The 57,671-nt window shown below is 36.3% G+C and carries 47 protein-coding genes (2 of these 47 cut by a window edge); 20 read left to right on the forward strand and 27 right to left on the reverse strand.

All coding sequences use genetic code 11. The features are described from left to right. Positions 1–359: the final stretch of a sensor histidine kinase gene (locus CRO54_RS01265; RefSeq protein ID WP_144371934.1), read on the forward strand. The gene continues 712 nt to the left of window position 1, outside the view; the window shows 359 of its 1,071 coding nt (coding positions 713–1,071); its start codon lies beyond the left edge, outside the window; its stop codon occupies positions 357–359. Here the strand turns inward: CRO54_RS01265 and CRO54_RS01270 are convergent. The 11 genes from CRO54_RS01270 to CRO54_RS01320 form a co-directional block, all read right to left on the reverse strand. Continuing rightward, positions 335–1,330, reverse strand: a complete 996-nt coding sequence (locus CRO54_RS01270) for a GAF domain-containing sensor histidine kinase (RefSeq protein ID WP_097127779.1) — start codon at positions 1,328–1,330, stop codon at positions 335–337. The two genes, CRO54_RS01265 and CRO54_RS01270, sit on opposite strands and share 25 nt — an antisense overlap. A 558-nt stretch (positions 1,331–1,888) precedes the next feature. After that, a complete protein-coding gene (locus CRO54_RS01275; protein ID WP_097127781.1) occupies positions 1,889–2,521 on the reverse strand; it encodes a class I SAM-dependent DNA methyltransferase in 633 nt (210 codons plus the stop codon). 404 nt (positions 2,522–2,925) lie between these two features. Continuing rightward, a complete protein-coding gene (gene sucC / locus CRO54_RS01280) occupies positions 2,926–4,119 on the reverse strand; it encodes an ADP-forming succinate--CoA ligase subunit beta (protein ID WP_097127784.1) in 1,194 nt (397 codons plus the stop codon). A 272-nt stretch (positions 4,120–4,391) separates the two neighbouring features. Further along, positions 4,392–4,940, reverse strand: coding sequence for a hypothetical protein (locus tag CRO54_RS01285; protein WP_144371936.1), 549 nt, complete (start codon positions 4,938–4,940; stop codon positions 4,392–4,394). Between the two features lie 7 nt (positions 4,941–4,947). Continuing rightward, positions 4,948–5,685 carry a ferritin-like domain-containing protein gene (locus tag CRO54_RS01290; protein ID WP_097127788.1) on the reverse strand — a complete coding sequence of 246 codons (738 nt, stop codon included), beginning with the start codon at positions 5,683–5,685 and terminating at the stop codon, positions 4,948–4,950. 11 nt (positions 5,686–5,696) lie between these two features. Next, positions 5,697–5,984 (reverse strand): hypothetical protein, encoded by a 288-nt coding sequence (locus tag CRO54_RS01295; protein WP_097127790.1) that lies wholly within the window; start codon positions 5,982–5,984, stop codon positions 5,697–5,699. 12 nt (positions 5,985–5,996) lie between these two features. Beyond that, positions 5,997–7,676 carry a DUF4153 domain-containing protein gene (locus CRO54_RS01300; RefSeq protein WP_097127793.1) on the reverse strand — a complete coding sequence of 560 codons (1,680 nt, stop codon included), beginning with the start codon at positions 7,674–7,676 and terminating at the stop codon, positions 5,997–5,999. Positions 7,677–7,759: 83 nt separating this feature from the next. Further along, on the reverse strand, positions 7,760–8,083 hold the full coding sequence (locus CRO54_RS01305; protein WP_097127795.1) for a hypothetical protein: 324 nt from the start codon (positions 8,081–8,083) through the stop codon (positions 7,760–7,762). Between the two features lie 46 nt (positions 8,084–8,129). Continuing rightward, positions 8,130–8,441 carry a hypothetical protein gene (locus tag CRO54_RS01310; protein WP_097127798.1) on the reverse strand — a complete coding sequence of 104 codons (312 nt, stop codon included), beginning with the start codon at positions 8,439–8,441 and terminating at the stop codon, positions 8,130–8,132. A gap of 64 nt (positions 8,442–8,505) precedes the next feature. Continuing rightward, entirely contained in the window at positions 8,506–8,802 is a 297-nt protein-coding gene (locus CRO54_RS01315; RefSeq protein ID WP_097127801.1) for a winged helix-turn-helix domain-containing protein, read from the reverse strand. A 66-nt stretch (positions 8,803–8,868) separates the two neighbouring features. Continuing rightward, positions 8,869–9,498: a hypothetical protein gene (locus CRO54_RS01320; protein ID WP_097127803.1), complete on the reverse strand. Its 630-nt coding sequence runs from the start codon at positions 9,496–9,498 to the stop codon at positions 8,869–8,871. 180 nt (positions 9,499–9,678) lie between these two features. Here CRO54_RS01320 and CRO54_RS01325 point away from each other — a divergent pair, with 180 nt between their 5' ends. The 5 genes from CRO54_RS01325 (at position 9,679) to CRO54_RS01345 (ending at position 13,641) form a co-directional block, all read left to right on the forward strand. Next, complete coding sequence (locus tag CRO54_RS01325) at positions 9,679–10,329, forward strand: ABC transporter ATP-binding protein (RefSeq protein WP_097127807.1); 651 nt, start codon at positions 9,679–9,681, stop codon at positions 10,327–10,329. 59 nt (positions 10,330–10,388) lie between these two features. Then, positions 10,389–10,859 (forward strand): ATP-grasp domain-containing protein, encoded by a 471-nt coding sequence (locus tag CRO54_RS01330; RefSeq protein ID WP_097127810.1) that lies wholly within the window; start codon positions 10,389–10,391, stop codon positions 10,857–10,859. Between the two features lie 50 nt (positions 10,860–10,909). Next, positions 10,910–11,515 carry a haloacid dehalogenase gene (locus tag CRO54_RS01335; protein WP_097127812.1) on the forward strand — a complete coding sequence of 202 codons (606 nt, stop codon included), beginning with the start codon at positions 10,910–10,912 and terminating at the stop codon, positions 11,513–11,515. Between the two features lie 41 nt (positions 11,516–11,556). Then, positions 11,557–13,230, forward strand: a complete 1,674-nt coding sequence (locus CRO54_RS01340) for a S41 family peptidase (RefSeq protein ID WP_171047796.1) — start codon at positions 11,557–11,559, stop codon at positions 13,228–13,230. A 144-nt stretch (positions 13,231–13,374) separates the two neighbouring features. Further along, positions 13,375–13,641 (forward strand): hypothetical protein, encoded by a 267-nt coding sequence (locus tag CRO54_RS01345; RefSeq protein ID WP_097127818.1) that lies wholly within the window; start codon positions 13,375–13,377, stop codon positions 13,639–13,641. 45 nt (positions 13,642–13,686) lie between these two features. Here CRO54_RS01345 and CRO54_RS01350 read toward each other — a convergent pair whose 3' ends face one another. After that, the gene (locus CRO54_RS01350; protein WP_097129828.1) at positions 13,687–14,622 is read right to left on the reverse strand and encodes a M20/M25/M40 family metallo-hydrolase; all 936 of its coding nucleotides are present in this window, start codon (positions 14,620–14,622) and stop codon (positions 13,687–13,689) included. A gap of 123 nt (positions 14,623–14,745) precedes the next feature. On the opposite strand from CRO54_RS01350, the gene CRO54_RS01355 reads away from it, so the two are divergent. Beyond that, positions 14,746–15,729: a potassium channel beta subunit family protein gene (locus CRO54_RS01355; protein WP_097127821.1), complete on the forward strand. Its 984-nt coding sequence runs from the start codon at positions 14,746–14,748 to the stop codon at positions 15,727–15,729. A 129-nt stretch (positions 15,730–15,858) separates the two neighbouring features. Here CRO54_RS01355 and CRO54_RS01360 read toward each other — a convergent pair whose 3' ends face one another. The 6 genes from CRO54_RS01360 to lpdA form a co-directional block, all read right to left on the reverse strand. Then, positions 15,859–17,307 (reverse strand): glyceraldehyde-3-phosphate dehydrogenase, encoded by a 1,449-nt coding sequence (locus tag CRO54_RS01360; protein ID WP_097127824.1) that lies wholly within the window; start codon positions 17,305–17,307, stop codon positions 15,859–15,861. Between the two features lie 138 nt (positions 17,308–17,445). Continuing rightward, positions 17,446–18,306, reverse strand: coding sequence for a sigma-70 family RNA polymerase sigma factor (locus tag CRO54_RS01365; RefSeq protein WP_055130013.1), 861 nt, complete (start codon positions 18,304–18,306; stop codon positions 17,446–17,448). 342 nt (positions 18,307–18,648) lie between these two features. Next, complete coding sequence (locus tag CRO54_RS01370) at positions 18,649–19,242, reverse strand: hypothetical protein (RefSeq protein WP_097127827.1); 594 nt, start codon at positions 19,240–19,242, stop codon at positions 18,649–18,651. Further along, a complete protein-coding gene (locus tag CRO54_RS01375; RefSeq protein WP_097127829.1) occupies positions 19,208–20,011 on the reverse strand; it encodes a metallophosphoesterase family protein in 804 nt (267 codons plus the stop codon). The genes CRO54_RS01370 and CRO54_RS01375 overlap by 35 nt, the downstream gene beginning before the upstream one ends. 31 nt (positions 20,012–20,042) lie before the next feature. Then, positions 20,043–20,885, reverse strand: coding sequence for an MBL fold metallo-hydrolase (locus CRO54_RS01380; RefSeq protein WP_097127833.1), 843 nt, complete (start codon positions 20,883–20,885; stop codon positions 20,043–20,045). Positions 20,886–21,016: 131 nt separating this feature from the next. Next, positions 21,017–22,405: a dihydrolipoyl dehydrogenase gene (gene lpdA, locus CRO54_RS01385; RefSeq protein WP_097127835.1), complete on the reverse strand. Its 1,389-nt coding sequence runs from the start codon at positions 22,403–22,405 to the stop codon at positions 21,017–21,019. A 340-nt stretch (positions 22,406–22,745) separates the two neighbouring features. Here lpdA and CRO54_RS01390 point away from each other — a divergent pair, with 340 nt between their 5' ends. Further along, positions 22,746–26,009: a TonB-dependent receptor gene (locus tag CRO54_RS01390; protein ID WP_097127837.1), complete on the forward strand. Its 3,264-nt coding sequence runs from the start codon at positions 22,746–22,748 to the stop codon at positions 26,007–26,009. Between the two features lie 98 nt (positions 26,010–26,107). Beyond that, on the forward strand, positions 26,108–26,962 hold the full coding sequence (locus CRO54_RS01395; RefSeq protein WP_097127841.1) for a dienelactone hydrolase family protein: 855 nt from the start codon (positions 26,108–26,110) through the stop codon (positions 26,960–26,962). Between the two features lie 118 nt (positions 26,963–27,080). On the opposite strand, the gene CRO54_RS01400 is transcribed toward CRO54_RS01395, so the two are convergent. Beyond that, positions 27,081–28,265, reverse strand: coding sequence for an AIR synthase related protein (locus CRO54_RS01400; protein ID WP_097127843.1), 1,185 nt, complete (start codon positions 28,263–28,265; stop codon positions 27,081–27,083). A 614-nt stretch (positions 28,266–28,879) separates the two neighbouring features. After that, positions 28,880–31,063: a glutamine synthetase III family protein gene (locus CRO54_RS01405; protein WP_097127845.1), complete on the reverse strand. Its 2,184-nt coding sequence runs from the start codon at positions 31,061–31,063 to the stop codon at positions 28,880–28,882. Positions 31,064–31,269: 206 nt separating this feature from the next. Here CRO54_RS01405 and CRO54_RS01410 point away from each other — a divergent pair, with 206 nt between their 5' ends. Then, positions 31,270–32,142, forward strand: a complete 873-nt coding sequence (locus CRO54_RS01410; protein ID WP_097127848.1) for an energy transducer TonB — start codon at positions 31,270–31,272, stop codon at positions 32,140–32,142. Between the two features lie 103 nt (positions 32,143–32,245). Continuing rightward, positions 32,246–33,187, forward strand: a complete 942-nt coding sequence (locus CRO54_RS01415) for a hypothetical protein (protein ID WP_097127850.1) — start codon at positions 32,246–32,248, stop codon at positions 33,185–33,187. Positions 33,188–33,189: 2 nt separating this feature from the next. On the opposite strand, the gene asnB is transcribed toward CRO54_RS01415, so the two are convergent. Together asnB and porU2 are read right to left on the reverse strand one after the other, a co-directional pair. Next, complete coding sequence (gene asnB / locus CRO54_RS01420; RefSeq protein ID WP_097127853.1) at positions 33,190–35,019, reverse strand: asparagine synthase (glutamine-hydrolyzing); 1,830 nt, start codon at positions 35,017–35,019, stop codon at positions 33,190–33,192. Then, positions 35,019–39,962, reverse strand: coding sequence for a putative type IX secretion system sortase PorU2 (porU2, locus tag CRO54_RS01425; protein WP_097127855.1), 4,944 nt, complete (start codon positions 39,960–39,962; stop codon positions 35,019–35,021). The genes asnB and porU2 overlap by 1 nt, the downstream gene beginning before the upstream one ends. 75 nt (positions 39,963–40,037) lie before the next feature. On the opposite strand from porU2, the gene CRO54_RS01430 reads away from it, so the two are divergent. After that, positions 40,038–41,204 (forward strand): glycosyltransferase, encoded by a 1,167-nt coding sequence (locus CRO54_RS01430; protein WP_171047797.1) that lies wholly within the window; start codon positions 40,038–40,040, stop codon positions 41,202–41,204. An 84-nt stretch (positions 41,205–41,288) separates the two neighbouring features. Here the strand turns inward: CRO54_RS01430 and purL are convergent, their stop codons facing one another. After that, positions 41,289–44,954: a phosphoribosylformylglycinamidine synthase gene (gene purL, locus CRO54_RS01435; RefSeq protein WP_097127859.1), complete on the reverse strand. Its 3,666-nt coding sequence runs from the start codon at positions 44,952–44,954 to the stop codon at positions 41,289–41,291. Positions 44,955–45,032: 78 nt separating this feature from the next. Next, positions 45,033–45,665 (reverse strand): tetratricopeptide repeat protein, encoded by a 633-nt coding sequence (locus CRO54_RS01440; RefSeq protein WP_097127862.1) that lies wholly within the window; start codon positions 45,663–45,665, stop codon positions 45,033–45,035. A gap of 372 nt (positions 45,666–46,037) precedes the next feature. On the opposite strand from CRO54_RS01440, the gene gloA2 reads away from it, so the two are divergent. The 6 genes from gloA2 to CRO54_RS01470 all read left to right on the forward strand — a co-directional run bounded on the left by gloA2 (position 46,038) and on the right by CRO54_RS01470 (position 51,154). Further along, complete coding sequence (gene gloA2 / locus CRO54_RS01445) at positions 46,038–46,421, forward strand: SMU1112c/YaeR family gloxylase I-like metalloprotein (protein WP_205943930.1); 384 nt, start codon at positions 46,038–46,040, stop codon at positions 46,419–46,421. After that, positions 46,418–47,122 (forward strand): tRNA1(Val) (adenine(37)-N6)-methyltransferase, encoded by a 705-nt coding sequence (locus CRO54_RS01450; RefSeq protein WP_097127864.1) that lies wholly within the window; start codon positions 46,418–46,420, stop codon positions 47,120–47,122. Before gloA2 ends, CRO54_RS01450 begins: the two co-directional genes overlap by 4 nt. A gap of 46 nt (positions 47,123–47,168) precedes the next feature. Beyond that, positions 47,169–48,974 carry a serine hydrolase gene (locus CRO54_RS01455; RefSeq protein WP_097127866.1) on the forward strand — a complete coding sequence of 602 codons (1,806 nt, stop codon included), beginning with the start codon at positions 47,169–47,171 and terminating at the stop codon, positions 48,972–48,974. A gap of 11 nt (positions 48,975–48,985) precedes the next feature. Next, positions 48,986–49,477, forward strand: a complete 492-nt coding sequence (locus CRO54_RS01460; protein WP_097127868.1) for a metallophosphoesterase family protein — start codon at positions 48,986–48,988, stop codon at positions 49,475–49,477. A gap of 25 nt (positions 49,478–49,502) precedes the next feature. Further along, positions 49,503–50,552: a class 1 fructose-bisphosphatase gene (gene fbp, locus CRO54_RS01465; protein WP_097129833.1), complete on the forward strand. Its 1,050-nt coding sequence runs from the start codon at positions 49,503–49,505 to the stop codon at positions 50,550–50,552. 83 nt (positions 50,553–50,635) lie between these two features. Continuing rightward, the gene (locus CRO54_RS01470; protein WP_097127871.1) at positions 50,636–51,154 is read left to right on the forward strand and encodes a DUF2911 domain-containing protein; all 519 of its coding nucleotides are present in this window, start codon (positions 50,636–50,638) and stop codon (positions 51,152–51,154) included. Positions 51,155–51,212: 58 nt separating this feature from the next. Here CRO54_RS01470 and rnhA read toward each other — a convergent pair whose 3' ends face one another. From rnhA to CRO54_RS01485, 3 genes are all read right to left on the reverse strand, one after another. Beyond that, positions 51,213–51,689 carry a ribonuclease HI gene (gene rnhA / locus CRO54_RS01475; RefSeq protein ID WP_097127873.1) on the reverse strand — a complete coding sequence of 159 codons (477 nt, stop codon included), beginning with the start codon at positions 51,687–51,689 and terminating at the stop codon, positions 51,213–51,215. Between the two features lie 98 nt (positions 51,690–51,787). Continuing rightward, positions 51,788–55,027 (reverse strand): S41 family peptidase, encoded by a 3,240-nt coding sequence (locus tag CRO54_RS01480; protein WP_097127875.1) that lies wholly within the window; start codon positions 55,025–55,027, stop codon positions 51,788–51,790. A 244-nt stretch (positions 55,028–55,271) separates the two neighbouring features. Further along, the gene (locus CRO54_RS01485) at positions 55,272–55,949 is read right to left on the reverse strand and encodes a TetR/AcrR family transcriptional regulator (protein WP_097127878.1); all 678 of its coding nucleotides are present in this window, start codon (positions 55,947–55,949) and stop codon (positions 55,272–55,274) included. A gap of 468 nt (positions 55,950–56,417) precedes the next feature. Here CRO54_RS01485 and CRO54_RS01490 point away from each other — a divergent pair, with 468 nt between their 5' ends. Both CRO54_RS01490 and CRO54_RS01495 read left to right on the forward strand, forming a co-directional pair. Next, positions 56,418–56,936, forward strand: coding sequence for a hypothetical protein (locus tag CRO54_RS01490; protein WP_097127880.1), 519 nt, complete (start codon positions 56,418–56,420; stop codon positions 56,934–56,936). A 2-nt stretch (positions 56,937–56,938) separates the two neighbouring features. Further along, a protein-coding gene (locus CRO54_RS01495; protein ID WP_097127882.1) for an ankyrin repeat domain-containing protein crosses the window boundary here: on the forward strand, positions 56,939–57,671 show its beginning. It continues 851 nt past the right edge of the window; 733 of the gene's 1,584 nt are visible here — the first part of the coding sequence; it begins with the start codon at positions 56,939–56,941; the stop codon falls past the right edge of the window.

Genomic DNA, 57,671 nt, shown 5'->3' on the forward strand with positions numbered 1-57,671 from the left:
TGGCAGCAGACTTGAATATGTTTCTCATTGTAGTTCGTAACTTAGTTAATAATGCCATTAAGTTTACTCCGGAAGGAGGTAGGGTGTTGTTGTCGCTAAGTGTTAATGAAGAAGAATGTTTGATTAAGGTTAAGGACAATGGTTTGGGTATCAGCGAGAGTCATCAGGCTGATTTGTTTAAGCTAAAAGCGCTTTCTACTTTTGGTACCAATAATGAAAAAGGTGTTGGTCTAGGGCTTTTGCTCTGTAAAGATTTTACTGAATTGCAGAATGGTAAAATTTGGTACGAGCCCAATGTTGATAAAGGAAGTACCTTTGTTGTTTCCTTTAATCTCTATAGGTTATCTGAAGGCAAGTAGATAACAAACGCATCCGTTTCGGTTTCTATTCTGCCTCCATGCATTTCTATTAATGTTTTCGAAATTGTTAAAGCTGTGCTTTGGTGGTCATCATGTTCCTTTGATGAAGAAATTTCTATGATAGCCTGTTTGTCTTTGCTAAAAGATTTAATTGTTATAGCGGTGTTTTCAGAAGAATGGGTTTTGCTGATTAATAAAATAATAGCTTCTTTTAGGCGGTTGTAGTCAGCGTAGATATTCTTCTCGATTTGGTTTGTCGTAGTGATGTTGATGTTGCGTATAGTGCTTTTGACATCATTTAGGAGCTCGTTTAAATTGGTTTCGTTAATAACTAGCTTAAAATTATTGTCTTCTGCTGGAAAAGCAGATTTAAGTTTTTCTAAATTTGAAAACAGTCGTTGATTGGCTTTCTCTAGTTTTTCGCAAAAATTAAGCACCATTTTTGGGTCGTCTGCCTTTCGCTTTAATAATTCTGAAGTAAGAGAGATGGAAGTTAATGGATTTTTAAGGTCGTGTATTGATTTGTGCATGAAATCCGTAAAAACTTGTTGCAGCCTTTGATTTTCTTGCTGTTTTTCTATGGCGTCTGCTATACTTCTGGCAAAATCTTCAAGTATGGAGATTTCTTTAGTAGATAGGTCGCGTTCGTTTTCGTCTAATAATAGTATGAGACCTGATATGTTTTTTGTGGAAGAAATTAGTGGTAAGCTAGTGTATGATTTAATTTCCGACGGCAGTCCTTTGAAAGGGTGCCTATTTGATGTGCGTACCTTATTTTCTGATTTGTTGTAGATTGATGTTTCCTCTCTGTAATCGAAATCAACAGGTATTGTTTGATTGTTCGGATAGTAGTACGCTTCGTCGTTATCTAGCCATATTATTTGTGTATGAGTGAAGCTGAATGTTCTGTCTAATAAAATTTTTATAAGACTTAAAGATTTTGTTAGTGATTTATCAGTTGTGACCTGCATGTATGTTGTTAGTCTGTTTTTGTGTTGTACAAATATACATTATTGAAAATTGTCTTTATTTTTAGGTGTTTTTGTGTTATTTGTATGTTTTTTATGTTTTTTGTCTAATTATTTTTTTGTTTTTTATCTTTTTGTATGTTTTTTTGTTGTTGTTATTGTTTTTTAGTTGTTATTTTTTTGTTTGTGTATTGTTTTTGTGTTTTTTATTTTATTATTTTTTGTGTTTTTGTGATTTTTTATATTTTTTTTGAATTAAATATTCAAAATAGTTTTGTTTTTAAAAATTAACGTCTATATTTGTTGTGTTCATACAAAAAAGTACATTTATATTTGGTTTGATTAAAGCTCTGGTTGGATGGCCAGAGCTTTTTCATAAAAACATAAAAACTTTTGATAAAAAATTTAAACTAAACCTAAACAACCTATATAAAGCCAGTCAATTTTGATTGGCTTTTGTTATTTACGACCTTAGTATGTGTGTTATTGCTAATTATGCTCGCCGTCATTGCCGGCTCGACTGGCAATCATAATGCACTAAACATAAATAAGGTTTGTTGGTTAACCTTTTTTTGCTGTTAAAATAGTATGTACTTCAATTTTATTTTCAGATCTTTTGAAATCTACTTTGAAAATATGTTCAACTTTAAAGCCGTTTGCTCGAAGCAAGTCTTTTAAAGTTTCCAATTCGTGGTAGTTGAAATAAACACTGTCTCCATTCTTGTTTGTCATCAACCCAGATTGCAAGGGCAAACCTTCTACAAAACTGATGTAGATCATCCCTCCGCTATTTAATAATTGTTCGGCGTTTGAGATGAACTTTTCAGTTTCTAAAGAAGAGAAGTAGGGGATGCAAAAACCAGCAATAATGCCATCAAATTTGCTTTCAAGTTCGTTTATTTTTCTAGCATCCATTACTGAAAAGCTTGCCTTTGGATTATTCTTTTCCGCTAAAGATATCATGTTTGGTGCAAGATCTATCCCATAGATTTTAAAGTCTGGTCTTTTTTGAAGTAGGTATTTAGTAATATTTCCAGGACCACAACCAATTTCTAGCAGCTTGGCATTTTCCTTTTTAATTGCTTTGCAAATGAAGTCATAGGTTTCATTGTACAAATCCAGTTTCATGAATTTGTCATTGTAGATTTTGGCGACTTTGTTCCAGGTGTTTAAGTTGTGCTGGTTGTGATTCATGAAATTAAATCTACAGAAAACTCGTTCATTTTTATAATGAAAGAAATTTATAGTGGGACTTTGTCAATCTTGATTTTGCGAACTGTTTATAAGATTGACAAAGTTTGCGCATCAGTTTTTGTTTCCCAAACCCGATTGAAGCGAAAATACTTTTTGTTGCGTCATTTCGAACGCAGAGAGAAATCTCTAAGTTAAAAGCTACTATCAAACAGATTTCTCTCTGCGTTCGAAATGACGGGGGACAGAAAACAAAAAGATTACAGCGAAAAGCGGGGCTGAAATAACTAAAGAACTACTGTGTCTGCTTTTCAAAAAAAGCGAAACTATGGTCGAAATAACGTGTGAAACAAAAAAAAAGACCAGCTGATTGCTCAACTGGTCTTTTACGAAATATATCTTTTCGACTATTTAGCCAAAACTTCTTCTACTAAATCTGCAGCTTCTTTCAATAAAATTGCAGAGTAAACTTTCAATCCAGACTCGTCGATTAGTTTTTTAGCTTCTTCAGCGTTAGTTCCTTGTAAACGAACAATGATTGGAACTCTAATGTCGCCAATTTCTTGGTAAGCATCAATCACACCTTGTGCAACTCTATCGCAACGTACAATACCACCAAAAATGTTGATTAAGATTGCTTTTACGTTAGGATCTTTCAAGATAATGTTGAAACCAGCTTTAACTGTAGTCGCGTTAGCAGTTCCGCCCACGTCTAAGAAGTTAGCAGGCTCACCACCAGCCAATTTAATGATGTCCATAGTAGCCATCGCTAAACCAGCACCATTAACCATACAACCTACGTTACCATCTAATTTAACATAGTTAAGGTTGCTTTCGCTAGCCTCAACATCTGTGGGATCTTCTTCCAATTTATCACGCATTGCTGCATAATCTGGATGACGGTATAATGCATTTTCATCCAAATCTACCTTAGCATCAACAGCAATGATTTTCTCGTCGCTAGTTTTTAAAACAGGGTTGATTTCGAACATTGCAGAATCGGTTTGGTCGTAAGCTTTGTACAAAGCAGCAACAAATTTCACCATTTCTTTATGTGCAGCACCAGTTAAACCTAAGTTGAAAGCAATTTTACGAGCTTGGAAACCTTGTAGGCCAACTTTAGGGTCGATAGTTTCTTTGAAAATCAAGTGAGGCGTGTGTTCCGCAACTTCCTCGATGTCCATACCACCTTCAGTACTGTACATGATAATGTTTTTGCCAGCAGCACGGTCTAAAAGTACGCTCATGTAGAACTCTTTAGTTTCCGTTGGGCCTGGATAGTAAACATCTTGAGCAACCAAGATTTTGTTTACTTTTTTACCTTCTGCACCAGTTTGCGGCGTAACCAATTGCATCCCCAAAATATCGGTAGCTCTTTGCTTTACTTCGTCTAAGTTTTTGGCCAATTTAACACCGCCACCTTTACCTCTACCTCCAGCGTGGATTTGCGCTTTAATCACAACCCAGTCAGAGTTAAAGTCAGTTTTCATTTTTTTAGCGGCTTCAACAGCTTGGTCAACTGTGTCAGCAACAATGCCTTCTTGTATAGCAACGCCAAAACTCTTTAGAATTTGTTTACCTTGATATTCGTGGATATTCATTTCTTTAAAATTTGCCCAAATCTACAATTTCAAATCCTTTATGCCAATAGCAAAATGGATTTAAATGTAAAGAAATCGCAATGTTGGTAAGATGTTATTGTTAAATGGATGGATTGTTAAATTGTAGCGGTAAATATTCGTCTATTTTTGAAAATGTAGGGACAATGGTTATTGGCTACTGCAGTCCTGCTTTCGCTTATAGTCCTCGTTTCGCTAACGCTTACTGCGGGCTAATCCGCTCAATCAGGTTTAATTAACAAAGGCAATCTGTCTTAATCTTCTATTCTCCGGTATTTTAAGATATTGCTACTTCCTTCAATTGTTACTTGTATCCGAGTTGGATAATCGTCTATTTGTTTAAATATTTCTCTCGAATAAAATTCTGGATACTTGAAGTTGATTATCTCATTGTTGGGATTTAGCTGATACATAGCTGTATCTGTTAAAGATTCGTCGTTAAAAGATTTGAAATTTGGCGTATTTTTAATTAACTGTATAATATTAATTTTATCCATTTCGCTAATTTCAATTTCTGTTTCTTGTATCCTTTCGGGCATTCCTTTCACAGAATTATTCAAGATTTTGAATTTATCTTTTAATTTTATGTGCAAATGCGCTAAGTCTTTGTTTACATCATTTTCTGATATACTTAATTCATCAATGGTATTGGTTAAACAGAATAATACGATAGGTGCAATTAAAACCAAAGAAGATATGATTCCAATTATCGTTCTTTTCTTTATTGAGAAGTATAGCACAGTAATTCCAATTAAGAAAAACATGCCTAAGAATAATATACCGTAAATTAAAGACATTCCCATTTCTTAATCAATTTGTAGCATATCCGCCTTGCTGATGATTAGACAACTTTTGAATGGTCTTATTAAATTTCGAGCTCATCTTTCTCCAATACTTTCTAAAGTCTACTTTACCGGCTCTAAATAGTTTTTTATGAGCATGCCATACAACTAAAGTAGTCGAGAAATAGAAAATAGAATAGCCGCAATAGGATAGTAAGCGAATAAACTTGTTTTTATCGCTATAAATAATAGCGAGCCGTTCCATCTGGAATCTGATATGTGGCGCTTCGTCAATTAAGATATCTGTGCATATCTGTTTAAGCAATTTACAATTAGTGGCATCTTTTAGACATTGGTAAAATACTTGCGCTGCATTTTCAACTGTAATAACGGCAATCGTCCAAGACTCCATATCTGTATAAAGTCCACGAAATTTCCTAAATAAACTATCTCCCCAATTTTTCTTGATTCTTTTTTCTCCAATTAAATCAATATACTTTCCAAGGTTGTTTCCATGCTTTTGCTCTTCTTTGATGAATAGTCTGATGGCTTCAACGTAATTATCGTCATTTAACTTTCTGGCGTATTTTTTAGCGGCATTGATTAGGTTGCTACCATCCGAAGTTTCGCCCAATTGCCAAGCTTGTAAAGATTTTAATATATGTTGCCTTTCTGTTAATGTAAGCTCGGGAGCAATAGTCCAATCAATTCTTTGTTTTTTTAGGTTTTCCGAAAAGTACTGCAGCCAGTTTTGAGAGTTTTGCATTTTATTTAGAGTTAGAAATTTAATAATCTGAGATATATGAACGCAATTGGGATATTTAATAAAATGAAGCTAATTGTTTTAACGTATTCTATCGGTTTTTCTCGTTTTATAAATGCGGCCAGTATCACCGTTAGAAGCACTAGGATATTAACAGGGACAATGAAAATCAAATAATAAAATCCAATAGGTAGTAATACAGAAGCGCCAGTAATAAGGTACGACAAGAATAGCAAGGTGCCTAATGCGAAAGACCAAATTGCGGTTAGTTTACCAATGCTAATTTCAGTGATATTTTCCATCGTTAATTTTGCTTAATACGTTTTCTTTAATGTTTTCAAGGCTTCCCACTCCAAATAGCTAAAAGACAACCATGAAGTTTTCTTCTCCAAAAACCAGTTAATTTTGTTGTCTAGTCTTTGATTGAAGCCATCTTTTGCATTTTTAATGGCTAGTGCTTTTCTTTCTGTTTTGCTCAATGGAGGAGCTATATTTGTTCCTTCTAAAGTAACTTCTACAGTTCCAGTAGCTGTAGAATCTACTGCCGCTTTTATTTCATCGTTACCTGCCTGTTCTTTTTCTTCCTGTGTAATCACATATTTTAAAAGTAATCCTCGATTCTTTTCTAATATCGGAGTGATTTTATCGGAAAGCCCCATTAAATGGTCTACATCAACGCTAATTCTATTAGAATTACTAAGATTATAATTCATAATTAAAGCATCCCAATTCACAAAACTTAAAACGACCAACAGTGTGTACCATATTTTCGAGTTTATACGATATAAAAAGAAAACGGTCTTCTGTTTTGCAACCTTAATATAAACCGTAGCCAATCCAATAAGAGATAAAGTAGCAAAAACTGCCACGCCAATTCTTTTGTAAGTTAAACCATGGTAAAAAATGTAATCGTAATCCCTATGGAAAACCGAGAGCACTAAAAATATATTCTGAGCAATCCAAATGTAGGCTAAGAGCTTAATCCATTTGTTTTTTCGGTAGAAATTCAAATTGCCGCTAAAGAAATACACGATAATCAACATGGCGATGACGATGCTAAAAATCAAAGTATTGGTTCCATCGTGCAACTCGGCAGAGAAATTTTTGCTAGCATCAACTGCGTTGTTAAACCATAACGTAGCCGTATCAATCGCATTTAAAAACAAAAGCAGTAAGTTTAGTGCCGTAAAAGAGATAATGCCTATAACGTTTTCGGTTTTCAGTGCTAGTTTTTTACCTGTCTGATTTCCTGATAATAACATCCTAAAGTCCTGAAAAAGAGATGGTTTTTTAATATCCCTACGCTTTCTAGTTAATTGGTCATCTTCTCCAATTTCAACGTCATCCAGTAATTTGCTTTTAATCCCCACTGTAATGCCTGCGGTAATGCTGATTCCCAATAATAAGAATAGGCATTTAGGTAAGCTGATATCGATAAAAAAGAAGTTGAAAATGGTATTGAAGAAGTGGCTGATGTGATCGGTAACCAAACGAATATATTTATCGAAAATAGGATTGGCAACACTATACAACGAGCAGAAAATGATGACCATTAACAGTGGAAGTACAATATATTTTACGGGTTTTAAAATAGGCTTAAAGTTAAATTTGCCCAACTTGGTACCTTTCAGTTTGGTAATGATGCCATAAGGGCCGCTGATAATTTGTAAAACTCCCCAAACCAACGCGGTAATGCTCGATTTCAGCATTACAAAATGTGCGGTACCCAAATAAATCAACAAAGTGATGAACCAAGTAATGATAGCTAGCATGGAATTGTCGTAAGTAATATAGGTGGCTATCGCTAAATGTGGCAAGGCGGTGTAAAGCTTGTTTTTATGGAAAGGAATATCACTGTCTGTGAAAGTGATGGCGATAATAAATAAACTATATAGCAGTAAGTTAAGTCCTAAAAATTCGTCCCAAAAAAGGAGTTCGAAGATTAATCCGCCAATAAGTAGGAGCGGAAGACGATAATCGATTTTCTGTGTCATTTGTTTAATAATTATGTTTCTAGTGTTAGGTAGTTTGTGATAAGCGTTTTTTAATAAATTATTGCCTGTTTAGTCAGTTCAATTTATAGATTGATGTGGTTTAAATCAGCTATCTGAATAGACAACCAAACAAAGAATATCCCAATGGGAATATTGATAAGCATGATAATAATAGCATTAAATATTTGTCTCCAATTAGACCTAGCCCCGATTAAATGCAGTAGTAAAATCAGCAAGATGAAACCATTTGTTAGGCAAGCCAATAAGATGAAGAAAAATGCACCTATCATCACTTGCTCAACTTTACTGATGGCAAATGCTAAGAATATGCTGATGCCTAGTAACAGCGATATTCTAGCACATCGTTTTGCGGCAATTACAATAGCTAATTCAGAAGATGCTTTCATTTTAAAGTGCTTTGTATTTCAAAGTTAATGGTTAAAAAAAATGGCGTTAGCTGCCGGCAAAAGGAGTTCCGAAAATACCTACAGCTAGTTCGGCCCATATTAGGAATAGGATGAATAAAATTACTGCGCAGATTAAAAATTTCCATTGTGCAGATTTAACCTTACGAGTAACTAACTCAATTGCCAAACCAGTTAGGGTTAGTAGAGTGCCCATTATTATAAAATCAAATAGCTTCCAATCTACTTCGTTGGTAAATTGCATGGCTACCAGTGGTATAGCTAAAATTAAGGCGATGATTCCAAAGGTGATGATAAGCCTTTGTTTGGTGTTTGTTGTGGATACTGTTTCTGTTTTCATGATTATTGTTATTAAAGTTAATATAAAGTACTTTGTTTTTCAAAGTTAAAGTTCAAAAAAAAAATTAAATTCCTTTGATCATCTTTTCGAGTGCATCTAAATGCTGTTTGAAAGATTGTCTGCCTAATTCGGTTATGGTATAAGTAGTATTTGTTTTTTTGCCAATAAATGCTTTGGTTACTTTTAAGTATTCTGCTTGTTCCAAAGTATTCAAGTGCGAAGCAAGGTTGCCGTCGGTTAAGTCTAAAAGTTGCTTAAGCTCATTAAAACTCACACCGTCATTTACAATCAGTACAGACATCACACCCAGCCTAATTCGGCTGTCGAAAATTTTATTTAGTGCTTCTATCGGGTTTTTCATTTTAACTTAAGTTTTTTGTTGTTTAGATAAACGGCGTGTTACTTACAACTTAAAACGTATAACTTATTACTTCTTTTCATATTTAAAATACATGATTAAACCGTATAGAATATGTAACACACCGAACCCGAACGCCCAAAATAGGAGGCCGTATCCCACATAAAACATGGTTATAAGTCCGATAGCGATTTCGCACATGCCTAAAAACTTAATATCCGAATAGGTGTATTTGCTAGCGTTGATAAGGGCTAATCCGTAAAAAATTAAAGTGCTTGGAGCAATTAAACCTGCGGCATTTCTATGGTTTAATAGCAACGCAATTACAAAAAGACCACCCGTAGCCAGTGGAATAGCTAGGTTGATCAAAAGGTTTTTAGAAGTTTTGTCCCAAATTGGCAGGTTCTTTTTCTTACTTTGTCTATAAGTGAAGAAAATACCACCTAAAACAGCCACTGCCAGCACTATTAGTGCGATTAAAATCAGCTCTCCTTCTAAAAACATCACATTTACATTGTCGTAGCTACTAGATTTGTGATTTCCAAAAGCTGTAATCGAACGATGAGCAAAATAGGCACCTATCAATGCCGTTATTCCAGCAAAGACTCCAGAAAGCCCGCTTAAAGAAATAAATCTCGATGAACGATTCATGATATTCCTGATATCATTTAGCGTATCTAATTGCTCTTGTTGGTTCATTTTTTAAAGTGCTTTGTAGTTCAAAGTTAAGAATGGATTTTTGATTTGCAAATTTTTTTTTGATTGCGTGTATTAATTTTAATAATGCATTCAGCTAGAGACGCAAAATATTGCGTCTGTACCCTAAATTAGGCAAAGCCTATTTTAGGGTATTTATCGGCAATTCTGTACATTTGTTCCATGTTACAAGCCAAAGGGATAAAAAAAACATACGGAAATCTTCAGATTTTAAAAGGGGTAGATTTTGAAGTCTCTGAAGGGGAAATTGTAAGTATTATTGGAGCTTCTGGTGCTGGTAAAAGTACATTGTTACATATTTTAGGAACTTTAGACCAGCCCGATACCGGTTCTGTAACATTAAAAGGAAGAGAAGTCAACAAACTTTCTGGGGAGATTTTAAGTGTTTTCAGAAATCAGAATATTGGCTTTATTTTTCAGTTCCATCATTTATTACCAGAGTTTAATGCGCTAGAAAATATCTGTATACCAGCTTTTATTGCAAAAAAAAGTAAGAAAGAAGCAGAAAAAAGAGCTTTCGAATTACTGGATTTATTCGGCTTAAAAGACCGTGCTTATCATAAACCCAACGAACTGTCGGGTGGCGAACAGCAACGTATTTCGGTAGCCAGAGCTTTAGTGAATCATCCTTCTATTGTATTGGCAGATGAGCCTTCTGGAAATCTAGATTCTGAGAACGCAAATGCGCTCCATCAGCTTTTTATTAGTTTGCGTGATAATTTCAAGCAGACTTTTGTGATTGTTACCCACAACAACGAATTGGCTAAAATTAGCGATAGGGTGGTGACGATGAAGGATGGCTTAATCATTTAATTTTTGGAGCAGTATTTAATCATTCTCTCAGGCAAAATTCATTCATTAAAATATAAAATTTGAAAATTCTAATTACCGGTGGTAAAACAGCAACTGCTTTAAAATTAATTAAGGCGTTTAATCATGATGAAATCCTTTTAGGCGACTATGGCGATATGCCAAAGATCAGTACCAGTTCTTATTCTTTTGCTGAACTTGGTAAATGGAACGTTGATGTGCTAGCGCATAATTTGCTGACCAAATGCCTAGATAATGGCGTAGAACTATTGTTGCCAATTTACGAAGCTGAAATTACAGCATTGTCTAAATCATTGGTATTATTTGATGAATTTGGGATAAAAGTTTTGGTACCAGAAAATCCTCAGTTTAATCCTCAGAAAATTAAAGAATGCTGCGTTTTTGAAAATGGTAAGCTGATTTACACTTCATCCGATATAGAAATAGATGAGAGCGTGGACTTCAACGGAGCCTATACCTTTGATGCCGAGACGAAAGAGTTTGCACTTATCTCTATCGCAAATTCTCAGTAAGAGTTTAATAACCGCCTCACTTTTACCTTTTTATTTTTGACTTTTTTTCCATGTCTTTCGAAAAATATCTTTCCAATAAGAAAGCTTTAATCATCACTTTAGATGATGCGCTGTATCCTAAAAAAGATTATCTACTACAGGTTTATTATCTGTTTTCTGAATTTATGGCCTATTCAGAGCAAATAGATGCAAAAGCCATCGTAGATTTTATGAGTAAGGAATACGCCGAGAATGGAGAGCAAAGTATTTTTGCAAAGACGGCTACACAATTTGGTATTCCAGAAAAATACGAGCAGAATTTTAACCTGCTGTTTGAGACTGCTCGACTGCCTTTGAAATTATTGCTGTTTCAAAATGTTTTGGAGCTACTACAGCAAGTGGTTTTAGATAGAAAGCAGTTGTTTATTTTGGTTGACGGAAATCCAGCGGAGGCAATAAATAAAATTAAGCAAATAGAATGGAACGGTTTAGAGCAATATCTTAAATTGTATTTTACAGCAGAATATCATAACTCGGCTAACGAAGCAGTAATTGAATTGTTAAAAGAACAAAGCCTTGAAAAAGATGAAGTTGTGTTGTTCTTCGCTAAAAACCAGCCAGAAAGTAATTTCGTAGATGCTGATATAGAATGTTTTTCTGTAACAGAAATATTGTAGAGAATATTTCGTTAATTAGTGTGCTTATTAAATCATTTAAAATGAATAAAAAATACTTATTGATTCTGACTGCAGTTTCAATGTTGGCTTTTGGAGCTTGTAAGAAAAGTAAAAATGAACCGACGCCAACTCCAACCAAAGAAGAGCCTAAACCAGAAGATGAAACTCCACCAACAACAACAAATAGAACAGAGCTTTCCATTGATTCTATTTATTTGTATGCCAAGCAGCTATATTATTGGAATGATAATTTGCCTACTTATAAAGCTTTTAATCCTAGGCAATTTAATGTTGGAAGTGTAGCATTGGATAAATATGAAAATGAACTTTTAGGAATTGCTAACTATTCTGCGAATAAGTATGATATTTATCAAAATTCTACAAAGTATTCAAATATAACTGATATTACTACTAAAAATCCAAGTGCTACTGGCGTTGTAATTAATGATAATAAGAGCCTGTCGGTAGATTTATTAGGTAATGGAAATGATGTCGGTATCAGGTTGGTGTCTTATTTGTTAGATAATACTAGAACAAGATATCTTCCTTTTGTAACTGCTGTTTATCAAAATTCACCCGCAGAAAGTGCAGGGGTGAAAAGAGGATGGTATATTTCTAAAGCCAACGGACAGGCTTACGGAGCAAATTATACGAATGAAATAGCTAATTTAAATGCAGCTCTTAATGGTATTTCGGTTACTTTAGAATTGACTAATTTGTTAACTAGTGCAAAAACAACCGTTACTTTGGCGAAAGCTTCTTATAAAAGTAGTCCGGTTTATAAAACTAAGGTAATTACAGCGGGTGCTAAGAAAATTGGATATTTTGCTTTTGCGAGATTTTCTAAATTAACGGTGTCCGGCAGAACTCCTTCTGATGTTAATTTAGATGCTGCGTTTAATGAGTTTTCAAGTCAGGGTGTTACGGATTTGATTGTAGATTTGAGATACAATGGAGGGGGTTATGTAGAAACTGCAGAATATTTAACAAATTTGATAGCGCCTTCTAGTAATAATGGCAAGGTAATGTTTACAGAACACTACAATGCAACTATGCAGAACAATAAAGCTACAATTTTAAAAAATCAACCTTTGCTAGATGCAAATGGTAAGGTTCAGAGACAGAATGGTAATATTGTAACCTATTTTGACTATATGACAAATCCATATTCAGTAGCTAATAATACTGCAACGTTTTCTAAAAAGGGGAATTTGAATTCTGTGCAGAATGTTATCTTTTTGGTAACTGGAAATACCGCTTCATCTAGTGAGTTAGTAATTAATTCATTAAAGCCACATATGTCAGTAAAGGTTATAGGTGCTACTACTTATGGTAAGCCAATTGGTTTCTTCCCTATTGTCATTGAAAATAGATATGAAGTTTATTTCTCTTTGTTTGAAACTAGAAATTCACTAGGTCAAGGTGGATACTACGCTGGGATTAAGCCTGAAGTAGGTTATGATGAAGATGCAGATGCGTCTGGAGAGTTTTGGGATGACATTAGATATGATTTTGGAGATGTAAAAGAGGCTTATTTAGCAGGAGCATTGAAAATTTTAGCTCCAGGAGTTACTTTCACAAATTCAGCTAGAGTGGCTAGCACTATGAGTGTAAATGGAGAAAGTTTTAACTTGAAAAACTTTGAAAAAATGAAGCCACTTAAGAACGATAGTTTTGTAGGAATGATTGAAAATAGAACTAAACTGAAAAATTAAAATAACATTAGAATAGCATTAAGGCCGCTATTGCGGCTTTTTTTGTACATTAAATTTTTACAAAAGACTGTCTAAAAATTAGGATACAATATTGTTATTCTTTTAAAAAATTGTTAAGCTTGTTTAAACAAAATTATAATACTTATGATTGGGGAATTAATTGAAAAGGAAGAAATAGATGTAACAGAATTTGTGCCCGCAGATGTACAGTTGTCTGAGGAGATGTTAGCTAAGCTTTCTTCTGCACAAAGGCTAGGCAATGAGTTTAAATCAAAGGCTTATATTGCCTTTAATACAAAACAAGGAGTTAGAAAGGTAAGCACAACTGTGTGGTCTGTAACAGAAAAATACCTACAGTTGAAAAATAACGTACATGTACCCATCAACTCCATAGTGGATATAGATTTCTAATTAAAACAAAAAATCCCAACTTTAAAAGGTTGGGATTTTTTGTTTCTACTGTTTTTTCATTTGCAGTGTTTCTCTGAAAATACTTTGAATGTCTCTTTGTTTATCAATATTCACAATTACTTCTTGTATCACACTTACTGCATCAGTATAAAATGCCTGATTAATGTTTTTAAACTCGTCAGTCGCTTTGTGATAATCTTTATGGTCTTCAACCCCGAAATAGATGAAAGGGATATTTTTTGCATTAAAAGCACCTTGATCACTTTGGTTGGTCCAATCGTCATGTCCCAATTTAGGGTCATCGTGGCCTAACATTAATTTGATGTTAGGGTTGGTGGTAATTAGGTATTTCTTTAGTTGAGGATATTTAAAAGTGCCAACTGCGTAAAGCTCACCTTTATCATTATGGCTAATCATATCCATGTTGATGTTTAATTTTATTTTCTCTAACGCAACCGGTGGATTTGCTACAAAAGCTTTCGCTCCCTGTAAGCCAACTTCTTCAGCGTCAAATAATGCAAAAATGATGGTGTTGTTGGGTTGGTGTTCTTTAAAGTATTTCGCAAAACTCAATAAGGCTGCAACACCGGAAGCATTATCATCTGCACCATTGTAAACCTCATTGTTAATTACCCCGATGTGGTCATAGTGTGCTGATACAACAATTACATCATCTGTTTTGCCTTGTATATAAGAAACAAGGTTAACTCCTTTGGTAATGCTATTTCTTCCCTTAATATCAAAATTTTGCTCATATTTGCCCAAAAATGGATGCGCCTCTACGCCAATCTCCTTTAGGCGTTTTACCAAATAGGTTCTAGAAAGTTCACTGCCCTTAGTTCCCGATTTACGACCTTCGTATTCATCAGAAGATAAAATCTCTACATCTTTAAGTAATTGGCTATTGGCAGTTTTAACCTCCTTAACGGAACCACAACCTAACTGCAGCGCCAATGGTATAAGCAATAATAATCGGTTCATAATTTTTAATTGAAGTTTAAAGTTAGGAATATCTAGCAATAAAGTTTTGTTTTTGTAAAATCTTAAGTACGGATTTCTCCTTTGCTAATAACTCACTAAATTGCTTTCATAAATTCTCATAAAATGGAATATAGAAGATTAGGTAAATCCGGGCTGCAGGTAAGCGCCCTTTCGTTTGGTAGCTGGCTAACATTTGGCAATCAAATTAGTGATAAAGTAGCCGATGAATTAATGGGTGTAGCTTATGATGCTGGTGTAAATTTCTTTGATAATGCCGAGGGTTATGCCGAAGGTAAATCAGAGATTGTAATGGGTAATATCATCAAAAACCAGAAATGGGAACGCGAATCATTTGTGGTTTCTAGCAAAGTTTTCTTTGGTACAGAAAATAAAGGCCCAAATAGGGTAGGGTTATCTCGTAAACACGTGATCGAAGCTTGTAATGCTGCTTTGAAACGTTTGCAAGTAGATTACTTAGATTTGTATTTCTGTCATCGCCCTGATAAAAATACACCTATCGAAGAAACTGTTTTTGCGATGAACACCTTATTGCGACAAGGCAAAATTTTGTACTGGGGAACATCTGAGTGGAGTGCTGCCGAAATTATAGAAGCTATCGCTATCGCGAAACAATACAATTTGATTGGTCCAACTATGGAGCAGCCGCAGTATAACCTGTTTGAGCGCAACAAGCTAGAAAATGAGTATTTGCACTTATTCAATAACCATGGTTTAGGCACTACCATTTGGTCGCCATTGGCTTCTGGAATCTTGTCTGGAAAATACACTAACGGTGGGGTAGAAGGAACGCGTTTAGCTTTAGAAGGTTTGGAGTGGCTTAAGGATAGAACTTTGGCTGAAGACAGAATGCAAAAGGCAGCCGCTCTGCAAGAGTTAGCCAACAGTTTAGATGTTTCTTTAGCAAAATTGTCGATTGCTTGGTGCTTAAAAAATCCCCACGTAAGTACTGTAATTTTAGGAGCTTCTAAGGTGCCGCAATTGCAGGAAAATCTTCAAGTTTTAGAGGTGTTACCAGTGTTAACAGAGGATGTGCTAACGAAAATAGAGGAAATTGTGAAAACGAAGCCTCAATTGGCAGATTTTTAGAAGATGTTTTTAAGACTTACGAAGTTTTCTAAACTTCGTAAGTCTACTTTGTGTGTCAGGCTGAGCCTTTCGAAGCCTAAAAACAGGTGTTAATTGTATTTCGACACGCTCAATGTGACACTCTATTATTTAATAATAAGTCAACCTTACTACGCCAGCAATTTTTTTAGCTAAGCGAATTACCTGACGGGTATAGCCATACTCATTGTCGTACCACGCATATAAAATCACAGATTTCCCATCTTTAGAAAGAATCGTTGCTGGGCCATCTATAATAGAGGCATGACTGTTGCCAATCAAATCAGTACTTACCAATTCGTTGGAAACAGAGTACTCTAATTGTTCAGAGAGGTTGCCAAATAAAGAAGCTTGTTTCAATACTTCTGCTACCTCTTCTCTCGTGGTTTCTTGGTTTAAGGATAAATTTAATATTGCTAAAGAAACATTTGGTGTGGGTACACGAACCGCATTTCCTGTCAACTTCCCAGTTAATTGAGGGAGTACTTTTGCTACCGCTTTGTCGGCACCAGTTTCGGTAATAACTAAGTTTAAAGCTGCCGAACGGCCTCTACGATATTTCTTGTGGTAATTATCTAAAAGGTTTTGGTCGTTGGTGTAAGAATGAACTGTTTCGATATGACCTTTTTCGATGCCAAAACTCTCTTCTACAACTTTTAATACAGGAATGATCGCATTCGTGGTACAAGATGCGTTAGAGAAAATGTTTTCTTCCTTGAAATCGAAATCTGTATCATTAATTCCGGTGACAATATTTGGAATATCACCTTTGGCTGGAGCGGTTAGCAACACTTTGCTCACACCTTTGGCGCTCAAATGCCTGCTTAAGCCCTCGCGGTCGCGGAAAACGCCAGTGTTGTCGATGACTAATGCGTCGTTAATACCATATGCTGTGTAATCAGCGTCTTCCGGATTTTTAACTGCAATTAGATAAATAGTTTGTCCGTTAATAATTAAAGCTCTGTTCTCGTGGTCTTCTATAATAGTGCCGTTAAAAGGACCATGAATAGAATCTGTGCGAAGTAGTTCAGCACGTTTAGTTAATTCTTCGTCGCTATAGCTGCGGGTTACGATGGCACGTAAGCGTAACTGTTCACCTTTTCCGGCTTGTACAATTAATTCTCTAGCCGCAATACGACCAATGCGACCAAAACCATATAATACCACATCTTTTGGCTTTAAATTGATTTTGTCTTTGCCAATGTGTTTGCCTAGTTTGCTGATAATGAAATCATGCATGGAAGATTGGGTATTGCTTTCATCAAGCCACTCGGAAGCTAGTCTACCTACATCAATCCTAGAAGGCGCTAAGCTCGATTTGGCTATCGTATTAGCAAGTTCCAATGTTTCATAGATGGAAATATCTTTTCCACTAATTTCTTTTGCGTACTGATGGTAAGCAAGGATTTCGCTACTACCAACATCAAACAAAGGTTTACGGAAGAGTACTAATTCGATAGACCTATCGAACCACAGATGACCTACGCACTTAATTAGCTCAAGTGCTTTCTTTTCTTTTTCAATCCAGTTTTGAAACTCTGATTGATATTTATTAGACATACAAGAAATTATTTTGGTTAGAAATGCTGCAAAAGTAAAAAAGATTGAGCGAGTGCCCAATCTTTTTTGATTTATTTTTCTTGTAAAATATTGTCTAACAGTGTGTTTAACTTACACTAAGTAGCTTTTGTTTCCAGCTTATCCTAAGTAAGATTTCAAGATTTTACTTCTTGAAGTATGACGTAGGCGTTGTAGTGCTTTGTCTTTAATTTGACGTACACGCTCACGAGTCAAGTTAAATTTCTCGCCAATTTCTTCTAATGAAAGAGGATGGTTGGTGCTTAATCCGAAGAACAATACAATGATTTCACGCTCTCTTTCAGTTAAAGTAGATAAAGAACGTTTAATCTCTTCTGAAAGTGACTCGTTGATTAGGTTACTATCCGTATTAGGTTCGTGATTTTCTAATACGTCTAGTAGGGTATTTTCCTCACCTTGCACAAATGGAGCATCCATAGATACGTGACGGCCAGAGTTGCTTAAAGTGTCAGAAATCTTGTCAACAGTAGTTTCTAAAATATCTGCCAATTCTTCTGGAGAAGGCTCACGTTCATACTCTTGCTCTAATTTAGAGAAGGCCTTGCTGATTTTACTTAATGAACCTACTTGGTTTAAAGGTAAACGAACAATACGACTTTGTTCAGCGATAGCCTGTAAAATCGATTGACGGATCCACCATACCGCATAAGAAATGAATTTAAAACCTTTAGTTTCGTCAAAACGTTTGGCAGCTTTAATCAAACCTAAGTTTCCTTCATTGATCAAATCTCCAAGTGTTAAACCTTGATTTTGATATTGTTTCGCTACCGAAACAACGAAACGTAAATTGGTTTTTGTTAATCTTTCAAGAGCGGCTTGATCTCCTTCACGAATCTTACGAGCTAAAATTACTTCTTCTTCAGCTGTGATTAAATCTACTTTGCCAATCTCGTGTAGGTACTTGTCTAACGACTGACTTTCGCGATTGGTAATGGATTGGGTTATTTTGAGTTGTCTCATTTATATGTATTGGTCCTCGTTGGATTTTTCAATTCTGCAAAAATACGTTTTTTTTAAGCGGAATAGAAACTTAAATTACTGAAAATGTTGTGTTTTGTCATGTATTTTTGAACGATTTGTTTATAGCAAAAATCATTCCAATTTGTTTCTAATAATAGTGATGTAGTTTCGATTGGTTGTTGATTAAGTTATTGTTTTTTAGTTTTTTAACGCTGTTTTTCGAGGTGAACAATGACTTAATTATTACTGTATATTTATGTTTTTCAACAATGCGTTCAAAAAGACTGACAAAAGGGACATTTGATGTGTCGCAAAATTGGGATGTTTTGTCTACACATTAAATTATAAATGTAGCCTAACTCCATATCCCATAAAGAATATCTTTGTTATTGACGTTGTTGTACGATTCTCGAACCAGCTTACTGCGTAAAGATCGTTAGTGTTGGTTTCTGCATAAAGGCTTACTGCTTTAATTGCCGATTTTTCACTTCCTAAAATCTTTAGTTCTGTGCTGAAACCTAAGTGCCCTTTTAACGCTGTAGACCACCAGTAATATCCTTCTGGATATTGATTAGGATCAAATTTTTTATCGAAATTATGGCCTAAAGTATACGACATGAAAATTACTGGATTAATGGGTTGCCATATCAGGTCCTTATTTAATTTGATATTAAACGGCTTATAATCAAACTTTGTTGTCAATATATTGATTGGTCCGCCTTTACTTTTGGGTACAAATCCATAGTTTAAGCTAGCGGTTGTTTTATGGTTGAAGAAAAAATAGCCTATGCCGCCACTCATATAACCAATGCTGCCGCCGTATTGCATGTTGATGAAATCTGGTGTTAAGGCCTTTATAATCTGACGTTGGCCAAAAATCAATGTTGGGATAAGTAGTAAGCTAAAAGCTAATAGGATGTGTTTCAATTTGTCCATTAAGAATATCTAATATGGTATAAGCTCTATTTACAATAGCATTGGTGATGATAAAAGGAACGCTGTTGCTGTTTGGTTTATAGGTTTTATCGGGAGCATGTTGATGTGCATGTACAGAAGCTAAAAAGCCTGGAGTGCTGTTAGCCAACTCTTCATAGACAGGGCGTAATTTGGGGTCAAAATCTGCATCGTTGGGAGGTATATGAGAGAAAGCAATAATGTTTGAAACACCATTCTCTAATTTGAGGTTGGCTTTTAGCCAGGCAATATCTGGTACTGCGCCATTGAAGTTGTATTCTCGGCTATTCGAGTCAAAACATACAAACTTCACTCCTCCATAGTTAAATGTAAAATTGAATTCTCCAAACATTCTTCTGAAGACATAAGGGCCATTTGCTACCAAATCGTGGTTGCCAACAATGGAGATAAACGGGACTTTTAATTTTGAGTAGATGTTATAAATACCTTCAAATTCCAGTAGTTGTCCAAAATCAGAGATATCTCCATTTAAAATAACAAAGTCGATGTCATTTCTATCATTGATTTGATCTACAAAAAGCTGAGCTTCTTTGTACATTCTTTGCGTATCGCCCGATACTGCTATTCGGATACGGGAGCCTGGAGTTTTTTGCTGTAATTTTGCAATCTCGGTATTATTTACGTTCTCTGGAGTGCCGCTTCTGAATTTTTGGTTCGGGCTAAATTCTACGCCATTACACCCTAAGAGAAAAATAAAAGAGATGGCGAAATAAAAAGATAGTTTTTTCATTTGATGGATAACATAGAGCGCCTGCAATTGTTTATAATATCTCAGTTAATGAGAAAGTGTCTTTTAGGCGAATTCCTTTTTCTGTATGCAGTAGCGTGCAACACTCGTTGATGGGGTCGTGCTCTAGATAAAGTATGTACTCGTTAGTTGCGGCTTCTTCCAAAAAATCTTTCTTTTCTGCTAAGGTTTGTAAGGGAAACATGTCGTATGCCATTACGTAAGGTAGTGGAATGTGTCCTGTGGAAGGAAGTAAATCGGCCATGTAAACAATTGTTTTGTCCTTATACTGTAATTGAGGCAACATCATCGCATCGGTATGCCCGTAAGCAAAGCGGATATTGATGCCATCGTGAAAATGTACATTTTGCTGTGTCGGAATAAACTTCAGTTGTCCGCTTTCTTGTATTGGCAAAATGTTCTCTTTCAGGAAAGAAGCCTTTTCTCTTGCGTTTGGTGTTACTGCCCAGTCCCAGTGTTGTTGATTACTCCAATAAATTGCGTTTTTAAATGCAGGCACCAGCTGGTCGCCCTGTCTCTCGATAGAGCCTCCGCAATGGTCAAAGTGTAAATGCGTTAAAAATACATCAGTGATGTCATCTCTATGAAAACCATGGGCGGCTAGAGATTTATCTAAGGTGTCATCACCATGAAGATAATAATGACCAAAGAACTTTTCGTCTTGTTTGTTCCCTAATCCGTTATCGACTAGAATTAACCTTCCCCCATCTTCAATTAAAAGGCATCTCATCGCCCAAGAGCATAAGTTGTTTGCATCTGCTGGGTTTGTTTTTTGCCAAATGGACTTTGGAACAACGCCAAACATAGCGCCTCCATCTAGCTTGAAATTTCCGGTGTTGATCGTGTAGAGTTTCATTTCGGTTGGTTAATTTATGCATTGGTTAATTGTAATGAAAATACCTTTAAACAAAAATTGGTTAATTGCCTATTAACAATTAACCAATTCAAACGGTTTAAACGATTAACCAATTCGGTTAACAATTAAACCTATAAGTGTATTACTTCTCCATACGCATCAGCGGCTGCTTCCATAATCGCCTCGCTCATAGTAGGGTGAGGGTGTACTGCTTTAATCATTTCGTGTCCAGTAGTTTCTAATTTACGAGCTACTACAATTTCAGCAATCATTTCGGTTACATTAGCACCAATTAAGTGCGCACCCAATAATTCTCCATATTTAGCATCGAAAATTAACTTAACAAAACCATCTTTCGCACCTGCAGCACTTGCCTTACCAGAAGCAGAGAATGGGAATTTGCCAATTTTCAATTCATAACCTGCAGCTTTAGCAGCCTTTTCAGTATAACCTACAGAAGCAATTTCTGGAGAACAATAAGTACAGCCAGGAATATTGTTGTAATCTAATGGCTCTACATGTTGGCCAGCGATTTTCTCAACACAGATGATACCTTCAGCAGAAGCTACGTGTGCCAATGCTTGCCCAGGGACTACATCACCAATCGCGTAATATCCTTTTACAGAGGTATTGTAATATTCGTCAACAACGATTTTACCTTTATCGGTTTTGATACCTACTTCTTCTAGGCCAATGTTCTCGATATTAGCAACTATACCAGCAGCAGAAAGTACGATATCGCACTCGATGGTTTGCATACCGCTTGCAGTTTTAACTTGTACTTTACAGCCAGTGCCGCTTGTATCTACAGACTCAACAGAAGAAGAAGTCATGATTTCGATACCATTTTTCTTTAAGCTACGTAGCAATTGTTTTGAAACGTCTTCATCTTCTACAGGAACAATGTTTTCCATAAATTCTACGATGGTTACTTTTGTACCCATGGTAGCGTAGAAGTAAGCAAATTCAACACCGATAGCACCAGAACCAACTACAACCATAGATTTAGGTTGTTGAGGCAATACCATTGCCTGGCGGTAACCGATTACTTTTTTGCCATCTTGCTTTAAATTAGGTAATTCTCTAGAACGAGCACCAGTAGCAATAATTATGTTTTTAGCAGAAAGCTCTTTTTGAGAACCATCAGCACCTTTAACTTCAACTTTGTTACCAGCTTTAACTTTGCCAGTACCAATTACTACATCAATTTTGTTCTTCTTCATTAAGAATTGAACGCCTTTGCTCATTCCTTCAGCAACACCACGACTGCGTTTTACCACTGCATCAAAATCAGCTTTTGCTTCTGAAGTAGTGATGCCGTAATCGGCAGCATGATTGATATATTCGAAAACCTGCGCACTTTTTAATAAGGCTTTGGTAGGGATACAGCCCCAGTTAAGGCAAATTCCACCTAATGATTCGCGTTCAACAATAGCAACTTTCATTCCTAACTGTGAAGCTCTAATGGCAGTAACATATCCGCCCGGACCGCTACCCAATACAACTAAATCGTAGTTCATATTCTTGTTTATAAGGAAAATTAACGTAATAATTTGCTGCCAAAATTAGAAAAAATGTTGATTAAATCACGATGTGTTGGCGTAACGTAATTGTAATAAAGCAGTGCTGTAAATGAAAGAATGGTAAAATATAGATTAAAATATTGTTAAAGTTGGATTTAATGTATTGTATCCTTGTGGCTTACACGCTTTTAGAGTAGTGTTAAGTGTGGAAAAGTTTTGAGATAATTAATAATTATTTAACATTGGAATAAGTGGAAGCATGAAATTATTATCTAGATTTGTGGCGTTATTTTAACATATTTTAACAAAACAATTAAAATTCATTTTACAAAAGAGCATGAAAAAATCTTTACTATTAAAAATTGTATCGGTTATTCTTGTCGTAGTTGGTTTTATCGGTGCCGCAAGTGCGCAGGTAACTACTTCATCTATGACGGGTACAATAAAGGATGCAACAGAGTCTTTACCTGGTGCTGGGATAAAGGCAACCCATACACCAACTGGGACAGTTTACACTACAACTACTAACAATGATGGTAGATTTACTATCCCAAATGCGAGAGTTGGTGGTCCATACAAACTGGAAATCAGTTTTGTTGGTTACCAAACAAAAACTGTTGAGGATGTGTATTTGAAGTTAGGAGAAGCATCTGTTATAAATATTGTTCTTGATAACAGTGTTAATACCTTGAAGGATGTTGTTATCACTGGTACGACTTCAGGAAATAAATCTAAAACAGGTTCTGCAACGTCAATTTCTAAAAAACAAATAGAAGAATTGCCTGCAATCTCTAGAAGTTTAACTGATTTAACAAGGTTAACACCACAATCGAGTTCTGCTGGAAATGGGTTTTCATTTGCAGGAAGAAATGCATTGTTTAATTCATTGACTTTGGACGGTGCTCAGATGAATAACGTATTTGGTCTTTCTTCTTTGCCTGGTGGGCAAACTGGAGCGCAACCGTTTACTTTAGATGCGTTAGAAGAGCTTCAAATTAACTTGGCTCCTTATGACGTGAAACAAAGTGGTTTTACTGGTGCAGGCGTTAACGCTGTAACTAAATCTGGAACAAATAAATTTTCTGGATCTATTTATACTTATTACAAAGATCAGAACTTGCAAGGTTATAAAGTAGGAGATTTTACCGTACCTAAGGATGCTGGCGCTTCTTTCATCAACAAACAATTTGGTTTCAGATTTGGCGGTCCTATTGTAAAGAACAAGTTGTTCTTTTTTGTTAATGGAGAAATGAGTAGGAGAGCTGCTCCATTCTCTACAATTCAAGTGAACCGTGGAACAACTGGTACTGGTATCTCTAGAGTAACGTATAATGATATGTTAACCGTGAAAAATCTTGTTGCTTCAAGATTTGGGTATGATGCTGGAGAAATAGATAATTATAGTAACCTTACAGAAGCAGATAATTTAACTGCAAGATTAGATTGGAACATTAGTAACTCTCAAAAACTTACAATTAGATATAATTACCTAAACTCTTTTGATGATAAATCTCCAAGTGGTTCAGGTGCAAGGGTTGGAAGGGGGCCTAGTTTGACTTCCATGATTTTTTCAAATCTTCGTTATAAACAATATAACAACTTAAAGTCGATAACTGCTGAGTTAAATTCGAGATTTGGAAGTAAATTTGCTAACAATCTACAATTGATTTATTCTGGATTTAGAGATTACAGAGAGCAAAATGGTGGAGCGTTCCCGTTAGTTGATATAGAGGACGGTGCAAATGGAAACTATATTTCTTTAGGTGCAGAACCATTTAGTGGTTTAAATAGATTAAATCAAGATATCTATACGTTGAATAACAACTTTAATATTTTTGCTGGTAACCATACTATTACCATTGGAGGTACGGTTGGATATCAAAAGTTTGCTAATGCATTCGCACAATTCTATAGTGGACAATTTAGATATAGAAGTCTTTCTGATTTCATAGCTGCTGCTAATGGAAATACATCTATTGTTCCACTTCAATATCAGTTGACTTACTCTGCTGATCCTAACAATCCAACACCTTATGCTACTTTCAGTCAAATGCCATTGGCTGCTTATGTACAAGATGAATGGTATGTAAAGCCGAATTTTAAGTTGTCTTACGGACTTAGGGTAGATGCGCCTATTTATACAGCGGATATTCCTTCTAATCCGCTAGTTACCGCTATGAGTTTTAGAGACGGTGAAAAGTTAGACGTGGGTAAGTTGCCGAAAACTCAATTTTTATTTTCTCCACGTTTAGGATTTAACTGGGACGTTTTTAACAATACAAACTTAATTGTTAGAGGTGGTTCGGGTATATTTACTGGAGCATCGACAGGAGTTTGGTTAACTAATCAAGCTGGAAATACTGGATTAATGTTTGGACAAGATTTTTTAACAAATCCTACGAACCGTCCTTTTAATCCTAATCCGTCTGCTTATATTCCATCAAATGTTAGCATCCCTTCAACATTTGCAATTAATTTAACGTCACCTGACTTTAAATTGCCTCAGATATGGAGATCTAGCTTGGCTGTTGATTATAAACTTCCAGGTGGTATCTTGGGTACTCTTGAAGGTATGTACACTAATTCTATTAACGAAGTGTATCACAGGAATGCGAATTTAGTTAACTCGGCAGCTAGTTATTCTGGCGCTGGAGATACTCGTCCGTATTTTCCAGGTGTATCTACAGGTGCAAATTCAAATGCTGGTCCTAACAGGGTTAATTCTACTATTACTAATGCAATCGTGTTAGATAATACTTCATTGGGATATGCTTACAATGTAACGGCTCAACTTCAAAAGAGATTTGGAGAAATTGCAAACGTAATGGTTGCTTATACTAGAAGTGATGCAAGAGATATTACTTCAAATCCTGGTTCACAAGCTAATTCAGCATTTTCGGGTAATCCAGTTGTGGGAGATCCTAACAAACCTGTTTTAGCTTACAGTAGTTTTGTAGTTAAAAATAGAGTAATAGCATCTGTTAATTTTAATGTTAAATTAATCCCGAATTCTCCAACATCTATTGGTTTGATTTATGAAGGATCTCCTTATGGTGATGGATTCGGAAATACTAGGTTTTCTTACCAAGTTTCAGGTGACGTAAATGCTGATGGAAATTCTAACGACCTAATGTACGTACCAAGAGATATTAATGATATTCAATTACAAGCTATTACTGGGGCTAATCCTATGACTGTACAAGCTCAATGGGATAGGTTGAATAGTTACATTGAGCAAGATGAGTATTTACGTACTAGAAGAGGACAATATGCTGAGAGGAATGGTGCAGAATATCCTTGGGCTAATCGTTTTGATATTAGATTTATGCAAGAAATTAGAACTATTTTTGGAAAAGAAAATGGAAATAGATTTCAGTTTAGCGTAGATATTATCAACTTTGGTAACTTATTGAATAAAAACTGGGGAATTACAAAAGTACCTTCGTTAACAACTCCGGTAGTTTATCAAGGTAGGGACGCCGCAACTAATAGACCTAAATATACTTTGAATACGAATTTAGGAAATTCAACATTTAGAGATAACACAAATTTTGGATCTAGATATCAAATTCAAGTAGGAGCTAGATATTCTTTCAACTAATCTGTAAATAGTACAATAAAATATCTAAATCCCCAAGCAATCGCTTGGGGATTTTTTCGTTTATAGCTAACTTAGAAAAAACCTTTAACCCCAAAACCATGGACCAGAAAATAATCAACCTTTACGATTCTTATACGCACAGTCAAATTAGTCGTAAGGATTTTATGAAGAAGCTAGCTATTTTAACCGGGAGTACGGCATTAGCTTTAACCATCTTGCCAAGTTTAGAAAGTAACTATGCCTCAGCAGCGACGGTTAAAGACAGCGAAGTATTTAGTGAAGAAATCACTTTTCCTGGAATAGAAGGAGATATGAAAGGTTTGTTCGCCATGCCGAAAGGAAATAAAAAGAAGTTGGGTACGGTAGTAGTTATTCATGAAAACAGGGGTTTAACTCCGCATATTAAAGATGTAACTAAGCGGGTAGCGTTAGCTGGTTTTGTTGCGCTTGGGGTAGATGCTCTTTCGCCATTTGGCGGTACACCAGAAGATGAAAACAAAGGTAGGGAGTTAATTGGTAAACTGGATGCAGATAAAAACTTGCAAAATTATTTAAAGGCACTTGATTTTTTGAGAACGCACAAGTATGGTAATGGAAAAACAGGCTGTGTAGGTTTTTGCTGGGGTGGGGCAATGGCTAATAAATTAGCAGTAAACGATCCTCAGCTAAATGCTGCAGTAGCTTATTACGGTTCGCAAGCAAAAGCAGAGGATGTACCTAAAATTAAAGCCAGCCTGTTATTGCAATATGGAGGACTGGATGAACGTATCAACGCCGGTATCCCAGCTTATGAAGAGGCTTTGAAAGCTAATCATATCGATTATCAATTGTATATATATGAAGGTGTGAACCACGCTTTTAATAACGATACAGCACCTACGAGATATAATGAAGCTGCAGCTAAACTAGCTTGGCAACGAACAATTGATCTGTTTAAGAAGAAGTTGGGTTAAAATAGAATCGTCGTCATTTCGACTGCAGCGAAGCGGAACGGAGAAATCTTTGAATTTAAATTTTATAGTTACATTTTTCAAAGATCTCTCCATAAAGTCGAGATGACGGAGATAGAGTCTAATTATAAACAAACTCCCCAAATTCGCTTTGTATCGTTACTTGCTTACCATTCTCCGCATTTTCTACGCGACCGATAATTTGTGCATCAATGTTGAAGCTTTTCGAAATAGCAATGATATCTTCTGCAATTTCTGCTGGCACATAAAGCTCCATTCTATGTCCCATATTAAATACTTTGTACATTTCTTTCCAATCGGTGCCAGATTGCTCCTGTATCAATTTAAATAGGGGAGGAAGTGAAAATAGATTATCTTTAATTACGTGTACATCTTCATTAACGAAGTGTAGTACTTTAGTTTGTGCACCACCACTGCAATGAACAATACCATCAATTTGACTACGATATTTATCTAAAATTTGTTTAATCACGGGAGCATAAGTACGCGTTGGAGATAATACCAATTTGCCCGCAGTTACGCTTTCTGAATCGTTAATTTGTACTAAATCGGTCAGCTGCTTGCCACCAGAAAATACCAAGTCAAAAGGAACGCCAGGGTCAAAGCTTTCTGGGTATTTGTTGGCGATAGATTTTTCGAAAACATCATGACGAGCAGAAGTTAAGCCATTAGAGCCCATACCTCCATTGTATTCACTTTCGTAAGTAGCTTTTCCATAAGATGCTAAACCAACTACTACATTGCCAGCTTTGATGTTGTCGTTGCTGATTACCTCATCACGTTTCATACGGCAGGTAACGGTGCTGTCTACGATGATGGTACGTACCAAATCACCAACATCTGCAGTTTCGCCTCCAGTAGAGTAAATTGAAATGCCCAGTTCTCTAAGTTCTGCTAAAATTTCTTCTGTTCCGTTAATGATGGCAGCAATTACCTCACCTGGAATTAAGTTTTTGTTACGGCCAATAGTAGATGATAGCAAGATTTGATCAGTAGCGCCAACGCAAATCAAATCATCGATGTTCATAATGATGGCATCTTGCGCAATACCTTTCCAAACTGATAAATCTCCAGTTTCTTTCCAATAGGTATAAGCTAATGACGATTTGGTACCAGCACCATCGGCATGCATGATATTGCAAAAATCAGGATCATTGCCCAATATATCTGGAATGATTTTGCAGAATGCTTTAGGGAAAATTCCTTTGTCGATGTTTTTGATGGCTGCATGTACATCTTCTTTAGATGCAGACACGCCACGTTGGTTGTACCTATTGTCGCTCATAATTGCTGCAAAGATAGGTTTTTAAGCCGAAAGGATAAAGCTGAAAGCGCAAAGAAATAGCTAAGATTTAAGGTGTTTTATTTTTAGAAAAGCAGAGTCAGAAGTAGTTTTATTGTTAGTCGGGCTTTACGTTTTAATCTTTTTGTTAAAGTTACAGCTGCGCAAGACTTCGTAAGTTTAATTTTTGTTGTTTATTGTTCTTCAATGCTGAAATTGATGGCTTCGCCGTTTAAAAACTTACGAAGTCTGAGATTTAGCGCAACAAAAAGTATTACCACTTCAATCCCGTTTAGTTAACTAGGGTTTTTGCAAGTAAACCGAACATAGTAGCATTTTCGGTTGTGTAGTAAACCCGATTGCAGCGGAAATACTTTTGCAGGGGTTAAACCTCATAGGTTTGAAAGGCATTAAGTAGAGCAAACCTATGAGGTTTTATTGTAGGGCAAAAGATTACAGCAGAAAGCGGGGTTGACTTTGATTTCAAGATTGATTTTGTTTTTCAAAAAAATAAAGAATAACAGATGCTTCGACCACCTGTTCAGATTTATAGATTTGATAAACAAAAAAGGTGCAAAGTAAACCTTGCACCTTCATATTTAGGAAAAATTTGCTTCTTATTTTAAGAATAATAGTTCTCTTAATTTAGGCAATGGCCATACGCTATCGTCAACAATTTGCTCTAATTTGTCAACATTGTAACGGATAGTGTCAAAGTAAACTTTTACTTTTTCGTCGTAACCGATTGCTTTTTCGCGGGTATCTTCTTCTTTGTTCACTACTTTACGTTCTTCTAGCATTTTGTCGATGCTGGTTTTAACGATTGATAAGTGACTAGACAGTTTCTCGATAATTGCCAATGGCGTAGCTAAGGCTTCTTTGCTTAAGCCAAGTTCCTTTAATCCTTTAGCGTTCTCGATTAATGAGTTTTGGTAAGCAATAACCGCTGGAATAATTTGGCTATTTGCTACATCGCCCATTACACGAGCCTCGATTTGAAGTTTTTTGTAGAAGTTCTCCAACAAAATTTCGTGACGAGCATGTAGTTCGCGTTTGCTGAATACATTGGTTCTAGTGAAAAGTTCTTCAGTTTTCTCGCTAACATAAGCATCAAGTGCTTTAGGTGTAGTTTTGATGTTAGATAAACCGCGTTTTTCTGCCTCTTCTGCCCACTCATCGCTGTAGCCATTACCTTCAAAACGGATAGCTTTAGATTCTTTGATGTAACGTTTGATAACTGTCATTAAAGCAACGTCTTTTTTGTCGCCTTTTTTAATCAATTTATCTACATCTATCTTAAATTTATTTAACTGGTCTGCAACGATAGCGTTTAATACAGTCATTGGAGCAGAAGAGTTAGCTGTAGAACCTACCGCTCTTAACTCGAATTTGTTACCAGTAAAGGCAAAAGGAGAAGTACGGTTACGGTCGGTGTTATCTAATAAGATTTGAGGGATTTTAGGGATGCCTAACCATAAAGAGTTATCCTCTTTTAGTTTTTTGCTTAAGCGTGAGTGCTCAATTTCATCCAAAATCTCATCTAATTGTTGACCTAAGAAGATAGAAATGATTGCTGGCGGAGCTTCGTTAGCACCTAAACGGTGGTCGTTGCTTACTGATGCAATACTTGCTCTTAATAAATCTGCATGCTCATGAACAGCTTTAATCGTGTTAACGAAGAAAGTTAAGAACATTAAGTTGTTTTTAGGCGTTTTGCCTGGTGCTAATAAGTTTTTACCAGTATCAGTAATTAACGACCAGTTATTGTGTTTACCAGAACCGTTGATGCCTGCGTATGGTTTCTCGTGCAATAATACTTTAAAGTTGTGACGACGAGCAACTTTTTCCATTACGTCCATCAACAATTGGTTGTGGTCGATGGCCAAGTTGATTTCTTCGTAAATAGGCGCACATTCAAATTGAGAAGGAGCTACCTCGTTGTGGCGAGTTTTTAAAGGAATACCTAATTTCAAGGCTTCGTTTTCGAAATCTACCATGTAAGCAAATACACGCTCCGGAATAGAACCAAAGTAGTGATCTTCTAATTGTTGTCCTTTTGCAGACATGTGGCCAAATAAAGCACGACCAGTTAATACTAAATCTGGACGAGCGTTAAATAAAGCTAAGTCTACTAAGAAATATTCTTGTTCGATACCTAGAGATGCATTTACTTTAGATATGCTTTTGTCGAAAAATTGGCAAACGTCAACGGCTGCTTTATCAATAGCAGAAAGTGCTTTCAATAAAGGTGCTTTATAATCTAAAGCTTCACCTGTGTAGGCAACAAATACAGTTGGGATACAAAGTGTTTTACCAGCAGAGTTTTCCATAATGAAAGCTGGAGAAGAAGGATCCCAAGCAGTGTAACCACGAGCTTCGAAAGTGTTACGGATACCACCGTTAGGGAAACTTGAAGCATCTGGTTCTTGTTGTACCAAAGCACTACCCGCAAAACGCTCAATAGCGCCATCACCACTTGGCTCAAAGAAAGCATCGTGTTTCTCTGCAGTTGAACCTGTTAATGGTTGAAACCAGTGCGTATAGTGAGTTACGCCCTTTTCCATAGCCCAAGCTTTCATGGCTGCTGCAATTTGATTTGCATCGTCATGATTAATTAATTCACCCTGGTTAATCGAAGAAATTAGTTTTTCGAAAACATCTTTAGAAAGATATTCTCTCATCTTCTTTTTGTCGAAAACGTTCAGGCCGTAGAATTCTGAAATTTTGGCAGATGGTGAAGTTATTTCAGGGATTTCTCTGGTTTGTGCTTCTTTTAGTGCTATGGTTCTTAAGCTTTTCATTGATTTGTTTAAATTTTTATTCAAAAATATAATATTTTGTGATTTTTAGTGAAATTTTTATCAAAAAACTGATAAAAAATATTTTTTAATGCTAAAATTTTACTTTTTGTATGCTTTTTTAGCTTTGTTGAGTGATTTATTGTCTTGAAATATTTTTTATGGATTTTTATGTAAAGCCGCATCATAGCTAAAAAAACCTTATAGCTATGTTTAATAAATCATCAAATTTATACGGCGGCGAGTGGCTCGCTCTCGTATTTGCAAACAGAAATCAACAATATGGTGCTTACGAATTGAGAAAGCAATCATCGAACACTTTACTGAAGGCTTTTCTTATTGCAGCGCCAATATTTGTAAGTGCGTTTGTAGGGCCGTCCATTGTAGCTGCTTTTAAAGGAGATAAGGTAGTAATAGATGACCAAGTAACTACCATCGTAAATTTTGATAATAAGATTCACGAAATAGTAAAGCCTAAGCCAGAAGAAGCAAAACCTGCAGAAGCTAAGGCGCAAGAAGAAGTAGCTCCAAAGGTAATAGCTCCAAAAGTTAAAACGGTGGGCTTAACAGATAACATAAAAGTAGTAAAGGATGATTTGGTTACGCTGCAACCGCCAACCTCTGATGAAATAAAAGATGCCGTAATTGGAAGTAAGACTCAAGATGGTTTAGCTGGTAAAGGAAATGCCGATTTAGGTTCTGGAGTTGCTGGGCCAGGCGAAGGAATTGGTGCTGGCGGTAATGGAACGGGAGGAAATGATGTGAAAGATTTATCTGGTGTAGATGTTTACCCAGAATTTCCAGGCGGAATGGAAGGTTGGGCTAAATACATCCAAAGAAATTTAAGATATCCCAGTATGGCTCAAGATGAAGGGATAGGAGGAAAAGTTTTTTTAAGTTTTGTAGTGGAAAAAGATGGTACCATTACCGATGTTAAGGTAACTAGAGGTATTGGTTATGGTTTAGATGAAGAAGCGATGCGTGTAATTAAAAAATCGCCTCGTTGGAAAGCAGGTATGCAAAATAATTTGCCAGTAAGGGTACGTTACAATATGCCTATCAATTATACCATTAGTAACTAGTTTTAGATTAATATTGATTTGTGTGGGCGATGAAAGAAATTTCATCGCTTTTTTGTTTTGACACATTTACGTAGTTTTACAAATCATGTACCTATAAATATTAATGCTTTATATTTTAAATAGAGAGAGCTGGCTAGCTGAAATTAAACTCACTAGAAGAATGTTGCTTAATGAGCAGGAGGTGATAGTAGATGCCCTTGCTAAAGTTTATGCTTGCGAGCCAGTATATTTCATATTTAAACGTAAAGATAAAATCATCATTAGTTTTATAGCATTTACTAAAGGACAGCGGCTTTTTCAGCCTATCCATTTTTTTTATTCTGCCTTTTGGGTTGATTCGGGATTATCTGATAGGGTATATGCAGCTAGTTTATTTGAATTTATAGAAGAATTAAAGAAGAGATATAAGAACATCCATATCACTTTACCAATTGAAATAAAAGATATTCGTCCGTTTTTGTGGCAAGGATTCTCTGTAGAAAATAGATATACTTACTTAAAGCAAACTAACGAGTTGAGCTATGGTAAATATATGGAGCGTAAGTTGGGCAAAGCAGAAGAGCTTCCTCTAAAATTTGTTGAAGAGAAAATTGATGCTGCAGCTATTGATTTAAATTTAGGCCTGCTTAAAAAATTGAGTTTTAGTAAAACTTCTTTAAAGGATATAAAAGAATTGCTAAAATCTTTAAGTAGCACTACATATTTAGTAAGTTTTAATGTCTATTTAGATGAAAAGCTCTTAATTTCCGATATTTTATTGAAGGATGAAGAACACCACCTTATTTATGAAATACTAAAGAACAGCTTAAAAGGAGAGGATAATATCCAAAGCATCGCCTATCATCGTTTATTTCAATATTATGCAAAAGAAGGTTTTAGCGTAATTGATTTGATGGGTGCAGACATGCAATCTATATCAAAGTTTAAAGCTGGATTTAATCCAACGCTTACACCACATTTTGTTGTAAAATATAGTTGGGTTAAAAATGCCACGAGTAAACTCAAAACAAGTGCGAAAACTATAGTTAAAGGTTTAATAAGATAGTTTTATGAAAAATGTTGGTTATACCACATTTGAAATTGTAGCAGTAGCCACAGTTTTCTTGCATCACCACCATTAGGGTTCATGTAGAATCTATTCTTAATCTTAAATACTTCCACAATGTCGAAAAAACGATGTTTGTCTAATTGTTCTGGAGAAAGATATTGCTCTAAATAAGGCCTGTAAATAGTGCTCATCCATTCTACAATAGGGATACTGAAACCTTTTTTAGGTCTATCCATTAGTTTTTTTGGGATATATTGATGGGTGATGTTTTTTAGTAGATATTTAAGATTCCCATCCTTTATAAACCATTTATCTTCTATTGTTTTTAATAGATCAACCAAATCGGTTTTTAGCATGGCATCACGGTTATCTATTCCGTAATGCATGGTTATTCGGTCAGACTTGAGCAGCAAGTCATTCGGCAAGTAGTTCTCTTGGTCAAATATTAATAGCGATTTAATACTATCTGATGAGTTATTGGTCAGAGAAATTTTTACTTCTTTATTTAATAATTTGCTTATTTCGTTTGCAGGATAGAAAGAGGCTAAAGATTCGTAGACTCCCGTTAAACTTTCAGCAAAAAGTATTTCTTTTAATTTATTCTTTCTGTCTTTTGAAAGCCCAATAGCGAGTTTTTTAATAAAATTAGGTAGCTGCTTAGATTTTTGGTGCAACCAGATTGCTCTCTTGTAATTTGTATATCCAGCAAAAAGCTCATCGCCACCTTCGGCACCAAGCAATACGCTAATATCTTCTTTTGCAATTTGACTAACTAAAAATGCTAGCGGTACAGCTCCGCTATCCCCCATTGGCTCATCGAAAATATCTGGCATTTTTTCCAGCATATTTATCGCACCTGCATCATCTATATAATATTCGCTATGGTTGGTGTTGAGGTGTTTGGCAATGGCATTTGCTGCTGGTGCTTCATCTAAGGTCTTATCTTTAAAACCTAATGTGAAGGTTCGTAGCTTTTTTGCCTGATTTTTCTGGAGAATGGCAGCAACTGTTGCGCTATCGTAACCGCCACTTAACATTACACCAATATTTACATCAGCTACATTACGTCTCAATACAGATTCTGTTAGTAGCTCGTGTACCTTTTCTGTTATTTCTGCTTCGCTATTGGTTGGCTTGTGTAGAAGAGTTGCGTTTTCGAACTTGCTTTCTAAAAAATTGCCACTGTTTAAATCGATGATGAAATAGTGCTGCTTTTTGAAACTGAAAATATTCTCAAATATGGTTTCATTTCCTTCAAAATAACCTTTGCGCAAATACCCTGCTAAGGCTCTGGTATTGGTTTGTTTTACTATTGGATAGCAAAGCATTCCTTTTAGTTCGGAAGCAAAAGCAAAGAAATTTTTATCCTTAAAGAAATATAAAGGTTTTACGCCCATCGTATCTCTTGCCAAGAATAGCTGCTTCTGTTTTCTATCTAATATAGCAAAAGCAAAGGCTCCGTCTATTTTTTCAAATAACTGATGTCCCCACTTTTTATAACATTCTATCAGTACTTCTGTATCAGAAAGCGTATTGAAGGTGATACCGTATTTAATTAAAGTAGCCCTAAGTTCGAGGTAATTATATATCGTTCCGTTGAAAGTAATAGTGTAGTTGCCGCAGGCAGAGGTGAACGGCTGTAATCCATTATTAGAACGGTCTATCGTAGCAAGGCGTTCGTTCGCTAAACCTACATTATACCTTTCATGTGGTTCGTAGATATGCCCATTGCCATTGCCTCCACGATGACGTAGCGCCGTTGATGCATTAAGTAAATTTTGCTCACTTATTGATTGCTGATAGTCAATAAACCCCGTAATCCCACACATTATTTCATCAGATATATTTTACCAGTGTTTTGTTTAAAGAAAGCGTCGGTTGTTGTTCTTCTATGTTTAATTTCTGATTTGTCATTGTTCTCTACAGTCACTTTGTAGAAGTAAACTCCATTTGCAAGTCTATCTCCATACATATCTGTGCCATCCCAAGTAAAATCGGAGATGTTATTTCCAATTCTGATGTTCCCTAATTCTTCTTTGAAAATCTCACGAACAATTTTTCCTGTAACCGTCATGATTTGCACTTTAATTTTATCAGGCACTTTATCTCCTGTTAAGGTAAATACAAATTTCATTGCAGTGGTAAAAGGATTTGGATAAGGATAGAAATGGGTAATTGCAGATTCGTTGATTACTTCGAAATCTATGGTGTAATTATTTGATGCGTTGATATTTCCTGAGGCATCTTTAGCTTCAACCATTAAAGTGTAAATGCCATCTGCCAATTTGCTAGGTTTGTAAGCCACACTAGCTTTGTTGTTATTGGTAGAGTTGGCAGGAGTGAAGTCTAAGAGGCCAGAAGAATAGGCAATCCTTTTATAACTGCCGTTTTCTGTTTTTAGGTTGATATTTAAAGCGGTAGTGTCACTTAATAATATAAACGAATTTTCGTCGGTGAGGTTAATCATGATATTGGGTTGAGGAGCCACGATTTCACCATTCATAATATGTTTTCCATCGAAAGCTACATCAACAATAGGCTCCTTATTATCTCTTGTCACCGTAAAATTTTGTTGTATGAAGTTGTTGAACGCATAACTATCGAGATTGTTGATTGGCGTAAAATCTAATTTCAATAAATTGCTTCCTCTTAAACCTAAAGTTGGAACTTTTACTTTAAACGTGGTATTTGCACCAGCGGCTAATTCTTCTAATTTTCCAGCTTTAACTTTCACAATGCTTCTGTCTGATTTTGTTAAAGTGTAATAAACATGTACCGAATCTGATTTGTATTTAGATAGGTTTTGAAAACCAATATCCCATTTTACACTGTCGCCTTCTTGTATAGTGCCTTTATAAAAATCGTAAGTTATTTCTGGATTGATTGTTACTTCAGGCATTTCATCGTAAATAAATCTCCACTTTAATATTTGCGGAGGTGTTTTGTCTATCCTGTCGGTAAAGTTTGCTCTGATTGACATTCTTGGATATGTTTTTGCATCGTATCCACTTAAATCTACAGTGTTTGATGGTAAATTAGTTTGAAGGACTTGCATTGTGCCGTTACTAGTATAACCTAAAAGATCATAAGTTGTTTGGTCGTTTGCCTCTGCTTTAACTTCGTAACGAGCATTACTCCATTTTGTAGCTGGACCAGCTTGCTCTGTGATGTAGTTTCCTGCGCTAAGTGGGTAGGGGTAAACCTTATCAAACCTGATTTGTTGATCTCTAGGAGATCGAATACCCCCATATTCTGCCATCACTTCTGTAGCACTTCCAGGAGCTGCGCCTTTCTCGCCCCAAAACATATATGGTTCGCCCGCACCAATATTGCCAATATTTACCACTCCAACCTGAAGAAAGGAATCTTTAACAGTTTGAGATAAGGCCGAAAGATTAATACCACGACCATTGAAGCCCATGACATAGTAACCATTTGGAATTCGATTTAAATGTGCAGCTAAACTATCTGCTTCTATAGGGTTGTTGATGTTAAATACAAATTGTCCGCTATAATAGGATGGAACTCTATCTTCATTTCGAAAATTATAAAAAGAAGCGTAATTGTATGGTATAAGGTCTAAAGGATTTAATGCAATTATAGTAAAGCCAACAAATTCGGAAGATAGAAAACCTAACCTACCTCCTGGGGCTGCTCGGTAAGTTCTCTCATCTGTAGTTGGGGCGTCGTCTCCTCTGGTTTGGATAGTAGTAGAGAAGGCAGTTTTGCCAAACTCGAGTAATTTGGTAGCGTTGTTAAAAGCTAAACCATTTAATGTTCCATTTAAGTATTGGTTGTAACGAGATTGGTCCCAACCATCTGGACTATCTTGTATGTAGGTAAATGAACTTTCTTGCCAGCCGCCGCCTTTGTCAACATCTACATTTAAGCGTACTCTCCAGAAATAAACTTGTTCGTTATTCGTCAGTAAATTTGGTCGCCATTTGGGGATAAGACCAGCTGTTAAATTAGTGGTTTTATGCCAAGGGCTGTCGAAGGTTTTTACCGTGTCTATTTCAAATATATAATTGGCATCTTTTGTTAACAAGTCATTAGACTGGCCAACTAATTCTATATCTGTTTTTGCAACTATTGCATATTTTTTAGGATATAAAACACTAACTCCATTTGAAGCCATAAAATACTCAAATGTTGCGGTGTTGTTTGTTTTCGAAATCTCATCAAATTCTCCTTCTGGGTCTAAAGAAACTGTAAATTTATTTATTCCAGCAGAGCTGATGTCATTAGTTTCTACTTTGAAATAGAGCGTGTCGGTATTAAAAACTGGTTTGGTGAAAGTTTTAGTAGGATATGAAATAATCGTATTGTTTGGAAGCGTTTGAGACATGGAGACTTTTAATGGCTGGTTTACAGCTTTCGCTAAGTTCTTCGCCACAATTGCCACATCAAACGAAGTGCTGAGTGCAGTTACATTTGAAGGCGACATAAATAAATCTTGGTTCTCTACCGCAAAATCAGGTTTTTCGGGTGTATAGAATTTTAATGCAGGGTCTCCTTGAAATGTATATTGGGTGGTGTGCATTATATTGATAATGTCGATGAAGTTTTGATATTGGTTTTTGGTCAATTTTAATGCTTCTGCAATAGAAATTCCAAAATTAGTAGTGAATACTTTCTGGTAAAAAATTGAACTGAAGTTAGTTAGGTAACTAGCTACACCTTCGCTTGATGTGCCAATCCATCCCACTGCACCTTTTTCTGGGTAAAACATGTGTTTTTCTCCCAAAGAAGGAGGTGTGATGTAGGTATTGCCGGTAGTACATCCATTAACCAAATAAGTCAAGAGCCTATCGCCGTTATTTAAATCCTCTGGCAGACCAAAGTCAATTTCCGTTGCTTGGTGTGCTCCGTGTCCAAGAAACGAAAGCAGAGACGCTCCTTTATTGATTTCGCTAATAATCTGTTGTTTTTGATTGGCACTTACCGGCATGGTCACATTTTTTTGAAAATTAACCGTATCAGCTCCAAATGGGTCAGCTTTAGCCATATTGTACATATTAGCCTGATAGCCTGCCCATGATAAGTTTTCTGAAAGATTGTTGCCACCACTAATGTGTATAAACTTTTTGCGCCACAATCCATTGGTGTACGATTCGTAGCGCTTTAACTTTTGCAGGTAAATTTCTACCTCTGCATTCGTTTTTGCTCCAATCCTTCCTGTTGCAATTGCTGGTGCTAAACTTGTTGTGTTAATTCTGGCAGTTAGTAAGTCATCAGAAGGCGGAGAACCATAAGTGGGTACCAAATCATCATTTAATGTGCCTGCAGCTCTAATCAAATGATTTTCCAAACCTTTGCCAAGTAACAACAAGTATTGAGGTTTAGTATTTGCGTATTGAAGAAGGTACTTTGCAAAGTTTCTAATAGCAAAAGGATGATGTACGCCATAGAAAAACTGGTCGTACAGTTGGTCTGTGGTCACTAAAAATGATTTGTAATTTCCCTGATTTCTATAGGCTGCATAGTTTTGAGCGCTAGGTAACAAAGATTTATGCGTTACTATAATAAAGTTTTTGTCAAATGTAGTTGGTGATAAATTAAGCATTTCTACTTTAGACAATGCCGGCGAAATGAAAGCAGCACTATCTATCAGAAACAAGCTTCTAGTTTGAGTATTGTTAGAGAGAACAAACTCCGCATTACTGCCATTAATTTCTCCAACAATTCTTTGATTAGCACTTACATCCCATATCAAAGGCTTCGTTTTATTGTTGTTGGAGAAGTTTAAGTACCTATTTTGAGCACTACCAATTAAAGAAAAATCAAGGTTTGTACTGCTCTGCAAGTCGACGGTGCGAGGGTAGGTGATTTTAGCATAGGATACAGCCTGATAATCTGTGCCATTTACACCTAGGTTCAAATCATCAATAGATTGATAGTTTATAGTTGTATTTGCTCCAATTTCATTAGCTGCTAAAGTAAAAGTAGTTCTAGCAATATCGTAACCAGAAAATAGGGTGTCTTTTTTAATGAATGTATTACTGCCATTATTCACGCTAATGCGCAAGTGGTGGTTTATCCTATTTGGCTGCGGTGTTTCTGAATCAGACCGGCCAGCAACATAGGTTTCAAATTTGATAGTAGGTGCGCCAGTGCCATTATAGAGGTTTGGAGTAGAAAGTGTTCTGTTCTGCTGCTGACCCCTACCATAAGCATTTCCCATAAATCCTTCTCCAATTTGATAATCAGAAAGGCTCATGTGTGCAATAATATATCTGCCTTGATAAAAGGTTTCGGGATATATGCCCAAACTCTCTTGGATAATATGCGTTTCTGGCGACAAACCAGTTTTTGCAGCTTTAAAGTTTTTAACTCTCTTACCTAAAGTATTTGTGTTAAAAGTTAGGAAGTAGGCGGCAGTATCAGTAAATAAACTATAATAGTTATGCGGTTGGCTGTTGGCTTCTGGATAAAGTTCCTTATCTAAAGTACCATCATTGGGTTCTCCATAAAACTCAATAAAATCATTAGGGTCAAATGTATTGTCAGTTTCACCTTGTATATAAATGGCAACCTCTTTTCCATTTTTAAACAGTTGAAAATACTTAGGGTTGATACTGCTAAGCGCAGGTATTTGCTGGCTCAGGGTTGAATGATTTAGCCTGTAAATGCCTTTTTGAGCTACCTTTATTTTATAATAAGATTGATTGGTATTTATCCAGTCATTCCCAAAAGGAGTTTGCCCGAAAAGACTTAAGCAGCAAATAGTTAATAGGGTAGATATGTAAATGCGCAACATAGATTCAAACATACAAATAATTCCAATTAAATGGTGGTTTTTAGAGCCTTGTATCAAAGGATTTTTTACTTTTACCCTTCTGTTTTTATGAGCGATTTGAAAAAAGTTTTATTTCTTCCAGGATGGTATCCAAACAAAAGCGATAATGCGGTTGGCTCATTTATCATGAATCATGCGGAGGCTGTTAGTGCTGAACTGAAAGTTGATGTGCTACATGTTTGTGGTGATGAAGACTCGAAAAAAATATACAATTTCGAAAAATCAAGTGTTAACGGGATTGATACTTATGTGCTATATTATCGAAAATCTAAGTCGAAGCATGTTTTTGCTCAGTTTTTAAAAGGCATATTGTATTTTGTTGGACAGTTTTATGCTTATCATAAATATCGACAACTTAATTCGAGACCTACTTTTTTTCATGTTCATGTATTAACGAGGGCTGCAATTCTGCCTTATACTCTTAAATTTTTTGGAAGTAATATTAGTTATTTTATTACAGAGCACTGGTCTAGGTATTTGCCACAAGACAACTCCTACCAAGGTTTTTTCAGAAAACTGATTACAACGTCTGTTGTTAAAAAATCTAGTGGGATAACTGCTGTTTCCGAAAATTTGAAATTTCACATGAACCGTCATGGTTTAGCACATCGCAATTTCAAAGTAATCTCTAATGTAACTCGAGATTTGTTTTTCGAAAATATGGAAGGACAGGGGCAGCTTGTAAATCACTTTGTACATGTTTCTAATTTTGCGGCAAATTGTAAAAACGTAAAAGGTATTCTTCAATCATTTAAGTTGTTAAGAGATGAAGGTTATTTATTCTCGTTAACAATGGTGGGAGATGGTGATGATTTTGAACTAGCAAAAGCCTCTGCATACGGACTTGAAAACGTGGATTTTACTGGGTTTCTTTATAATAATGATGTTGTAAGCGAAATGAGGAAAGCAACAGCGTTGATTCTGTTTAGTAACTACGAAAACCAACCTGTAGTAATTACTGAGAGTTTGAGCTTAGGTGTACCCGTTGTAGCTACTGCTGTTGGCGGAATTCCAGAAATGATTGATGAAAGCAATGGGATTTTAGTGCAACCTAACGATGTAGATGCGTTATCGAAAGCAATAAAACAAATCATTATCGGAGAAAAGAAGTTTGATCGCAACAAGATCAAAGAAGAAGCTGCCCGAAAATTTAAATCAGAGGTTGTTGCTCAGCAGCTTATAGCATTTTACCGTGACGGTGGGGTTGATATATAATCTTGTCAGACTGAGCTTGTCGAAGTCTTTAGTAGAACATTTCGACAAGCTCAATGTGACAAGTAAGATATTTAATGTCAATAATTATTTCTGGTGTTTTTCCACCCATTCTCTAGCATTTACAAAAGCTTCCATCCAAGGAGAAACTTCATCTTTTCTATCTGCTGGATAGTTTGCCCAGTGCCATTGGAACAATGAACGCTCAATGTGAGGCATCATTACCAAGTGTCTGCCTGTTTCGTCGCAAAGCATTGCGGTGTTAAAACCAGAGCCATTTGGATTGGCAGGATATTGCTCGTAACCATATTTGGCAACTATATCGTAACTGGTTTCTTCGTAAGGGAATTGGAATTTACCTTCGCCATGTGATACCCAAACACCTAAAGTGTTGCCTGCTAAAGTGGATAACATCACAGATTTGTTTTCCTGGATAGTCAATGAAGTGAAGATACTTTCATGTTTATGGCTATCGTTGTGCAACATTTTGGGTTTTACTTCGTGATTTTTGTTGATTAAACCTAGCTCCACGAATAATTGGCAACCATTACAAATACCTACTGATAAAGTATCTTCTCTGTTAAAGAAGTTTTCTAGTGCTACACGAGCCTTCTCGTTGTATAAAAATGCTCCGGCCCAGCCTTTAGCAGATCCTAAAACATCAGAATTTGAGAAACCACCAACGGCGCCAATAAACTGAATATCTTCCAAAGTTTCTCTGCCAGAAATCAAATCCGTCATGTGAACATCTTTCACGTCGAAACCTGCCAAATACATCGCGTTAGCTACTTCACGTTCCGAGTTACTTCCCTTTTCACGTAAAATTGCTGCTTTCGGACGAGGTTTGCTCGCATCAATTACAGGTTTTTTGCCGTCAAACTGTGCCGGGAAGTTGAATTTTAACGGTTGGTTTTTATAATTATCAAAACGTTCTTTCGCCTTTACTTCACCACTTTGTTTGCGATCTAGCAAGTAAGAAGTTTTATACCAAACATCACGTAAGTGGTTAATATCGAAAGAATAATCGTTATCGTTGTTTACTACATTTAATGTGGCAGTGTTGCTCACCGAACCAATTTTTTTAAAAGCTACACCTTTATCATTTAAGATAGCTTCAATACTTTCATCAGCTTGGAAAACCAAAGCAATATTTTCAGCAAATAATACTTTTAAAGCATCAGCTTCACCTAAGCTAGACAAATCGATGTTTGCACCTAAATTCTGATCTGCAAAACACAATTCTAAAAGCGTAGTAATTAAACCACCGCTACCAATATCGTGACCAGCTTTTATTTTACCAGCTTTAATTAATCCCTGTACTGCATTGAAAGCCGTGCTAAATTTCGCAGCATCTTTCACATCCGGAGTTTCGTTGCCAACTTTATTTAAAACCTGTGCAAAAGAAGAACCACCTAATTTATAAGTATCGTTACTTAGATTGATATAATATATGTTACCACCATCTTTTTGTAAAACTGGCTCAACAACCTGAGTAATGTCGTTACAGTTACCAGCCGCAGAAATAATTACCGTTCCAGGCGCAATTACATCGCCATCTTTGTATTTCTGTTTCATCGAAAGCGAATCTTTTCCCGTTGGGATATTGATTCCTAATTCGATGGCAAATGCAGAACAAGCTTCTACAGCTTCGTATAAACGAGCATCTTCACCTTCGTTTTTACAAGCCCACATCCAGTTGGCCGAAAGTGAAACGCTTTTTAAGTTATCTTTTAATGGAGCCCAAACTAGGTTAGATAGCGATTCTGCAATGGCAATTCTACTTCCAGCAGCAGCATCAATCAAAGCAGAAACAGGCGCATGACCAACAGAAGTGGCAATACCTTCTTTACCTTGAAAATCTAAGGCCATTACACCCACATTGTTCAATGGTAATTGCAACGGACCAGCGCATTGTTGTTTCGCCACTCTACCACCAACACATCTATCAACCTTGTTTGTTAACCAATCTTTACAAGCTACGGCCTCTAATTGAAGTACCTGCTCTAAATATTCATTGATTTTATTTTGATCGTAAGCTACCGCTTCATAATTACGGTCAACGGTTTTGTCGTCCATAATCATTTTTGGCGAGCTGCCGAACATATCGCTTAAAGCCAAATCCATTGGTTTAGCACCAGTAGTAGCCGATTCGAAAGTAAAACGATGATCGCCGGTTACTTTGCCAACAGTGTACATTGGCGAACGCTCACGATCTGCAATTTTTTGTAAGGTAGCTGTGTGCTCCTCGCTAATCACCAAGCCCATGCGTTCTTGCGACTCGTTGCCGATAATCTCTTTTGCAGAAAGGGTAGGATCGCCAACTGGTAATTTATCTAAATCTATTTTACCACCAGTAGCTTCTACTAGCTCAGAAAGACAGTTTAAGTGACCGCCTGCACCATGATCGTGGATAGAAACGATGGTATTGTGATCACTTTCTACCATAGCACGAACCGCATTCGCAGCACGTTTTTGCATTTCTGGGTTAGAACGTTGTATTGCATTTAGCTCAATACCCGAACCATGCTGACCAGTATCTGCAGATGAAACAGCAGCGCCGCCCATACCAATACGGTAGTTCTCGCCACCTAAAACCACAATGTTATCGCCAGTTTTTGGCTCTTGTTTTTTAGCTTGTTCTAGTTTTCCGTAACCGATACCACCAGCCAACATAATCACTTTGTCGAAACCTAATTTACGGTCGTGTTCTTCGTGTTCGAAAGTTAATACAGAACCTGTAATTAACGGTTGACCGAATTTATTTCCAAAATCAGAAGCTCCGTTAGAAGCTTTGATCAAAATATCCATCGGTGTTTGGTATAACCATTTACGTTCTTCAACACCTTTTTCCCAAGCTCTACCTTCTTCCAATCGAGAAAGGGCAGTCATGTAAACCGCAGTTCCAGCCAAAGGCAAAGAGCCTTGTCCACCCGCTAAACGGTCTCTAATTTCACCACCCGAACCTGTAGCAGCTCCGTTAAATGGCTCTACTGTAGTTGGAAAATTATGTGTTTCGGCTTTGATAGAAATTACCGAGTCAAAATCTTTAGTTTCGTAAAACGATGGCACATCTGGCTTTGAAGGTGCAAATTGTTGCACTCTCGGGCCTTTTACAAAAGCAACATTATCTTTATAAGCAGAAACGATATCGTTAGGGTGTGTTTCTGATGTTTTCTTAATCAATTTAAAAAGAGAAGTAGGCTTTGCCTCGCCGTCAATCACAAAAGTACCATTGAAGATTTTGTGACGGCAGTGCTCTGAATTCACTTGAGAGAAACCAAAAACTTCCGAATCTGTCAGAGGTCTTCCTAACTTATCCGCTAACCCTTTTAGGTAATCAACTTCTTCATCACTTAAAGATAAACCTTCTTGCTTGTTGTAGGCAGCAATGTCGGTAATCTCTAAAATCGCCTCAGGTTGAATATTGATGGTAAAAATATCTTGATTTAAACTGCTGTATTTCTGAGAAAGCATAGGGTCAAATGCTGAAAACCCTTCGGCCACTTTTTTAAATTCCTCAATTCTAATGATGCCATCAAGCGTCATGTTTTGAGTAATTTCTACTGCGTTGGTACTCCAAGGAGTAATCATTGCCGCACGTGGACCAACAAAAAAACCTGTTAAAGAACTTTCGGTGCTCAATTTAGCTCCGCCGAAAAGCCATTCTAATTTTTCTGTATCAGTTGGGGATAAGGTTTGACTTGTTTGTAAAACAAAAACCTCGTCAGATTGACCTAAAAAGAAATGAATCATGCTTATTTTTTGAAGACGCAAATTTAGGTTTTTTTAGCCGAAAAAGGTAATGGTTTTTGGGTTTAATTTATGTTTAAATTAATATTTGCCATTATAAGCTTCATAGTCTTTTTGCCTGCCTAGCTCCTTGTATAAATTCAAAAGTTTATTGTACGAATTAATAGCTCCAGATTTGTGGTCATCAACCGCCGATTTCCAATATTTTTCGGCATTTGCGTAATCTTTTTTATCGTAGTAGGATTGGCCTAACGGATCTTTGACGTATACATTCTCTGCGTCCATACTTAAATATTTAATAGCATCGTCGTACTGTTTTAATTTAAGATAAGCAGATCCCAAAGCATAAACCATTTCTATGTGGCCTTTATCTACCAAGGGTTTTGCATACTTAATTACATCATCATATTTTTCGTCTCTCAAACTTATGTTAGCAAGGTATTGGGCTGCAAACGTGTTTCCTTTCTCGAAAGATTTGATGTAAACAGCTTTTGCTTTTTCAGGTTGATGCTCATTCGCATATAGCAACGCCAGCTTATTTGTCGCAGTTGTGTCGCCTTCTTCAATAGCCAGTTCGTAATGTTTAATCGCTTCCGTGATGTTGTCTTCTTTATAATATTTGTCAGCCTTGTCTATATTGTTTGTGTTACAGCTCTGTAAGCCGAAGGTTACTGCGGTAAGGGCTAAAAATATGGTTCGTTTTAAGTTTTTCATTGTGTTTTGTTTTTAGGTATGTATAAAAATAAAGATAAAAGATTTGTTTAATTATTTAATTTGAAACGCAAGTTGCAACAATTATTAACGTTAGTCCCGCTTTACACTGTAGCCCTCGTTCGAAACGCTCTCTCGGGGCTGTCGTTGCAATCGGGGTTATAAAACCTAAGGCGGTACAATTTTTAGCAAACTGTATGGTATTGCCAAAAGAAGCATTGCCTTCATCATACAAACCCGATTTTAAAGCAGGGTAGTACTATCCAATGTAAACTGACATTGTTTTCAAAGTCTTTTCTATGCAAAAAACACATTTATTAATAGCTGTGTTTTATATTTATCTCATCTTTGTAATTGTATTTACATCCGCTAATTATGTTCAATCGTATCCATCACATTGCAATTATTTGTAGCAATTACGAAATTTCTAAAGATTTTTATGTGAATAAGTTGGGTTTTGAAGTTTTGGCTGAAATTTATCGGGAAGAGCGGAAATCGTATAAACTAGATTTGGCTGTTAATGGTATTTACCAGATAGAACTTTTTTCTTTTCCAGATCCAACAGATCGCCCATCTAGACCAGAAGCAGCTGGATTAAGGCATTTAGCTTTTGAAGTTGATGATGTGGCCGAAGTTGTAAGGGGTTTGAATGTAAAGGGGATTATTACAGAACCAATTAGGATTGACGAGTTCACTGGAAAACAATTTACTTTTTTTACAGATCCTGATAGATTGCCTTTAGAATTGTACGAAAAATGAGTTCAGTTTTCAAATTCAAACAATTCGAGGTAGATCAGGATGGTTGCGCCATGAAAATAAATACCGATGGCGTTTTATTGGCGGCTTTGACAGAAAGCCACATTCCTAAAAAGATTTTAGATATTGGTACAGGAACAGGGGTGCTAGCTTTAATGATGGCCCAACGTTTTCCAGAAGCTGAAGTTCATGCAGTAGAAATTGACGAACAAGCTTCAATAACTGCTGGACGAAATTTTGAGAATTCAGTTTTCAGTAAGCAATTATCAGTTATCAATACGGCGATTGAACAATTTAATACTGCTGAAAAGTTTGATTTAATTATCAGTAATCCTCCATTTTTTATAAACGATTTAAGAAATACAGAAGAGAAAAAAGGAATTGCCAGACATGCAAGTGAACAGTTTTTTGCCAGCTTGTTGGTGAAAGTAAATGCTGTTTTAGCAGATGATGGGAATTTTTGGTTCATTTTGCCAGTTAAACAAGCAGCGTTGTTGATTGAAAATGCTAAGCAATTGGAAATGTATGCTTCAGAAATCATTCAATTGCATTCTGATATTTCTAAACCTGCCTTTAGGTATATTGTTAATTTAAATCGAGCTAAAGCTGAAACAATCATCAATCATTTTTACATTTATGAAAGTGAAAAAATATACACTAATGAGTATAAACTGTTGTTGAAAGATTTCTTTTTGGGGTATTAGCAAGCGATAATGTGTATTTTAGGCGAAAATCTAAAAACTTAATTACATGAAGCTTTTCGTACTAATTTCCTCATTGCTTACGACTGTTGCATTTTCTGTGCAAGCGCAGAAAAACTCTAAAACAACAGATCAAATTCCTAGTATAGATTCGGTTTTAAACCAAGTGCTAAAAGATCAGCATATTGCAGGTTTTGCTGTGGCAATTGTAAAAGGCGATGAAGTGATTTATAGTAAGGGTTTTGGCTACCGCGATATAGAAAATAAAAAACCAGTTACACCAAATACGCTTTTTGCAATTGGCTCAAGTTCTAAAGCTTTTACCTCATCTCTAGTGGGGTTATTAGAAAAGGAAGGTAAGTTAAAGCTGGACGATAAGGCAACTAGCCTATTGCCACAATTGAGCTTTTACAATGCTGAAATGAACAATCAAATTACTGTACGTGATTTAATGGCGCATAGAACAGGATTGTCTAGGTATGATTATTCATGGCTTTTGTTTAATACCGCTAACCGAGACAGTATTATTAGCAGAGTTAAATACATGAAACCAACTTCTGGAGTGCGTGAAAAATGGTATTACAACAATTTTATGTTTTTGGCGCAAGGTATGATTGTAGAAAAAATAAGTGGTAAAACTTGGGAGCAGAACATCAAGGAAAAATTCTTTATTCCTTTAGAGATGACTCGCTCTAACACAGATATTAAACAATTTGAAAATGATTCTGATGCTGCTTTGCCTTATGTTACGATAGATAGTACAAATAAAAAAATAGATTACTACAATATCAATGGGATGGGACCGGCGGGTAGCATCAATAGTAGTGTGAACGATATGGCCAATTGGTTGAAAGTTTGGATAAGTGGTGGTAATTTTAAAGGTAAAAATATACTGCCTTCTAGTTATGTGGGCGAGGCGGCAAGCTCCCAAATGGTGATGGATGGTGGATTGCCGAAAGGCCGCAAAGATATTTACATATCTAATTATGGATTAGGTTGGATGTTGAGCTCTTACAGAGGTTATTATGAAGTGGAACATGGTGGTAATATCAACGGTTTTTCAGCCAGCGTTGCTTTTTACCCAACAGAAAAGCTGGGAGTGGTTGTTTTAACTAACCAAAATAACTCGCAAGTGCCAGACGTGGTGAGGAATTCTATAGTTGATAGACTTTTTCAATTAAAGCCAATAGATTGGAATGGTGATGCAAAAAAGGCGGCTGAGGCTGTTAGCAAAAATAATAAGTCTAAAAAGAAGGAGAAAAACATTGTTCCCAATACCACTCCTTCACACCAGCTTAAAGATTATGTTGGTGATTTTGAAACGCCAGCTTATGGAGTTGTGAGTGTAACCAACGAAAAGAACGGATTGTATGCCCAAGCAGGCAATAATAGATTGTATCTTAAGCATGTTCATTTTGATGTGTTTGAGCCCAAAGACGTTAATAAGAAGGGGGTTGTAGATACATCTTCAAGTGAGAACTTATTCAATTTTTTTAGTGATAATAAAGGTAAAATAAGCGGACTTACTATTCAGCTGGATCCAGACAAAGAGCCGGTGTTGTTTACATATAAGCCGAAAATTAAAGTTTTAGATATTAAACTGTTGCAGAGCTATGTTGGGGATTACGAATTAGGAAAAACAATAATAAAAGTATACCTAAAAGCAAATACATTATTTGTTGCTGTACCTGGGCAACCAGATTACGAAACATTAGTGGTAGATGATCATACATTTGATATCAAAGTATTAAAAGGTTATAGCGTGAAATTTGAAATTTTACCTTCTAGAAAAGTTGCATCTCTGTCATTTATACAGCCTAACGGAACGTTTGTGGCTGAGCGAAAAATAAACTAATCAATTATAAGTTGAAGAAAATAGGCTTAATCTCTGATACGCATGGTTATTTGGACGATGCGGTTTTTAAATACTTCGACCAAAGCGATGAGATTTGGCATGTAGGCGATTTTGGACCAAACGTGGCAGAGCCTTTGGCGGCATTTAAGCCGTTGCGTGGGGTTTACGGTAATATAGATGGTGCAGATATTAGAGCGGAGTTTCCAGAGCATAATCGTTTTAGGTGTGAAGAGGTGGATGTTTGGATGACACACATAGGTGGTTATCCTGATAGGTATGCACCGAATGTAAAGAAAGAAATTTACACTAAGCCTCCGCAGCTTTTTATTTCAGGACATTCACATATTTTAAAAGTGATGTTCGATAAAAAAATACAATGCTTGCATATAAACCCCGGTGCAGCTGGAAAACATGGTTGGCATCAAAAAAGAACTTTGATTCGCTTTTGCATTTCCGAAGAAAAAATACATACCTTAGAGGCCATAGAGTTAGGAGATAGATAACGTAAAAAGTACACTAAGTAAAATGATGTCGGGTATAAAAACATTAGGCCAATTTATTATTGAAAAGCAAGCAGATTTTCCCTATGCTAAAGGAGAGCTTTCTCGCTTGTTGAGAGATATTGGCATTGCCGCAAAAATTGTAAACCGCGAAGTAAATAAAGCTGGTTTGGTAGATATTTTAGGTGATGCGGATACCATTAATATACAGGGAGAAGGACAAAAAAAACTGGATGTTTATGCCAACGATCAGTTTATTTCTGCTTTAACAAGCGGTGGTGAGTGTTGTATCGTAGCTTCGGAAGAGGAAGATGATTTTGTGCGCATCGATTCGCCTGTATCTAAAAATGCCCGTTATATAGTTTGTATTGATCCGTTAGATGGCTCTTCAAATATTGATATCAACGTGACTGTAGGTACCATTTTTTCTATTTACAGAAGAAAATCTACTGAAGGACCAGCTACTTTAGATGACGTTTTGCAAAAAGGAACGGAACAAGTGGCTGCGGGTTATGTAATTTACGGATCATCAACCATGATGGTTTATACTACAGGAAAAGGTGTAAACGGATTTACTTTAGATCCATCGATAGGGGAGTTTTGCTTGTCGCACCCAAATATGAGGATACCAGAAGATGGTGTTATTTATTCTATTAACGAAGGTAACTATGTTCACTTTCCAGAGGGGGTGAAGAAATACATTAAATATGCGCAGGTAGAAGATGCGGCAACAAATAGACCATATACTTCGAGATACATTGGTGCTATGGCGGCAGATATCCACAGGAGTTTAATTAAGGGCGGAATTTATATCTATCCAACTACATCGGCTTCGCCAAAAGGAAAACTACGTTTATTGTACGAATGTAACCCAATGGCTTTAATTATTGAGCAGGCTGGAGGTATCGCTTCGGATGGCTTGAACAGGATTTTGGATATAGAACCAACTGAACTGCACCAACGTGTAGCTATTTTTGTGGGTTCTCCTAAAATGGTGAAAAAAGCAGAAGAATTGATGGCCGAGTTTTCGCCCGTAGAGAAATTGGCAGAGAAAACAATCGAAATCAAGTCGGCATAAAGATTGTAAATTTATTGATTAGTTAATGCTTCGCTTTCTTATAAATACTAATTTAGTAGCAACTGAAAATTAAAAAGAAAATTATGAAATCGACAATTAAATCAATTACCTCATTCATGTTTATGCTGGTGGTTTCTGCTAATGTAATGGCGCAAGATGCTAAACCTAAAGCTAGTCCGGCAGAAACTGCTACTGGAAAAGTTGGTGCTGCTAATATCACCATTAATTATGGAAGTCCTTCGGTTAAAGGTCGTCAGATTTGGGGCGGATTGGAGAAGTATGATAAAGTTTGGCGTGCTGGTGCTAATGATGCTACTACTTTCGAAACAGATAAAGATATTAAGGTAGAAGGTAAAGCTTTGCCTGCCGGAAAATATAGCTTTTTCTTAATTCCTAGAGAAAGCGGTACTTGGACAGCTATCTTTAATAAAGAGCCTAAACAATGGGGAGCTTATAAATACGAAGAATCTAAAGATGCTTTGAGAGTAGATGTGAAAGTTAAACCGTTAAGTTCAACGCAAGAAAAACTAGTTTACAACATTACTAACAAAGGTTTTTCTTTAAATTGGGATAAGGTTTCTGTGCCTGTAGCTATTAAATAGAATAATTAACTAAACTAAATATTTATAAAGCCGCGATTGTGAGATTGCGGCTTTTTTGTTATAGTAATTTTGATGAATTATTACGCTCTGTTTCGAAAGGAGCATCAATCACCCAATTGGCTTTGTCTTGAGATGCTGCAACTGCTAAACGGTCGCAACGTTCGTTTTCCGGGTGCTCGTTATGACCTTTAATCCATTTGAATTTAACGTTGTGTAGTTTGTGCTGTTGAAGATATTGTATCCAAAGATCTTTGTTTTTTTTGTCTTTAAAACCTTTTTGCACCCAGCCAAAAACCCAACCCTTTTCAACGGAATCTACCACATATTTACTGTCGGAAAATACAACAACATCTTGGCCTGGGGTTTTCAATGCCTTCAGTGCAACAATTACTGCCAAAAGCTCCATTCGGTTATTGGTAGTCATTCTAAAACCACCACTTAGTTCTTTATAGTGTTTGCCCGAACGTAAAATTACGCCGTAACCACCTGGTCCTGGATTTCCGCTTGCTGCTCCGTCTGTGTAGATTTCTATCATATGAATAAGCAAAGCTAAGTTTTATGGATGAAAGTTGAGTATCGATGTGGAAAAGAAGCTAAAAGCAATGCCTCATTTAATTTGGGGCACTCTCTATTTTATTTAACCACTTTCAGTAACTCTACAATAGCTACTTCCAATTGTTGGTCTTTACCTTTATCAATTAATCCAGGCATGTTTTTTACTTGGATATCTGGTTTAGTTTCATTGTTTTCTAACCACTCTCCAGCTTTATTTTTAGCACTAATTGGAACCGAGCCCCAACGTGTGCCATCAGGTAGTGCTTCCCAACCTGCAAAGCTGCAAGTTCCTGGTACAGGCATACCAACGGTTTTACCTATGCCTAAATCTTTATACCCGCAAGAAAAACAATGTCCATCGCTATAATTTGCTTCGTTAAACATAGCCAGAGTAGGTTTTGTCCATCTAAAAGTTGGCTCGTAACCTACAGAACGTTGTTCGGTTGCATAATCTAAAAATTTCTGACCAGTAAAAAACATGGCTAAATCAGATACTAAATCGCCACCACCATTAAAACGAGTATCGATAATTACTGCTTTACGATCGGCATATTTGCCCATCATTTCCTCGTAAACACTGCGGTAAGGACCATCGCTCATGCCTGGAATATGCACATATCCGAGTTGACCTTTACTTAAACTATCTACTTCAGCTTGATTCTTTTTAACCCAGCGTTTGTAAAGTAACTGGTTTTCTGCACCCAAGCTGATAGGTTTGATGGTAATTTGCTGTTTTTCCTTGGTTTTAGGGTCTAAGATTTCCAATAAGGTGAATTGGTCTGCTTTTCTATTCAAATATTTTGCGATGTCTTGATTAGCTTCGATTAAAACCCCATCAATTTTTTCAATCACCATTCCAGGTTTTACATTGAATTTGGTTCTGTCTAAAGGACCGCCAGAAAGCACCTCATCTATTAAAATACCGTCACCTTTGTGCTGGTAGTTACCAATGACGCCTAATGAGGCGGTAGCATCTGCATTTGGAATGGTTCTGCTGTAACGTGCTCCGGCATGCGATACGTTCAATTCTCCCAATAATTCTGATAACATTTCGGCAAATTCATAGCTGTTGCCAATGTGAGGAAGATATTTTGCATACGCAGGTTTTAATCCATCCCAATCTGCGCCGTGCATTGTAGGTGTATAAAACATCCCTTTATTGCGCAACCAAACATGTTCAAACATAGATTTCCTTTCTGCTTCTGTGTCTAGTTGAACTTCTCCTTCAATATTAATCTGCTCACGTTTATTGGTTTCAGGAGTAATCTTCGAAATGCTACCGCCACTCAAAAGATATAGGTTTTTCTGTGCTTTATCCCATGATAAACTACCGCCCATGCCACCTAAAGGGATTTCCATTTTGGTTTCTTTGGTGCGTAAGTTAGTGCTCCATAAATTGCTTCCTTTTTCGAAACTAGCCAAGTAATAAAGTTTTTCACCATCCTTAGACAATACAGCATCTCCTAAAGCAGAAGAATGTATCGTTAATCTGGCTTTTCTATTTTCCAAACCATCCCAATCAAAAACAACGGTAGAATCTGGCTTTGGTACTAGTTTAACTTTAGGATCTTTAGCTGCTTTTTTTGCTGCTTCTTCCTTTGCCTTTTTTTCGGTTGCTTCAATATCTTTCAGTAGTGCAAAATCGTCTTTACTCAAATTAAAACGCTCCCAGCTGTCTTTAGTTAGAAACAAACTGTACACATCTCGCTGCGATGAGCCACTATTGGCATGTGCCTTCATCCCGTCTCGGTTACTGAACCAGATCAATTGTTTACCACCATTTACCCATTTTGCACCACCATCGCCGTAACCGCTTTTCGTTAAATTTCTCATGGCCTGTTTGCCATTTGCATCTAATAATACCACTTCGCCGTTAGACATAGTTGGTCTGTAAGTGGCTAACAACCACTTGCTATCTGGACTCCAAGTAAAATACTGGTCGCCATCTTGCATGTAAAAAAGTTGGTCTGGAGTAAGTAAGGTAACCGTGTTTTTGTTGGAGATTTCCATTACTTTCAACGACCTGCGATTTTCTATAAAAGCAATTTTTTTGCCATCAGGCGATATTGCAGGCATATAATTGTCGTTCGAATTACTTATCAACGGTTTTTCTTCCAATAGGGTAGAAGCAAAAAAGTAAGGCTCTTCCTTGCGCACTTTTTTGGTTTCGTAGATACGCCACTTGCCATCGCGTTCACTGGCATAAACCACCGATTTTCCATCTGGAGCAAATTCTACAAATCGTTCTTGCTCTGGTGTATTGGTAATTCTTTTGGTCATTTTTCCATCCACCGATGTGATGAAAACTTCACCTCTGGCTATAAAAGCTACTTCTTTGCCATCGGGCGATACCGACATTTCCCTAACTCCACCGTTAATAGTCACAAAGCCATCATTGTTTGCTTTTTCTTGGGTATGGATAGTGATGTTGAGTTTTTGAGGAGTAGCCCCAACTTTTAAAGTGTATAGTTCTCCATCATAGCTAAAAGATAAAGTGCCATTATTGGATGAACTTAAAAATCTGACAGGAAAATTGCTGAATTTGGTAAGCTGCTCGCTTTTTGCTTTTTCTTTCAAAGGCATTTTGTGAATGTTGAAAGTGCCACTTTCCTCACTCAAATAATAGATACTTTGCTCATTATCCGTAAATACCGGATTTCTGTTCTCACCATAAAAGCTGGTGATTTGAGTGTGCTTGTCGGTTTTTTTATCGTAAACCCAAATATCTCTCGCTACAGATGATTTGTGGTGTTTTCTCCATTCGTTTTCACCTCCTTTTTTATCGTGGTAAATCATTTTAGAACCGTCTTTACTGGTTTGTACGGCTTCGGCTGGAATAGTGAAAATTTGGGAAATATTGCCGCCATTGTTTGGAACGCTGTATAATTCTGGTTGCGAGGTTGTAGGAAACTGACGATGGTTAACGGCATCTTGTCTTACACCACCAAAAATTACTGATTTATTATCTGCAGAAAAGCTGAAAGGAACTTCATCACTAGAGTGATAGGTTAAGCGTTTTGCAGCGCCACCGTTAGCTTCCATCACAAAAACGTCAAAATTACCGTAACGGTCTGATGCGAATGCAATTTGTTTCCCATCCTTACTCCACTGAGGCATAAAATCATGTGCTTCATGAAAAGTAAGCTGTTGTGCGGTGCCACCTGTGCTAGCTACACGATATAAATCGCCTTTGTAAGTAAAAGCAATGGTACTGCCATCAGGAGATATAGATGGATATCTCATCCACTGAGGTTTTTCCTGAGCAAAAAGTTGCGTATGCAGTAAAAAATAAGCACAAAATAGTAGTAGTTTTTTCATGAAATTGCGTTTTTGAAGCAGCTTTAATAGCTAGGCTAAGTTAATATAATGATGTAATATTTACAGGTAACAAACCTGATGTTTTAAGTGCGAATGGTCTCAAATTCCACACTTAGATGATTTAGGTGCCCGAAAAAAGGAGATTTCGACCCCATGATTCCTTTATTTTACCCAATAATTTTTTAAAATAATGAACAAGAAATTACTGGTATAAAAAAAACTTATAGCCTATAAGAATAAACCATTATTTAAAGGTGTTTTGAATGCCTGCTTCGTTGTAAACTAAAGCTACAATTTTAGTCAAAGCTTCTTTTATTAACTGCTGTCCTTCTTTTGTGTTAATATCAATTTCGCAAAAATTACTACCTGTAGATTTTGCATGTAAAATCATATAATAAATACCAGCCACTTGTAAAGCTATAATTGCTCTTAAATTTAAGTTAGTACCTTCAAAATCTTTATCCGTTAACTTATAAAGTGCGGTTCCGAGTTCTTCTCTTTTGTCTGCCAGCGCTCTCAATTTGTCTTGATACTCACAAACCTCCCAGCTAAGTATTTTTTGAAAGTCGGGAGAGCTGTCTATTTCATCATAAAGGGTATGTAATATGGATACGATTTCGTGCTCTCCAAATACGCCAGTACTATCTACAATCGCATTTAGCTTGGGGGCAACTTTGGTCATCCAGTAATCTCTTTGTATTAAATATTCTTCAATCATGTTATTTAGACTACCAAAATAAAGTGCGATGAGCTTTCGGTCAACCCCTGCTTTCTTCACAATATTATTGATGGTCAGCCCAGCATATCCTTTCTCTTTTAAGACATCTCCAACTGCCTCGAGCATTTTTTTCTTGGTACGTTCTTTATTTCTAACCATACCATCAGTTATTTTTCTTTTGCTTTCTGTCGTTTGGTGGCTCATCAATTTTGGTACAATTATAGTGTCTCAAAACAAAAATAAAATTAATTCCCATGAATAGGAATAATGATTTTGTTTAAGGGGTTGGGGAATTAATTGCCTCTACCCTAAATTTTAAAAAATGAATGCGAGCCTATCAAAAACACAAATAAATAAGATTTAATATGGAAGATGAAAATGTTTTATACAGTAAATTTTTGTTTGCACAAGATAGAATGTTGCATTTGACGAAAATGATAGTGACAGAAGTGTATTCAGGAAAAAAGTTGCTAAGTGCCAGAGGTCAAGGGATGTGTAATGGCCAAGTAAATGTTGGTTATTAGATTTTCAAAGTCACCTTTTCGAATAGTAACTGTCTGCTAACGAATTATCAAGAATATCCAGCGAATTTCAATCCACAACTATTTTAAACGATAAGGTGTTTTAACTTACATATTGATATCGTTTTCGTATAACTAATAATTGCTGTCTATGTTAATAAATAAAAACTCAACAGAACCTAATATCGACTTAACAAGATTATTTGCTGACGGGATCGTGTACATCAATACCTCACAATGGGTTTTCGCTCACGCAGCATTTAGTTATCTCTACCAAAATAGCAAGAGCAAATCTGTAACGTTGCTGTACAATATGGCATTGTGCCATTATTTTGCTAAAGAATATGCAAAAGCTATATCTGTTTTAACAGCAGCGTTAACTCAGGTTACGGCACCTTCGATTTCCAGTCAGTCTAATCAAAATGTATCAAACGAACTATTCATCCACGAGTTTGAAAACAATCTATATCAGCTTGCATTAAATGAAACGACAGTTGAACTAAGCACTAACATAGTAAAGTTGCGCATCCGAAGGTTAATGGTTGATCTTCATCTCGTACAAGAAAATTGGCAGGAAGTTATTCGGCTATCCACATTGCCAGAGATGGATAAATGTAAGAATGTACAAGAAGCCTTAATTGTCGCAAAATCTAAAGTAAATACCTTATAAACATGAATTTATACCACATTGAACAAGCTTATCTTCAGGGTAAACAACCTGCAGAAATAAAAGAAATGTACATTTCGGAAATTACCGAGGCTACAGAAGAAGAACAAATTCAGGTTTGGGAACAGGTTTGTGGTTTTGCAAATTTAGAAATGCTTGACTACTTGATTGAACAAGGTTGGCGAACTGCTGGGGTAGAAAATCGGAATGGAGATACGTTATTGCATTTTTTGGCTACTCCGTTGCGTACCTACGATTATTTTATAGGGGAAAAACAGGTCTACGAATGCACAAAAAAGCTACTTGAAACAAAAGTTAGTCCACTTAGAAAAAATTCTGACGGCGAAACCGCATTGATGCGTGGTGCAAGGGTAGGTTATACCGAAATGTTAGAAGCTTATCAGGAAATAGGTGCCAAAATGGACTTTACCGACCGCAGGGGAAATACACTATTACACATTTTAGTAGAATACTCAAATTCGGCGGTTTCTAATTATGAAAATGATCTAGAACGTTTAATGGTACATCAAAATGACCCCAATTTTGATGAAAGTAACCAGAGACAGGCGCAAGAAAGAAGCGTATTGGAATGGAAACACAATGTAAGTAAAGCAAGGTTTAACCAATTTATCACTTTTGCCATTGTAGCTAAAGAATTTGGAATTGACCCTTTCCAGAAAAATAACGAAGGAAGAACTGCTGTGGAACTAGCTATCGCTCGGAAATCGAAATCAATTG

This window comes from Pedobacter xixiisoli, assembly GCF_900215335.1.
GTDB classification, from domain to species: Bacteria; Bacteroidota; Bacteroidia; order Sphingobacteriales; family Sphingobacteriaceae; genus Pedobacter; species Pedobacter xixiisoli.

Excerpts from the sequence above, each read along its gene's own strand:
- CRO54_RS01270 (WP_097127779.1), bottom strand. The coding sequence starts at position 1,330 with ATGCAGGTCACAACTGATAAATCACTAACAAAATCTTTAAGTCTTATA.
- CRO54_RS01275 (WP_097127781.1), bottom strand. The coding sequence starts at position 2,521 with ATGAATCACAACCAGCACAACTTAAACACCTGGAACAAAGTCGCCAAA.
- sucC (WP_097127784.1), bottom strand. The coding sequence starts at position 4,119 with ATGAATATCCACGAATATCAAGGTAAACAAATTCTAAAGAGTTTTGGC.
- CRO54_RS01285 (WP_144371936.1), bottom strand. The coding sequence starts at position 4,940 with ATGGGAATGTCTTTAATTTACGGTATATTATTCTTAGGCATGTTTTTC.
- CRO54_RS01290 (WP_097127788.1), bottom strand. The coding sequence starts at position 5,685 with ATGCAAAACTCTCAAAACTGGCTGCAGTACTTTTCGGAAAACCTAAAA.
- CRO54_RS01295 (WP_097127790.1), bottom strand. The coding sequence starts at position 5,984 with ATGGAAAATATCACTGAAATTAGCATTGGTAAACTAACCGCAATTTGG.
- CRO54_RS01300 (WP_097127793.1), bottom strand. The coding sequence starts at position 7,676 with ATGACACAGAAAATCGATTATCGTCTTCCGCTCCTACTTATTGGCGGA.
- CRO54_RS01305 (WP_097127795.1), bottom strand. The coding sequence starts at position 8,083 with ATGAAAGCATCTTCTGAATTAGCTATTGTAATTGCCGCAAAACGATGT.
- CRO54_RS01310 (WP_097127798.1), bottom strand. The coding sequence starts at position 8,441 with ATGAAAACAGAAACAGTATCCACAACAAACACCAAACAAAGGCTTATC.
- CRO54_RS01315 (WP_097127801.1), bottom strand. The coding sequence starts at position 8,802 with ATGAAAAACCCGATAGAAGCACTAAATAAAATTTTCGACAGCCGAATT.
- CRO54_RS01320 (WP_097127803.1), bottom strand. The coding sequence starts at position 9,498 with ATGAACCAACAAGAGCAATTAGATACGCTAAATGATATCAGGAATATC.
- CRO54_RS01325 (WP_097127807.1), top strand. The coding sequence starts at position 9,679 with ATGTTACAAGCCAAAGGGATAAAAAAAACATACGGAAATCTTCAGATT.
- CRO54_RS01335 (WP_097127812.1), top strand. The coding sequence starts at position 10,910 with ATGTCTTTCGAAAAATATCTTTCCAATAAGAAAGCTTTAATCATCACT.
- CRO54_RS01340 (WP_171047796.1), top strand. The coding sequence starts at position 11,557 with ATGAATAAAAAATACTTATTGATTCTGACTGCAGTTTCAATGTTGGCT.
- CRO54_RS01345 (WP_097127818.1), top strand. The coding sequence starts at position 13,375 with ATGATTGGGGAATTAATTGAAAAGGAAGAAATAGATGTAACAGAATTT.
- CRO54_RS01350 (WP_097129828.1), bottom strand. The coding sequence starts at position 14,622 with ATGAACCGATTATTATTGCTTATACCATTGGCGCTGCAGTTAGGTTGT.
- CRO54_RS01355 (WP_097127821.1), top strand. The coding sequence starts at position 14,746 with ATGGAATATAGAAGATTAGGTAAATCCGGGCTGCAGGTAAGCGCCCTT.
- CRO54_RS01360 (WP_097127824.1), bottom strand. The coding sequence starts at position 17,307 with ATGTCTAATAAATATCAATCAGAGTTTCAAAACTGGATTGAAAAAGAA.
- CRO54_RS01365 (WP_055130013.1), bottom strand. The coding sequence starts at position 18,306 with ATGAGACAACTCAAAATAACCCAATCCATTACCAATCGCGAAAGTCAG.
- CRO54_RS01370 (WP_097127827.1), bottom strand. The coding sequence starts at position 19,242 with ATGGACAAATTGAAACACATCCTATTAGCTTTTAGCTTACTACTTATC.
- CRO54_RS01375 (WP_097127829.1), bottom strand. The coding sequence starts at position 20,011 with ATGAAAAAACTATCTTTTTATTTCGCCATCTCTTTTATTTTTCTCTTA.
- CRO54_RS01380 (WP_097127833.1), bottom strand. The coding sequence starts at position 20,885 with ATGAAACTCTACACGATCAACACCGGAAATTTCAAGCTAGATGGAGGC.
- lpdA (WP_097127835.1), bottom strand. The coding sequence starts at position 22,405 with ATGAACTACGATTTAGTTGTATTGGGTAGCGGTCCGGGCGGATATGTT.
- CRO54_RS01390 (WP_097127837.1), top strand. The coding sequence starts at position 22,746 with ATGAAAAAATCTTTACTATTAAAAATTGTATCGGTTATTCTTGTCGTA.
- CRO54_RS01395 (WP_097127841.1), top strand. The coding sequence starts at position 26,108 with ATGGACCAGAAAATAATCAACCTTTACGATTCTTATACGCACAGTCAA.
- CRO54_RS01400 (WP_097127843.1), bottom strand. The coding sequence starts at position 28,265 with ATGAGCGACAATAGGTACAACCAACGTGGCGTGTCTGCATCTAAAGAA.
- CRO54_RS01405 (WP_097127845.1), bottom strand. The coding sequence starts at position 31,063 with ATGAAAAGCTTAAGAACCATAGCACTAAAAGAAGCACAAACCAGAGAA.
- CRO54_RS01410 (WP_097127848.1), top strand. The coding sequence starts at position 31,270 with ATGTTTAATAAATCATCAAATTTATACGGCGGCGAGTGGCTCGCTCTC.
- CRO54_RS01415 (WP_097127850.1), top strand. The coding sequence starts at position 32,246 with ATGCTTTATATTTTAAATAGAGAGAGCTGGCTAGCTGAAATTAAACTC.
- asnB (WP_097127853.1), bottom strand. The coding sequence starts at position 35,019 with ATGTGTGGGATTACGGGGTTTATTGACTATCAGCAATCAATAAGTGAG.
- porU2 (WP_097127855.1), bottom strand. The coding sequence starts at position 39,962 with ATGTTTGAATCTATGTTGCGCATTTACATATCTACCCTATTAACTATT.
- CRO54_RS01430 (WP_171047797.1), top strand. The coding sequence starts at position 40,038 with ATGAGCGATTTGAAAAAAGTTTTATTTCTTCCAGGATGGTATCCAAAC.
- purL (WP_097127859.1), bottom strand. The coding sequence starts at position 44,954 with ATGATTCATTTCTTTTTAGGTCAATCTGACGAGGTTTTTGTTTTACAA.
- CRO54_RS01440 (WP_097127862.1), bottom strand. The coding sequence starts at position 45,665 with ATGAAAAACTTAAAACGAACCATATTTTTAGCCCTTACCGCAGTAACC.
- gloA2 (WP_205943930.1), top strand. The coding sequence starts at position 46,038 with ATGTTCAATCGTATCCATCACATTGCAATTATTTGTAGCAATTACGAA.
- CRO54_RS01450 (WP_097127864.1), top strand. The coding sequence starts at position 46,418 with ATGAGTTCAGTTTTCAAATTCAAACAATTCGAGGTAGATCAGGATGGT.
- CRO54_RS01455 (WP_097127866.1), top strand. The coding sequence starts at position 47,169 with ATGAAGCTTTTCGTACTAATTTCCTCATTGCTTACGACTGTTGCATTT.
- fbp (WP_097129833.1), top strand. The coding sequence starts at position 49,503 with ATGTCGGGTATAAAAACATTAGGCCAATTTATTATTGAAAAGCAAGCA.
- CRO54_RS01470 (WP_097127871.1), top strand. The coding sequence starts at position 50,636 with ATGAAATCGACAATTAAATCAATTACCTCATTCATGTTTATGCTGGTG.
- rnhA (WP_097127873.1), bottom strand. The coding sequence starts at position 51,689 with ATGATAGAAATCTACACAGACGGAGCAGCAAGCGGAAATCCAGGACCA.
- CRO54_RS01480 (WP_097127875.1), bottom strand. The coding sequence starts at position 55,027 with ATGAAAAAACTACTACTATTTTGTGCTTATTTTTTACTGCATACGCAA.
- CRO54_RS01485 (WP_097127878.1), bottom strand. The coding sequence starts at position 55,949 with ATGAGCCACCAAACGACAGAAAGCAAAAGAAAAATAACTGATGGTATG.
- CRO54_RS01490 (WP_097127880.1), top strand. The coding sequence starts at position 56,418 with ATGTTAATAAATAAAAACTCAACAGAACCTAATATCGACTTAACAAGA.